44 protein-coding genes and 1 other RNA gene (1 of these 45 only partly in view) are annotated in these 57,671 nt (G+C 42.9%); 22 read left to right on the plus strand and 23 right to left on the minus strand.

Features of this window, described 5'->3' with window-relative positions; translation table 11 throughout:
• Positions 1-183: 183 nt before the first annotated feature.
• From INT03_RS05690 to ffs, 11 genes are all read right to left on the minus strand, one after another.
• Positions 184-1,488, minus strand: coding sequence for an iron-containing alcohol dehydrogenase (locus INT03_RS05690; RefSeq protein ID WP_193008052.1), 1,305 nt, complete (start codon positions 1,486-1,488; stop codon positions 184-186).
• A gap of 222 nt (positions 1,489-1,710) precedes the next feature.
• Positions 1,711-3,396, minus strand: a complete 1,686-nt coding sequence (locus tag INT03_RS05695) for an ABC transporter ATP-binding protein (protein WP_372815127.1) — start codon at positions 3,394-3,396, stop codon at positions 1,711-1,713.
• Between the two features lie 31 nt (positions 3,397-3,427).
• Positions 3,428-4,510, minus strand: a complete 1,083-nt coding sequence (locus INT03_RS05700; RefSeq protein ID WP_087814276.1) for an ABC transporter permease — start codon at positions 4,508-4,510, stop codon at positions 3,428-3,430.
• On the minus strand, positions 4,510-5,580 hold the full coding sequence (gene yejB, locus INT03_RS05705) for a microcin C ABC transporter permease YejB (RefSeq protein WP_193008053.1): 1,071 nt from the start codon (positions 5,578-5,580) through the stop codon (positions 4,510-4,512). The genes INT03_RS05700 and yejB overlap by 1 nt, the downstream gene beginning before the upstream one ends.
• 112 nt (positions 5,581-5,692) lie before the next feature.
• Positions 5,693-6,472 (minus strand): hydroxyacylglutathione hydrolase, encoded by a 780-nt coding sequence (gloB, locus tag INT03_RS05710; protein WP_193008055.1) that lies wholly within the window; start codon positions 6,470-6,472, stop codon positions 5,693-5,695.
• 104 nt (positions 6,473-6,576) lie between these two features.
• Positions 6,577-8,409, minus strand: coding sequence for an extracellular solute-binding protein (locus tag INT03_RS05715; protein ID WP_193008226.1), 1,833 nt, complete (start codon positions 8,407-8,409; stop codon positions 6,577-6,579).
• A gap of 293 nt (positions 8,410-8,702) precedes the next feature.
• Positions 8,703-9,812 (minus strand): 3-phosphoserine/phosphohydroxythreonine transaminase, encoded by a 1,110-nt coding sequence (serC, locus tag INT03_RS05720; protein WP_193008057.1) that lies wholly within the window; start codon positions 9,810-9,812, stop codon positions 8,703-8,705.
• A gap of 107 nt (positions 9,813-9,919) precedes the next feature.
• A complete protein-coding gene (locus tag INT03_RS05725; protein ID WP_193008059.1) occupies positions 9,920-10,792 on the minus strand; it encodes a hypothetical protein in 873 nt (290 codons plus the stop codon).
• 147 nt (positions 10,793-10,939) lie between these two features.
• The gene (locus tag INT03_RS05730; protein ID WP_193008066.1) at positions 10,940-14,044 is read right to left on the minus strand and encodes a M48 family metalloprotease; all 3,105 of its coding nucleotides are present in this window, start codon (positions 14,042-14,044) and stop codon (positions 10,940-10,942) included.
• A 58-nt stretch (positions 14,045-14,102) separates the two neighbouring features.
• Positions 14,103-14,699, minus strand: a complete 597-nt coding sequence (locus tag INT03_RS05735; protein WP_109589903.1) for a LemA family protein — start codon at positions 14,697-14,699, stop codon at positions 14,103-14,105.
• Positions 14,700-14,896: 197 nt separating this feature from the next.
• Positions 14,897-14,993, minus strand: an RNA gene (gene ffs, locus INT03_RS05740) — signal recognition particle sRNA small type.
• Between the two features lie 328 nt (positions 14,994-15,321).
• Between ffs and INT03_RS05745 the strand changes: the two genes are divergently transcribed.
• Complete coding sequence (locus tag INT03_RS05745) at positions 15,322-15,975, plus strand: SIMPL domain-containing protein (protein WP_406947502.1); 654 nt, start codon at positions 15,322-15,324, stop codon at positions 15,973-15,975.
• A 160-nt stretch (positions 15,976-16,135) separates the two neighbouring features.
• Here INT03_RS05745 and INT03_RS05750 read toward each other — a convergent pair whose 3' ends face one another.
• Together INT03_RS05750 and glnA are read right to left on the minus strand one after the other, a co-directional pair.
• Positions 16,136-16,933: a DUF4124 domain-containing protein gene (locus INT03_RS05750; protein ID WP_193008068.1), complete on the minus strand. Its 798-nt coding sequence runs from the start codon at positions 16,931-16,933 to the stop codon at positions 16,136-16,138.
• 193 nt (positions 16,934-17,126) lie between these two features.
• Complete coding sequence (gene glnA / locus INT03_RS05755; RefSeq protein ID WP_055124883.1) at positions 17,127-18,536, minus strand: type I glutamate--ammonia ligase; 1,410 nt, start codon at positions 18,534-18,536, stop codon at positions 17,127-17,129.
• 705 nt (positions 18,537-19,241) lie between these two features.
• Between glnA and INT03_RS05760 the strand changes: the two genes are divergently transcribed.
• The 5 genes from INT03_RS05760 to INT03_RS05780 all read left to right on the plus strand — a co-directional run bounded on the left by INT03_RS05760 (position 19,242) and on the right by INT03_RS05780 (position 23,628).
• Positions 19,242-19,865, plus strand: a complete 624-nt coding sequence (locus tag INT03_RS05760) for an anthranilate synthase component II (protein WP_193008069.1) — start codon at positions 19,242-19,244, stop codon at positions 19,863-19,865.
• A gap of 108 nt (positions 19,866-19,973) precedes the next feature.
• Entirely contained in the window at positions 19,974-21,095 is a 1,122-nt protein-coding gene (gene trpD, locus INT03_RS05765) for an anthranilate phosphoribosyltransferase (RefSeq protein ID WP_193008071.1), read from the plus strand.
• Positions 21,096-21,165: 70 nt separating this feature from the next.
• Positions 21,166-22,044: an indole-3-glycerol phosphate synthase TrpC gene (gene trpC / locus INT03_RS05770; RefSeq protein WP_193008073.1), complete on the plus strand. Its 879-nt coding sequence runs from the start codon at positions 21,166-21,168 to the stop codon at positions 22,042-22,044.
• Positions 22,045-22,112: 68 nt separating this feature from the next.
• The gene (locus INT03_RS05775; RefSeq protein ID WP_193008075.1) at positions 22,113-22,844 is read left to right on the plus strand and encodes a Smr/MutS family protein; all 732 of its coding nucleotides are present in this window, start codon (positions 22,113-22,115) and stop codon (positions 22,842-22,844) included.
• Positions 22,845-22,995: 151 nt separating this feature from the next.
• The gene (locus tag INT03_RS05780; RefSeq protein ID WP_193008077.1) at positions 22,996-23,628 is read left to right on the plus strand and encodes a DNA-3-methyladenine glycosylase family protein; all 633 of its coding nucleotides are present in this window, start codon (positions 22,996-22,998) and stop codon (positions 23,626-23,628) included.
• A 162-nt stretch (positions 23,629-23,790) separates the two neighbouring features.
• On the opposite strand, the gene INT03_RS05785 is transcribed toward INT03_RS05780, so the two are convergent.
• The gene (locus tag INT03_RS05785) at positions 23,791-25,785 is read right to left on the minus strand and encodes a mechanosensitive ion channel family protein (protein ID WP_226950168.1); all 1,995 of its coding nucleotides are present in this window, start codon (positions 25,783-25,785) and stop codon (positions 23,791-23,793) included.
• 421 nt (positions 25,786-26,206) lie between these two features.
• Here INT03_RS05785 and INT03_RS05790 point away from each other — a divergent pair, with 421 nt between their 5' ends.
• From INT03_RS05790 to INT03_RS05825, 8 genes are all read left to right on the plus strand, one after another.
• Complete coding sequence (locus INT03_RS05790; RefSeq protein ID WP_193008078.1) at positions 26,207-28,153, plus strand: TonB-dependent receptor domain-containing protein; 1,947 nt, start codon at positions 26,207-26,209, stop codon at positions 28,151-28,153.
• 351 nt (positions 28,154-28,504) lie between these two features.
• Complete coding sequence (gene ahcY / locus INT03_RS05795; protein ID WP_193008080.1) at positions 28,505-29,929, plus strand: adenosylhomocysteinase; 1,425 nt, start codon at positions 28,505-28,507, stop codon at positions 29,927-29,929.
• A 13-nt stretch (positions 29,930-29,942) separates the two neighbouring features.
• Positions 29,943-30,788, plus strand: a complete 846-nt coding sequence (locus INT03_RS05800) for a methylenetetrahydrofolate reductase (protein ID WP_193008082.1) — start codon at positions 29,943-29,945, stop codon at positions 30,786-30,788.
• A gap of 178 nt (positions 30,789-30,966) precedes the next feature.
• The gene (locus tag INT03_RS05805; protein WP_193008084.1) at positions 30,967-31,860 is read left to right on the plus strand and encodes a 16S rRNA (uracil(1498)-N(3))-methyltransferase; all 894 of its coding nucleotides are present in this window, start codon (positions 30,967-30,969) and stop codon (positions 31,858-31,860) included.
• Positions 31,861-31,914: 54 nt separating this feature from the next.
• A complete protein-coding gene (locus INT03_RS05810; protein WP_193008085.1) occupies positions 31,915-33,627 on the plus strand; it encodes a putative bifunctional diguanylate cyclase/phosphodiesterase in 1,713 nt (570 codons plus the stop codon).
• A 393-nt stretch (positions 33,628-34,020) separates the two neighbouring features.
• The gene (locus INT03_RS05815) at positions 34,021-35,814 is read left to right on the plus strand and encodes an acyl-CoA dehydrogenase C-terminal domain-containing protein (protein WP_193008087.1); all 1,794 of its coding nucleotides are present in this window, start codon (positions 34,021-34,023) and stop codon (positions 35,812-35,814) included.
• A gap of 302 nt (positions 35,815-36,116) precedes the next feature.
• Positions 36,117-37,901, plus strand: a complete 1,785-nt coding sequence (locus INT03_RS05820; RefSeq protein WP_193008089.1) for an acyl-CoA dehydrogenase C-terminal domain-containing protein — start codon at positions 36,117-36,119, stop codon at positions 37,899-37,901.
• Between the two features lie 405 nt (positions 37,902-38,306).
• Positions 38,307-40,787 carry a site-specific recombinase gene (locus tag INT03_RS05825; RefSeq protein WP_193008091.1) on the plus strand — a complete coding sequence of 827 codons (2,481 nt, stop codon included), beginning with the start codon at positions 38,307-38,309 and terminating at the stop codon, positions 40,785-40,787.
• A gap of 117 nt (positions 40,788-40,904) precedes the next feature.
• Here the strand turns inward: INT03_RS05825 and INT03_RS05830 are convergent, their stop codons facing one another.
• Positions 40,905-41,732: a symmetrical bis(5'-nucleosyl)-tetraphosphatase gene (locus INT03_RS05830; RefSeq protein WP_193008093.1), complete on the minus strand. Its 828-nt coding sequence runs from the start codon at positions 41,730-41,732 to the stop codon at positions 40,905-40,907.
• Positions 41,733-41,828: 96 nt separating this feature from the next.
• The gene (rsmA, locus tag INT03_RS05835; RefSeq protein ID WP_193008095.1) at positions 41,829-42,692 is read right to left on the minus strand and encodes a 16S rRNA (adenine(1518)-N(6)/adenine(1519)-N(6))-dimethyltransferase RsmA; all 864 of its coding nucleotides are present in this window, start codon (positions 42,690-42,692) and stop codon (positions 41,829-41,831) included.
• Positions 42,693-43,168: 476 nt separating this feature from the next.
• Here rsmA and INT03_RS05840 point away from each other — a divergent pair, with 476 nt between their 5' ends.
• Positions 43,169-44,035: a hypothetical protein gene (locus tag INT03_RS05840; protein ID WP_193008096.1), complete on the plus strand. Its 867-nt coding sequence runs from the start codon at positions 43,169-43,171 to the stop codon at positions 44,033-44,035.
• A gap of 84 nt (positions 44,036-44,119) precedes the next feature.
• Here the strand turns inward: INT03_RS05840 and ampC are convergent, their stop codons facing one another.
• Together ampC and pdxA are read right to left on the minus strand one after the other, a co-directional pair.
• Complete coding sequence (gene ampC, locus INT03_RS05845) at positions 44,120-45,295, minus strand: class C beta-lactamase (protein ID WP_193008098.1); 1,176 nt, start codon at positions 45,293-45,295, stop codon at positions 44,120-44,122.
• Between the two features lie 345 nt (positions 45,296-45,640).
• Complete coding sequence (gene pdxA / locus INT03_RS05850) at positions 45,641-46,720, minus strand: 4-hydroxythreonine-4-phosphate dehydrogenase PdxA (RefSeq protein ID WP_413469111.1); 1,080 nt, start codon at positions 46,718-46,720, stop codon at positions 45,641-45,643.
• A 347-nt stretch (positions 46,721-47,067) separates the two neighbouring features.
• Here pdxA and dnaB point away from each other — a divergent pair, with 347 nt between their 5' ends.
• The 3 genes from dnaB (at position 47,068) to argF (ending at position 50,848) form a co-directional block, all read left to right on the plus strand.
• Positions 47,068-48,471, plus strand: coding sequence for a replicative DNA helicase (dnaB, locus tag INT03_RS05855; protein ID WP_087815967.1), 1,404 nt, complete (start codon positions 47,068-47,070; stop codon positions 48,469-48,471).
• Between the two features lie 163 nt (positions 48,472-48,634).
• Positions 48,635-49,741 (plus strand): alanine racemase, encoded by a 1,107-nt coding sequence (gene alr / locus INT03_RS05860; RefSeq protein ID WP_193008102.1) that lies wholly within the window; start codon positions 48,635-48,637, stop codon positions 49,739-49,741.
• 189 nt (positions 49,742-49,930) lie between these two features.
• Positions 49,931-50,848, plus strand: a complete 918-nt coding sequence (argF, locus tag INT03_RS05865; RefSeq protein WP_055124903.1) for an ornithine carbamoyltransferase — start codon at positions 49,931-49,933, stop codon at positions 50,846-50,848.
• Positions 50,849-50,980: 132 nt separating this feature from the next.
• Here the strand turns inward: argF and rpiA are convergent, their stop codons facing one another.
• The 5 genes from rpiA to INT03_RS05890 form a co-directional block, all read right to left on the minus strand.
• Complete coding sequence (rpiA, locus tag INT03_RS05870; protein ID WP_193008103.1) at positions 50,981-51,640, minus strand: ribose-5-phosphate isomerase RpiA; 660 nt, start codon at positions 51,638-51,640, stop codon at positions 50,981-50,983.
• 139 nt (positions 51,641-51,779) lie between these two features.
• Positions 51,780-53,090 (minus strand): arsenic transporter, encoded by a 1,311-nt coding sequence (locus INT03_RS05875; protein WP_193008105.1) that lies wholly within the window; start codon positions 53,088-53,090, stop codon positions 51,780-51,782.
• A gap of 81 nt (positions 53,091-53,171) precedes the next feature.
• Positions 53,172-53,918: an arsenical resistance protein ArsH gene (arsH, locus tag INT03_RS05880; RefSeq protein WP_193008114.1), complete on the minus strand. Its 747-nt coding sequence runs from the start codon at positions 53,916-53,918 to the stop codon at positions 53,172-53,174.
• Positions 53,908-54,312 (minus strand): arsenate reductase (glutaredoxin), encoded by a 405-nt coding sequence (gene arsC, locus INT03_RS05885; RefSeq protein ID WP_193008116.1) that lies wholly within the window; start codon positions 54,310-54,312, stop codon positions 53,908-53,910. The genes arsH and arsC overlap by 11 nt, the downstream gene beginning before the upstream one ends.
• A gap of 55 nt (positions 54,313-54,367) precedes the next feature.
• Entirely contained in the window at positions 54,368-54,730 is a 363-nt protein-coding gene (locus tag INT03_RS05890; protein WP_193008118.1) for an ArsR/SmtB family transcription factor, read from the minus strand.
• A gap of 195 nt (positions 54,731-54,925) precedes the next feature.
• Here INT03_RS05890 and ilvA point away from each other — a divergent pair, with 195 nt between their 5' ends.
• From ilvA to INT03_RS15020, 4 genes are all read left to right on the plus strand, one after another.
• Complete coding sequence (gene ilvA, locus INT03_RS05895) at positions 54,926-56,479, plus strand: threonine ammonia-lyase, biosynthetic (protein WP_193008119.1); 1,554 nt, start codon at positions 54,926-54,928, stop codon at positions 56,477-56,479.
• 125 nt (positions 56,480-56,604) lie between these two features.
• Positions 56,605-56,982, plus strand: a complete 378-nt coding sequence (locus INT03_RS15120) for an excalibur calcium-binding domain-containing protein (RefSeq protein ID WP_413469107.1) — start codon at positions 56,605-56,607, stop codon at positions 56,980-56,982.
• A 29-nt stretch (positions 56,983-57,011) separates the two neighbouring features.
• The gene (locus tag INT03_RS15015) at positions 57,012-57,431 is read left to right on the plus strand and encodes an FMN-binding negative transcriptional regulator (RefSeq protein ID WP_193008121.1); all 420 of its coding nucleotides are present in this window, start codon (positions 57,012-57,014) and stop codon (positions 57,429-57,431) included.
• 25 nt (positions 57,432-57,456) lie between these two features.
• Positions 57,457-57,671, plus strand: partial view of an FMN-binding negative transcriptional regulator gene (locus INT03_RS15020; RefSeq protein ID WP_193008123.1) — the 5' portion only. It continues 37 nt past the right edge of the window; the window shows 215 of its 252 coding nt (coding positions 1-215); its start codon is at positions 57,457-57,459; its stop codon lies beyond the right edge, outside the window.

Here is a 57,671-nt window from a genome sequence, read left to right on the forward strand (position 1 = left end):
TAGTTATTAGATATTATTTAATATAATTAAACAGTAAAACTCTGAATCATACACAATTTCTTAATAAGATAAGTTTGCTACAAAGTATGATAATTAAAAAAAGAGCACATTACGGACAGCGTAGTGTGCTCTTTTATATTATATCAATATAGCTTAGGCAGCTTATGTAGCTTAGTTACTCTTTTATTTTGCAGCAGAACGCTCATCACTGGCTTGCTGAATTTTGGTTAAAATAGCCTTGATTTCAGACGCTGATAGATAAGTCGGTACAGCATAAGTATCACTGACTTCTTTTGCTGCTGCTTTAGCAATTTTACCAAAATCACTGCTTTGCATGCCTTTCACCGTTGGATCGATATTCAAGGTGGCAATCAGTTCACGTACTTGCGCGATGAGGTCGTCGGCAATCTCAGCATCACTCTTGCTAGCTTGTCCCGATTTTACCATACCTGTTTTTCTAGCCAACTCTGCCAGTCTTTTTTTACTTCCTTGACGATTGACATCAAGCACATACGGCAGCACGATGGCATTGGCACGACCGTGAGGAATACTATAATACGCGCCTAACTGGTGAGCGATAGCATGCACATAACCAAGACCCGCTTTATTAAAGGCGATACCGCCGTAATGAGCGGCAATACCCATCTCTTCTCTGGCTTTAAGATTGCCGCCGTCTTTATAAACCAGCGGTAGGTTTTGCATCACAGATTTGACCGCAGAAGCTGCATAATAATCGGTCTCGACGCTCGCATTAGCACTCATCCAAGCTTCAAGCGCATGAGTCAATACATCGATACCCGTATCCGCTGTGATATGAGCAGGCATGCCTTTCATAATAACAGGGTCAATAGCCGCTGCTAATGGCACCATTCTTGGGTCAATAGACAGCGCTTTTTGATGCGTTTTATCGTCTGATACTACTGCACCAAGGGTTGCTTCTGAACCTGTTCCAGCCGTGGTAGGAATACAATAGAGTGGTATAGAAGGCTTTCTGGCTTTAAGAATGCCGATAAGCTGTTGCGGCTTGCAGCTATTGCCTTGTGACATCGCAATCATCTTAGCCGCATCAATCACAGAGCCGCCACCGATGGCAATAATCGAGTCGCATTTAGCATCGACAGATTTGCGCAGTCCCTCTTCGACAACGTTAAAAGTAGGGTCTGGAGTAATGCCGTCATAAACGGTATAGCTGATATTTTTGCTATCTAGATAATCAGTCACTTTGGCTGGGATACCTAGCTTATTAAGCACGGCATCAGTGACGATAAATACATTGGTGCTGCCTTCGTTGATGGCCATATCACATAGCTCTTCACAAGAGCTCTCACCAACAAATAGCATTGGTCTTCTAATTGGAACAACATAAGCGAACGCTTTTAAGACTTTAGCGCGTGTTTTAGCAACGGCTAAATAACCAACATTTTGCAATCCATTGGTATTTACTAACTTGTTATTTACTAATTTAGCAATACTGTTTTGCTTTTTCATAAGTAAAAATCCTTTTTAATGAGGGTAATAATAGCGATGACAATCCTTTAAAGCAGCGATTTAAACGGCTATTTAACTAAAAATTAAACAAATTTAAGCCTCTAACTAAAGTGAACGTCTGTTTAACTTATTGTATCACTGCTATTTTTAGGATATCGCAATTAGTATGAACTGCCATGTTCTACTTATTTGACTCTATCTGCTTAACTCTTTTTGGCTAAGCTAAATCATACTCGCCTGCAGCAACTGCTGCGCATAGGGATGCTGTGGGCTATTAAAAATATCTTCAGTACGTCTGTACTCAATACATATGCCATCTTTAAGCACCATAATTTGCTGACATAAGGCGCGCACCACTTTTAAGTCATGACTAATAAACACATAGCTGATTTGCAATTTTTCCTGAATTTCACGTAGTAAATTAACGACAGTGACCTGCGTGGTACTATCAAGCGCGGACGTCGGCTCATCTAATATCAATAGACTCGGCTGCATAATAAGGGCGCGCGCAAGTGCTACCCGTTGACGCTGACCACCTGATAGCTCATGCGGATAACGATGCGCAAATTCAGCTGGCAGATGCACGGTAGTAAGGCTATCCATCACTGCTTGCTGCCGTGCTCCCTTATCAACGCCTTGTACGAGCAATCCTTCTTCAATGATTTGCATCACCGTCATACGTGGATTGATACTGGCAAAGGGGTCTTGAAATACCATTTGAATTTGCGAGCGAAACTGACGTAGCTCACCCTTGGACAATACTGAAATATCTTGCCCATTGACCATTATTTCGCCACCCACACGCGCTTGATTGCTCAGTAATTGACTGAGTGCGAGTGCGATGGTGGTTTTTCCAGAGCCTGACTCACCTACAATGCCTAACGCCCACCCTTTCTGTAGCGTCATATCAACATTTTTTACCGCATCAAACCAGCGCTTAGTACCACCAAACAGACTTTTTTCAATGGGAAACTGTACTTGTAAATTGCTGACTTGCAATATGCTTGATTGCTGAATTTTATCATCATTAGAGAAGTTCAGTGCTTGGCCAAAGTCTTGTTTGATTAGCGAGCGGGTATATTCGGCTTTAGGCTGATTGAACACACTTATGGTTTGCCCTTGCTCAATCGTTTGGCCTTGGCGCATCACGATGACATCATCACTGTAGCGCCTGACCAGATTGAGGTCATGGCTAATAAGAACCATCGCCATATTATGCTGACGCTTAAGATCATCTAATAGAGCGAGAATCTCATGTTGGAGAGTCACATCAAGCGCGGTGGTCGGCTCATCAGCGATTAAAATATCAGGCTGCTGTGCCAATGCCATGGCAATCATCACTCGCTGACGTTGACCACCTGATAGCTCATGCGGATAGCGGTTCAGCTTATCAATCGGATTGGTAATATTGACATCATTTAGTAAATCGATTGTTTGACTTTGCCAGTGTTTCTTGGGCACACCAACTAGACGTAGTGATTCAGCAATTTGTTTGCCGACCGTATATAGTGGATTGAGCGCTGTCATTGGTTCTTGAAACACCATGCCGATGCGCTGTCCGCGAATAGAGCGCAGCGCAGCGTTACGTGCCTTAGCACTAACATTAACATTGGTATTGGCTATCGGTAACACAGTCAACCCTGCTGACCCTGCTAGCTTCACCTCACCGCTAACGGTCAAACTGTCTGGCAATAAGCCTAATAGCGCGAGACTTGCAATGGATTTGCCAGAGCCTGATTCACCTACGATAGCAAGGGTTTGTCCTTGCCGCAGCTCATAAGAGAGTTTATCGACCAAAACGCTGCCTGCGTCCGTGACGATGCTAAGTTTATCGACGCTCAGCATAAGCTTATTTTGGCTATTGCTATGATTGTTATTTGAATGGGCATTGTGCTCAGTAGTCGTCATATTAGTCGTTATCACATCATCAGTTGTCATATCAGGAGCGCCTCGGATCAAACGCATCACGTAGCGCTTCGCCAACGAATATTAGCAGTGATAAAATAAAGGTTAAACTAAAGAACCCTGATAGCGCGAGCCAAGGGGCATCTAGGTTATTTTTCCCTTGTACCATCAGTTCGCCGAGAGACGGTGACCCAGGCGGCAAGCCATAACCTAAAAAGTCTAGTGCGGTTAAAGCGATAATATTAGCTGTCAATATAAATGGCAGCTGTGACAAGCTTGACGCTAGGGCATTGGGCAAGATATGCCTTAGCATGATTTGACTGTCCGAAACGCCAAGATTACGCGCCGCACGCACATAGTCAAAGTTACGCGCGCGCAAAAACTCTGCCCGTACCAAACCAACCAGTCCCATCCAACCAAATAATAACATCATAGCAAATAGCATGAAGATACTAGGGCTGAATAAGCTGACCAAAATAATAATCATAAACAGCTGCGGCATACCGCCCCATACTTCCATGAAGCGCTGTCCTGCTAAATCTACCCAACCACCGTAATAGCCTTGTATCGCACCGACGATGATGCCAATCACTGCCCCAGCAAGTGTTAATGCTAAACCAAACAATAATGACACGCGCATGCCATAAAGTATCCGTGCCAACACATCACGGCCTAAGTCATCAGTACCAAGCCAATTCTGGCTATTGGGCGCTGCTGGATATGGAATACCCAGCTCAACGTTTGGTGTCTGATCGGCAAATGGAATCGGCGGCATAATGTAAAAACCCTGCTCATTAATCAGCGTTTGCACCGCAGGGTCTTTATAATTGGCTTCAGTCTCAAACACCCCACCAAAAGCCGTTTCAGGATAGGCTTTTAGGACAGGAAAGTAATAATCGCCTTGATACTTCACCAGTAGCGGCTTGTCATTGGCAATCACATTGGCTGCCATACAAATGACGAATATCAGCGTAAATATAAATAGCGATATGATACCAAGGCGATTATGACGAAAACGGTTTAGACGCGCCTGCCAGATAGGATTTAGGCTGCGTTTTTTTTCTAGGGCAATAGAAGATGTGCTTGAGGGCACTGAAGATAATGGATGACTTGACATTAGCGCCCCTCAAAATCAATACGGGGATCAATTAAGTGATAACTTAAATCACTGATTAACTGTAATAATAGCCCGACCAAGGTAAAAATAAACAATGTACCAAATATCACCGGATAATCGCGCTGCTGAATGGCTTCAAAACCTAACAACCCCAAACCATCAAGCTTAAAAATAATCTCGATTAAGAAGTTTCCGGCAAAGAAAATGCCAACGATAGCCGCTGGAATACCTGCAATAATAATCAGCATGGCATTACGAAACACATGTTCGTATAGCACTTGACGCTCAGCCAAACCTTTAGCACGAGCAGTAAGCACATATTGCTTGCCGAGCTCTTCCAAAAAGCTAAACTTGGTCAAATAAGTCAAGCCAGCGAAACCACCAACCGTACTTGCTAGCAGTGGTAGCGCCAAATGCCAAAAGTAATCTTTGATTTTGCCCAGCGTGCTTAATTGATCGAAGTTCTCAGAGGTCAAGCCTTGCAGTGGAAAGATATTCCAGTAGCTACCACCTGCAAAAAACACCAGTAATATAACGGCAAATACGAAAACAGGTATTGCATGCCCGATAGCAAGCAGCATTGCAGTAACTTTATCAATCCCCGAGCCATGATGCATGGCTTTATAGATACCTAATGGGATCGCTATCATATAAATCAGTAGCGTGCTCCAGAGCCCAAGCGAGATAGAAACGGGTAATTTCTCGATAATCAAATCCGTTACCGACTGTCCTTTAAAAAAAGACTCACCGAAATCTAGCTGAGCGTAATTCTTTAACATTAGCCAAAAGCGCTCAGGTGCCGATTTATCAAAGCCGTATTGGGCGTTAATGGCAGCGACCATCTCCTCCGATAAGCCCCGCGTCCCTTGATAGGTACTATTGTTACCGCCTGCACTGCCCGCGCCAATACTAGCGCCGAGCGCATTGTCTTTTGCGCTTTGCTCAATAAGGGCGAGCTGCTGCTCAACAGGGCCGCCGGGCGCTGCTTGTATAATGACGAAATTCGCCAGCAATATCAAAAAAAGCGTCGGTAATATCAGCAGTAACCTTTTTAAGATATAACGACCCATAACGACGACTTCCTAAGATAAAATATAACAACAAAGAAAATGAGCAGCTACTACTTGCCGATACATAAGTTACCAAAGAATCGGTTAGAACTTAGGGCATGAAAATTAGAAGCTAAAAATTATTTTTAAGTTCACGTAAGGCGGCAAAAACGGTCAAAGACTTATCATCATCGATATTCATTTTAGATTTAACCCCTGCTATCACAGTCGGCTCTTGCGTGCGTAAAAACACATTTATCGCGCGCTCATGCTCTAAGGTAACGGGTAATGTCGCCATGCCTTGTGCCGTTATCTTTTCTGCCTGCGCTAATGCTTGCTGCATTGCTTCATTAGTAGGTTCAATAGATAGTCCAAAGCGCAGATTACTGGCGGTATATTCATGCGCAGGATATAGCAGCGTCTCAGCTGGCAAACCATTTAAACGCTTAAAGCTGTTGTGTAATTGCTCAATCGTCCCCGTAAATACCCGTCCGCATCCAGCACTAAATAAAGTATCGCCACAAAAGCAATGTTTAAGCCCGTCAATATCTAATATATAAGCCACGTGGCTAGCAGTATGACCGGACACATCCCATACTTGTGCTGCACAGCCCCACGCACTGACGGTACTACCATCTTTGATGGTTTGATCTTCATCGACATTATGCTCAGTATGCGCAACCAGATGCGTCATCGGATAAGACTCTTGCAGTTCTGCGACACCGCCGATATGGTCATGATGATGATGAGTCGTCCAGATAGACGTTAGCTCCAATTTATTTTCTTCCAAATAACTCATGACAGGCTCAGCTTGACCAGGATCAATAACGATCGCCTGTTTATTATTTTCATTAATCAATGTCCAAATATAATTATCATTGAACGCTTTGATTGGGTGAATGCGGATAGTCATATTAAATCCTTACCAGTAGTTATCTTTATTGCTGATGTCTTTTATTGATTTTTTAAACGAAATAAAATTTTAAGATGCAGCGTTATTTCATTCATTGTTCTAAATCATTGCTTCAAGTATTGGTTAACACGTGCTTCTGCTTCTTTGTCCGTCCACCAGTAGTCAATACCGATGGCATTAGAGGGCAGTTTTTCAGTATGACGATATTGATCCCAATAGGCGACATTGGTCGCTGATTTGCCGTATAAAGGCACTAAATAATGACCAGCACGTAGTAGGCGATCGAGCACCTGAGTATATAATATAGTATCGTCGCGAGTTTTAGCATTACCAAGCTGCTCTATCACCGCGTCAATCTCTGGGTTTTTGATGCCGATAGTATTTCTATTACCCGCTTGGTCAGCCGCTGAGCTACCCCAAAAGCCAACTTGTTCTGCACCAGGGGATAAACTCTGAGCAAATTTATCAACTATCATGTCGTAGTCAAAACGGCGTACCCGCTCATAATATTGTGGTCCGTCGACTTGACGTAACGTGGCATCAAATCCCAAGCGCTTTAGATTTCGAATATATGGCAGCAGCACCCGACCCATAGTATCGCCCATCATTAAAACCTCAATCTGAGCAAGTTGTCCATTGGGCTGATATAGCTTCATATCGTTATAATAAAATCCAGCATCTAGCAACAGCTGCCGTGCTTCTAGTAACTCTTTACGGTTAAAGCCACTACCATCACTGGTTGGCAATTGCCACTCCGTTAATACGGCTTGACGTTGCAGCGGTTCAAGCTTAGGTAATAAAGGCGTAAGCACCTGCATCTCTTCAGCAGACGGCATCCCTGTTGCAGCAAGCTCGGAGCCATGAAAGAAACTTTGCAAACGTTCATACTGCCCATGAAACAAGGTCTTATTCATCCACTCAAAGTCATAAGCCTTGCTCAGTGCTTGGCGAACGCGAATATCTTGAAAGATGGGACGTCGCATATTCATGACCAGACCTTGCATTGGTACTGGGTTTTCGCTGCTTATGGTTTCTTTATTGATAAGACCTGCCTTGACTGCAGGGAAGTTATAACCCGTTGCCCAGTTCGACGCTTTATTCTCCGGACGAAAACGATATTGACCAGACTTAAAACCTTCAAAGGCAATCTCATCGCTTTGATAATAAACAAACTTAATCATATCGAAGTTATAACGACCGCGATTGACCATCAAATCACGACCCCAATAATTGGGATCACGTACATAGCTGACCGAGCGCCCTGCATCGACACGTCCTAACTTATAAGGTCCACTGCCCATGAGCGGTGTCAAGGTTATTTTCTCAAAGTACGTATCGATAGAGGACTTAGCAAAAATAGGAAACTGTCCGACAGTTAGCAAGATTTCTTTATTATCATCAGAGGCAAAGATAAACTTCACTTGCTGCTTATTAATAATTTGAATGTCTTTAATATCACCCAAATAGCTGCGAATATACATTGACCCTTTATTTAACAGCGCATCATAAGTCGCTTTGACATCACTGCTGGTGACCGGCGTTCCATCCCAAAAGCGCGCAGCAGGATTAATATGATAGATAATCCAACTGGTATCATTAGGATCATAAGTGACATTGCTCGCCAGCTGCGGATACATGGTAAAGGCTTCATTTAATGAGCCAGTCATCAAGGTATCATATAGATAATCGGTGCCAACCATCGCCACACCTGTGGTCATCCATTTATTGGCCGCATTAAAGGTGCCGCGTGCATCCAGTGAAAGCGTACCACCTTTGGGCGCCTTTGGGTTGGCATAAGGCATAAAGGGCACATCGATATACTCAGTGGTACTATTATGACCAAGCGCAGTAGTGGTGATTGGCACCGCAATACTGGCTGGTATCCAGCTAATAGTAATGGCAAGCAAGACGGCCTTTAGCATGGTATTTTTTAGCATCATAAAGTTATAACAAACCCCTTTGCCAGACCGAATGAATATATTGAGCATTTAACCAGTGACTAAAGGCTAATGACCGCTTATGAAATAAAATCTAAAAAAAATATGTCGTATCTGACGTATCGTAAGTGCCGCAGAATTTTATCATAACAAACTTAGGTTTTTTAACCTAATGGTTTGCAGCGTTAGAGTTGCTACATGATGCATCATTTATCTTAAAAGAATACTAACGCGTATAAAAAAAGACGCAGCTTATAAAAGTTGCGTCTTTTATTTTAAAGTCTATACATAATTTATGCGTGTTTTTTTTCAAACGCAATCATAAAGTCAACCAACTGCTGCACCCAATCTAATGACACTGCATTGTAAATGCTGGCACGCATACCGCCTACATCGCGGTGACCTTTTAGATTCATGAGGCCTGCCGCTTCCGACTCTTCTAAGAATACTTTATCAAGGCAGCTGTCGGCTAAGGTAAACGGCACGTTCATGATAGAGCGATATTTGGGGTCAACTGGATTGCTATAAAAACTGCTATCATCGATTGTTTTATACAGCAAATCGGCTTTTTGTTGGTTGATTTTGCCGATAGCAGCGACGCCGCCCTGCTCTTCTAACCAATCAAATACCAACCCTGCTAAATACCAAGAATACGTCGCTGGTGTGTTTGACATGGATTCTTTTTCAGCTTGGTGCTCATAGTTCATCAGCAGTGGGCACCATTCACTCGCTTGACCTAATAAGTCTTCACGGATAATCACGATAATCAGACCTGCTGGCCCGATGTTTTTTTGCGCGCCCGCGTAAATCATGCCAAATTTAGAGACGTCAATTGGCTGTGACAAAATGCAAGAAGACATATCGACGACAATCGGCGCATCGACTTGTGGCGGCTCAAATATTTGCAAACCATGAATGGTTTCGTTGGCACAGTAATGGAAATAGGCGGCATCTTTGCTAATAGTCCACTCGCTCTCGGCTGGTACATCAGTAAAGCTGCTACCTTTGCCTGTTGCAACTTCGTTAACTTCACCAAGACCTAGTTTGGCATAGCGCTGGGCTTCTTTGACCGCTTTACCAGACCATGCACCCGTCGTTAGATAGTCTGCGCGCCCATCATTTAACAGGTTTAATGGAATCGCTGAAAACTGTAAGCTGGCACCGCCTTGTAAAAACAGCACTTTATAGTTATCTGGAATGTCCATGAGCGAGCGCAATTTGGCTTCAGCTTTTTCGGTAATGGCGATGTATTCTTTACTACGGTGACTCACTTCCATGACCGACATGCCGCGTCCCTGCCAATCAAGCAACTCTTCTTGAGCGCGTGATAATACGGCCGTTGGTATAGTAGCAGGTCCCGCTGAAAAGTTGGGTACACGGTTAGGAGCGGCTTTAGTGGTCATAATTATTATCCTAAATATGATGAAATCATCGTGGTTATTAAAGGTTGAATGTTGAATGTGAATTTTATCGTTATTTTTTAATCTCTATCATAGTAAGTGGTAAACCTTTAACTCTGACTCGATAACTGCTCCCAAAGCTGACGTTTGAGATTACTATCAGTAAGCATTTCATCCAACGTGGGTGCAGTCGTCAGGTTAGGATGTTCCAAACCTTCAGGAAGTGCGGTCAATGTCACTACCTGTATCTCTTCGCTACGGCCAATTTTAAAGACGTATCCAGCAAGACTGGCATTGGCAAGCTCAGCCGTATCCATACCTTCACAGATAGGGAACGATGTCGTCTCACAACTGATGGATAACGCTTGGGTGATATTTTGCCACAGTTTTTGGCTGTCATGATTAAGTGCTTGGATATCCACCAAAATCACCCAATCACCATAACGACCACCTTGTAAATCAAAGGGTGCTACCTTTTTAAAGCTTTCCTCTTGAAAGCCCTCTGCTTTAAAACTGCCATTTTCAAAGCTCGAAGCTTTATTTATATCAGTAATAGAAGCTTGCTGTACAACAGTATCTACAAAGGAGGTAACGGCTGGCTTAGAGATATTAAGGGCATTAGGAGTAGTCGAGTCAAAACTATAAGTAACAGGGCTTTGCTGGTCAGAATAGCTTAAATCTGTATCATTAGCGTCATTATAATAATGGTTGATAGACTCATCATCTACCATATCTGATATGGCATTAATATTTGGGGATTCAATATTAGAAGATTCAATACTTGGCTGTTCAGTGGTAATCGCAGAAGAAATACTAGGATTAGCTAAAATTGGATTAGCTGTAGTCTGCTCGAGCAGAGCAGGCGCAGAAATACCTGCGATACTCAATGTCTTAGAGCTCGGCTGCACCCACTGATTGATACCCATCATCGCTAAAATCTGGCGCTGCTGCAATACAATTAGCGGGTCTTGGATATCACTCATGCTTATTTACTATCCTACTTATCTAAAATGGATTTACTGACTTTTAATGGCAAGGAACAATATTAGAGAACGATGTTAAAAAAAAGGATTAAAAATATAGTCCATTCAATTTAAAAAAGAATACTTAAATGCCGTCAATGATATTGTTCAAAAAAGCTGCCGAACGCCTAACCAATGATTGGCTAACATGGACAAGCAATCATATTCATCTTGACTGACTATCGTATCGTGTAACATCACCGTATGCAATGTGCTCAGCCATTGCTGGTAAGTATGATAAGCATAAGAATGGCGCAGACTATCATTGCCCGCCTTATCTACACTATCTGCATTGCCGTCTTGTCTATGAGCATTATAATCTATTTGATCGCTGCCCTGTTGCCTCTGTCGATAATTATCATTACGTTTGGCTTCTGATGCAGACGACTGACTGGCAGGCGCTATAAAAATAGGCACCGCTTCTATCACTGCCAATAACTGGATACTATTTATATTTTGCGCAGTCAATAGTAGCCATTGCAAATTTGCGTCACTAACAGCGGCTAAGTCAATATCAATCAAACGTGCATGACGCCGCAAATCCACAAGATAGTGAGCAACACTGTCATTATTATAGCCGAGTACTGAAGTAGGTGCTGAAATGTGTACTGAGCTATCTAGTGCTGATACGACCTGACCCTTGACATCTTTTGATAGGCGATAAGCCAATAAAATAAGCATTGCTTTCGCGGCAACATCGAGACCATCAAATACCTGTCCTGAAGGGTCAAGCTGGTCATAAATATCATCTCTACCCGCTTGCAATGTTTGCTGCCATAACCATAATAGCTGAGGCTGAGCATGCACGTGTTCCTCGTTCAATACAGTAGACAATATAGGTAATAATTGCTGCAACTGTAGCGCTTGCCATAATGATAAAATCGGTGGCAACCGAGAGTCGATTTTTCCTGAGTGCGTTGATACTGGCTTAATTTTATCCATAGCACCATCTTCACTGGCTATGTTATCAGCGAAATGTTGACTTAAATCCGCCGTTAGGTAGTGTTCAAATAGCTCAATGATACCCTGTTGATAGCGCATCAGCATTGTACGACACTTTTTTTGCTGCACATAATGTTGATGATCTTGATTGCTATGACTCGCTTCATATCTTAAGCGTGATTCATTGATAGCAGTTTCTGACAGGTTATGTTGACTCAATTGCTTTATTGCCAATGCAATCAATGCGTTGTCTAAACGCCTATCAAGATGTGCCACTGCTGCTAATAATCTATGATCTATCGTATGCGCTAAAAATTGGGGGTGGCTGCTAATATTAGCGCTAGCGTTATTATTGATTTCAGCAGCAGACGCTTTATCGTTAGCAATTCCAAGCCAGATATCAGTCAAGTCATAACTCTCAGTCGTTGCTAATATACGACCTTGATGGCATAACATAACTGCTTCAATCAAAGCTTGCGCCCCGAGCGGGTGATAACTGTGATTGAGTATATACTGCGGCAGTGAAACTTTTTGTCTATCGTCGATACCAATCAATGTATCCGATGGCAAATCGCTATCAGGTTTTGCTTGCCATGGCTTGAGCAACTGATGAATACCGGTATTTTGCGCTTGAACCTGTAAACGTCCTGCAACAACGACATCTTTCTCGATAACAAACTCTAGCCCCTTATCTTCGTCCAACTCATTCTTTATTTCATTTGCAGGAAAAGCAGTAGTTTCTTTGTCTATAACATCATTGCTGTTATTAGTAAGGCTTTTATCGTTATTGCTTTTATTGTTATCTAATCCTGATTGAGTTTCAAATATTGATGATTGGCTATTTTTTTCTTGTTTATTTTTACTTAGGCTATTTGCTACTATGACACCCCAATCACCCAAGCGGCGCTGCTCATAAATTTCTTTTATCTTTTGCTGATTGAGACGTTTTTCTTTAGCCACTTGCACGGCGAAATCATGATAAGCGTTAGCATTGATGGCACTCATGCGCTCAGCCAAACTTGGATGCGTGGCAAACCAAGAGACATCACCCAAATCAGCACCACTACTGGCAAAAAAGAAATGACTTAACCCATTGATATCGGCGATACCGGTTAAGCGCGAACCCAGCGTATCTTGATGAATGGCTTTTAAGGTTTCCATAATAGCCGGCGAACGTGTGAGCTGTACGCTGGTTGCATCGGCAAGCAACTCACGCTCACGGTTAAAGCTGTGTTTGATGAGCTGAGCACTGGCCATGCTAGAAAAGCTCAAACCATGGATTAATAATGTCCAGAGATTACGCGGTGCTTGGCTATCGAATTTATTATTATGTTGTAGCCATCTTGATTGGTTCTTAGCTGATGATTGCTGGTTTTGAGATTGACTTTGTGACTGGCTTTGCCAATAGCTTACCCATTCACTATGGGTGGTAAAGCTTGCTGTTTGAGATTCAGTGCTACGCGCATGGCTATCGACGGCTCTTTGTGACAAGAGATTGCGTCGATTGACCGCATCATCAAAATAATTGTGATGGCTATTCTGATGATTGCATTGATTACCAGCGCCAAAATTATTAATAGAATCACTCCAGTCATAGAGTAATTGCAAACCTGCCAGCACCACCATCAGTTGCAAATTAAACGTCGCATCACCATGCAAGATATGACCATATTCATGCCCTATCAGCCCATACAGCCCCTCATCGGACAGCTTATCAAGCGCGCCTTGAGTGACGACCAATACCATATCTTGACTATGACGACCCGCAACGAAGCCATTAATACCTTGCTCATCAGGCAGTACATAGAGAATCGGCATACGTACACCAGAAGCAATGGCTAGCTGCTGGGCAATCTCGTAGTAACGACGGTAGACAGGCGGGAAATCTCGCTCATCACGCACGGCGATATGCTGGGCGCTGAAACGAACCTTTGGTATAGGCTCATGCTGATGGGCAACCCCTTGACTATGCTCCCACGCATCTTGGCTGTGGTCGATAAACAGCCGAACCCCGCCCACACGCTGAGCAATAGCGCGACCACCCGCTTCTAAACGTCTGTACTCTAAAAAACTACCGATCACAAAGCTACCGATTGTCCAGATAGCAACCAGTATCAACACCCAATGATAAATGCCACCAGTAAATATCGTTAGCAGCAGCGCCATGATACCCAGCGCTACTGCCAGATGGGCAAAGACAATGAGAAAAAATAGCCCATAGAGCAACAGACTTCGCTGGGTACGGGTGCGTTGTTCACCAAAAAAATCCATCTATATGCCTGACTTAAAAATAGCTAAACGCATCTGAACATATGAATATAATTCAATATCAGCCCATATTGACGACAGGTGCTTGAGCGATCACCTTTCTTTCTTCAAAAACTAGCGGGCTTAACGGGCGAAAGCCAAAAGTCGTACTAATAAGATTGTTGGGAAATACCTCGCGGTCATTGTTGTAGAACATCACGCTGTCATTATAGTGCTGACGGGCGAAGCCAATGCGGTTCTCAGTATTGGTCAGCTCATCCATCAACTCTTTAATCATGCTGTCCGCCTTTAGCTCAGGGTAAGCTTCTACAACCGCTGAAAACTGCCCTAACGCTTTAGACAGCATACTCTCAGCTTTGGCAAATAGCGCCATATGCTCAAGCGAGTCTGGCTGATGTGTATTGGAGTCTTGCAAGCTCTGGGCATGATTACGTGCACTAATCACACGGGTCAGCGTCTCTTCTTCATGCGTTAGATAGCGTTTAGCAGTTTCAACCAAATTTGGAATCAAATCATGACGGCGCTTCAGTTGTACATCTATTTGGGCAAAACCATTTTTCGCTTGGTTGCGAGCGCGTACCAACTTATTAAATATAGATACGCCAAACACAATCACTAGTAGCACGAAGGCAATGAACAACCAAACAAACATCTTCATAAGAAAACCCTAAAGTGTCCAGAATGTTAATAAAAGTTAATACATTGTATTTTAACCCATCTTAATCAATCAAAGGTCAAAATCGGACAAAAAAAGGTCGAAAAAAAAGCCCTTTACAATGAAGGGCTTAATAGATCAAACGAGCATTTCTGATTAAATATCAAAACAGGTATCAAATTTTAGGCAAAAAAAAGCGACTCCAAAAGCAAATCCTCGGCACACACTGTGACTATTACCGTTGCTACCTTCCGGTCCTGGCGGGGTTCATAGAACAATGTTGCGAGGCTACCAATGGAGCCACCAGTTGCAAATTATACAAGAATTTTTAAATATTACAACCCCTATCGTAAAAATCTTTCTATTACCTCCAAACGCCCTGTAACTTAGGTGACAAAATTCTCACAGCAAGCCTGTTAAATTTTGCTATTTTAGTTGAGGAAGCTGAGCATACTCGGTATCAACTAATAACTAAAATGGACAGCTTCTCATATCAAGGCGAGTCTTACCTATTGTATGGCTCACCTAGATACTATTGATATAACTCACTCAGGAGATCATTGTGAAAACCACTTTACTTAATAAAGCCGCTCTAACGACTGGTACTGCATTTCTACTCACAGCCATGATGGGTAGCGCACATGCAGAACCAACAGGCTACGATCAGCTTACTTTTCAGACAGAAGTAAAAGAAGAAATCCAGAATGATGAAGTACGAGCCAGCTTATATAAAAAAGCGCAGGCAACGGATTCTAAAACTCTAGCGACAACGCTCAACACCTCAATTAATAATGCCATGAAAATTGCTAAGCGCTATCCAACGGTCACCGTGAGCACCGGACAACAGCGCACCTACCCTCGCTATGATAAAAATGACAAAATCATTGGCTGGACAGGACAAGCAAACATCGATTTAAAAAGTACCGACTTTGCAGCCACCAGCCAACTCATCGCTGACCTACAAGAAACGTTGGTGATGGACAATCTGAACTTTGGTGTCTCAGATACCAAAAAGGATGCGCTTGAGCAAAAGCTGATGACCAATGCGTCTCGTGCTTTTCAGCAACAAGCTAAAAACCTAACACGCGCTTGGGATGCTCGTGGCTATCGTGTCGTCAATGTGAATCTAAATACAGGTAGCAACTACCCACGTCCGATGTATAGTGCTATGAGTATGAAAGCAGGCGCAGCAGACGAATCAGTACCTAGCCAAAATTTTGAATCTGGCAATAGCACTATCTCAGTGACTGCTAATGGTACGATTGAATTGACTAAATAAGCTGTAAATACATAGAATTAATAAATATCCTTATAAACATAAAGGCAAGCGCTGCAATCAGCGCTTGCCTTTATGTTTATACAGAAGAAATTAACTTATAAAGTTACTCTACTTTGTATGGGTTCTTATACTTATCCATGATTGACACATTAACTACAAGTCAATTTGTTACTGGTTGCTCAAGCGTCATAGGTTTATCCACTATAGGCTTAGTAAATGATTGCATATTCGGTTGTTTGCCCTCTTGACGCATTTTTAACAGTACTTTTTGATACCAAGGTAGATTTTGATAAGCTAAAAGCTGTTGCGCGATTTTCTTATTATTTTGCAATGTTGTATTGTTTTGAATCACATACACCGTACGCTCTACTTGTTTGAGTGTTTGACCTTTCTCATTTTTTAACACGGCTTTTATCTTATGCGATCCTGGTAAAACATTTACCGTTGCAATCGAGGCGCTAAGACCTTGCGCGACTTCATTGCCATCCAAATAGATACTAACACTATCACCTGCTTGTAACTCCGGCTTCACTTGCACATTGACATCAATGCTTTGGGCTGGGCGACGATATGCACGTTCTGCGCTTGGTTCAGTAATATTAAGCTGATAATTGACGACTGGTTTGGCGTCAGGGCTATTTTTAGCAGCCGTATTTTGCGTAGTCGTATTAACATTACTAGAAGGAGGTGGACTACTCATGTTATCACTGTTACTTGAGCTGATGCGACTTTCTTTCGTCGTGACACCCGTTTGGCTGATTTTTTTACCCGCCTGCTGCTCATAATTTTGCGGGCGATCAGTAAAGGTGACTTGACCTGTTTTTTCGTCAATAACTTTATAAATAGGCGCAGCATTTGCCAAAGGGGCATAGAGAGTTGCCATACTAATCATCGTAGCAGCAATCAGTACCAACCCTAACTTACTGTTTGAAAAAACCGGTTTTGATAATGAAGTCATAGTCAGTCAACCTAATGAGTACCTAATATTATGAATATCTATTATGCGATACTTTGGGTGTTAAATCAGTAATAATTTCAAAGAGGACAGATCCGTTGATTTAGCAAATTATTATTGAGACGTAAAAAAAACCAGCTAAGAATAACTTAGCTGGTTTTTATCACTCAAAATAACTGAGTGTTTTAGCTATAAATTAGCAGCTGTAGTATAAGTCAAACTCAACTGGATGCACGGTTACATTGACACGTTGCACTTCTTCTTCTTTCAAAGCGATGAACGCCTCTAGCATGTCTTCAGTGAATACATCACCTTTTAATAAGAACTCATGATCATCACGCAAGGCTTGTAATGCAACTTCTAAGCTCTCCGCAACGGTTGGGATGAGTGCTTCTTCTTCTGGTGGTAAGTCATACAAGTTTTTGTCAGCAGCTTCACCCGGATGTATTTTATTTTGAATACCATCAAGACCTGCCATTAGTAACGCTGCAAACGTTAAATATGGGTTGGCCGCTGGATCAGGGAAACGTGCTTCAACACGTACCGCTTTTGGGCTGCTAACATGTGGAATACGGATAGATGCTGAGCGGTTAGATGCTGAGTACGCAAGTTTGATAGGCGCTTCATAATGCGGTACTAGGCGCTTATAGCTATTAGTCGATGGGTTGGTAATCGCATTCAACGCACGCGCATGCTTGATAATACCACCGATGAAATACAGTGCAGATTCAGAAAGACCCGCATATTCATCACCTGAGAAAGTATTGACACCATCTTTGGAGATTGACATATGCACGTGCATGCCTGAACCATTGTCACCAACGATTGGTTTTGGCATAAAGGTAGCCGTTTTACCAAACTGATGCGCAACATTATGCACAACATACTTTAGCTGCTGTACTTCATCAGCTTTTTTGACTAACGTATTGAAAGCGACACCAATTTCTGACTGGCAAGGCGCAACTTCATGGTGATGAACTTCGACACAGCCTTCACCGATGATTTCTTCTAAACGCTCACACATAACAGAGCGCATGTCTTGCGAGCTATCGATTGGTGGTACTGGGAAGTAAGCGCCTTTAACACGTGGACGATGTCCCATGTTGCCCCACTCATAGTCATTGTTAGTCGACCATGCCGCTTCTTCGGCTGTGATCTTGTGGCTAACGCCAGACATATCAATTGACCATTTCACATCATCAAATATAAAGAACTCAGGCTCAGGACCAAAATAAGCAGTATCACCAATGCCCGTTGACTTTAAGTACTCTTCGGCGCGGCGCGCAATAGAACGTGGGTCACGATCATAACCTTGTAGCGTTGATGGCTCGATAATATCGCAAGTAACAACTACGGTAAGTGAATCAAAGAACGGGTCAAGAAAAGCCGTCTCTGGATCAGGACGCAAGATCATATCTGACGCTTCGATACCTTTCCAACCAGCAATAGATGAGCCATCAAACATCTTGCCATCTTCCATCACTTCTTCGTCAACGCTATGCGCTGGAAAGCTGATATGTTGCTCTTTACCACGTGTATCAGTGAAGCGAAAATCAACCCATTTAGCATTAGAGGATTGGATAAGATCTAGTAGTTTGTTCGACATAAATAGTCTCCGTTGTGTTGATTAGATTATTGCGATTTAAAATTATAGGTACAATCTGTTGGTTAAAAATCTCTGGTTTAATAACAGTCAGTGCTGCGTTTAGCGCTAAATATCCTGTTTAATATTATGCTTATTCTCAGCACTGTCAATATTATTAATCAAGATAGTCATCTGAGTTATGCGCTTAATAAGACCCGCCAGTGTTTTGGTTCGATATTATTCTAACAACATATCACTCATTATGCTGAACTCTTCAGGCACTTGCTGATAATAAGTATTGAACCACTTTATCACCAAAGATAATCATAACAGTAATAATGCAAAGGCTATGCCAGTTTTTTATAATGCTGAAAATATAGATGATAAAAGGACAGCTATTAACAATAATTACAGCAACTTATAATACCTTTGACAATATTACAGCCGTATATTTATCATCAGAGGTGTCATGCAAATTATTTACCCAGAGGCATTACTAACGCATGACTGCACTAAATTAGTGCATATTTAGTGCATAAATAAAAATTATGTACTTTTTTAGTGCGTTTGAGATGTTAACGAATGTCATCTAACAAGCAAAATTTATTGTTATTCACCGCTTATTTGGGTCGCCTGCACCCTACATTTGATAGTCTACAAAATAGTGGTAAGATAACGGCGTTATATAACCATCTCCATAAGTAGAACCCAATAAGTAGAACGCTAATGATTCTAATGATCGATAATTACGACAGCTTTACATACAATATTGTACAGTACTTCGGTGAATTACAGCAGGACATCACCGTCTGGCGTAACGATCAAACCACTATTGAAAATATTAGAACCCTTGCGCCAGATGCGATCGTCATTGGTCCCGGTCCCTGCGATCCTGATCAGGCTGGTATCTCTCTAGAAGCTATCAAGACTTTTCAGGGCGTGATACCGATACTAGGTATTTGCCTAGGACATCAGGCAATTGGACAAGCATTTGGTGGACAAGTGGTCAAGGCTGGCGAAGTAATGCACGGCCGCTTATCCGCTGTCTATCATATTGACCAAGGTGTCTTTGTAGGCTTGCCTAATCCCGTACAAGTCACCCGATATCATTCGCTTGTCATTGATAAAACCAGCCTGCCCGATTGTCTTGAGCTGACCGCATGGACACAAAACAGTGATGGCAGTATTGAAGAAATCATGGGTATCCGTCATAAAACGTTTGCGATAGAAGGGGTACAATTCCATCCTGAGTCTATCTTAAGCGAAGCAGGTTATCAGCTGCTCAACAATTTTTTGCAAACGCATCATTTGTCAGTCCTAACCTCACATGAACTACCACAAGTCGGCTAACAGTTTATTAAAGCATGTTCTAAAAAAGGCGTTAATAACAAAATCAAAATAAAACCTATTCTATTGATAATTTAAAATTAACGTATAAAAATATTAAGAGAGATCATAATGAGTACGACAAAAACAAATAAAAACCCTACCCCAACTAACATTGCTCAACTGTCTGATGAAGAGACACATACGCTACTGACGACGGCTTTGGGGCGAATTTTTCAGCACATTGATTTAACCTTTGATGAGATGTATCAGGTGATGCTGATTATCATGCAAGGCAGATGTAGCGACGCCATGATGGGTGCTATTTTGACTGGTCTGCGTATGAAAGGTGAGTCCATCGATGAGATTACTGCCTCTGCCAGTGCAATGCGTGCGTTAGCAGCCAATATCGAACCACGGGACTGTGATTACTTAGTCGATATCGTCGGAACTGGCGGTGATGGTGCCAATTTATTCAACGTTTCTACTGCGTCAGCATTGGTTGCTGCCGCTGCTGGTGCGCAAGTGGCCAAACATGGTAACCGCGGCGTCTCTACCAACTCTGGTAGCTCAGATTTGCTTGAGCAAGCAGGTATCAGTCTGGCACTTACCCCTGAGCAATCTAAAGAATGTATCGAAAACCAAGGTATCGGCTTTTTGTTTGCGCCCAATCATCACAGTGCGATGCGTTATGCCAATCCAGTACGCCGCGAGCTCAAAGCGCGTACCATCTTTAATATTTTAGGACCATTAACCAACCCTGCTGGCACACCCAATCTGGTAATCGGTGTCTTTACCGCTCAGCTGTGCGAGCCTATCGCTAAAGTCATGAAAAACTTAGGCGCACGTCATGTCATGGTTGTGGGCGCAAAAGACGGTTTGGATGAAATCAGTCTCGCTACCTCAACCACTGTCGCTGAATTAAAAGACGGTGAGATATCTGTTTATGAGATGATGCCAGAAGATGCAGGTATTGAGTCACAAACCCTTATCGGTCTCGATGTAGATTCTCCAGCGCAAAGTCTTGAGCTGATTCGCGCGGCTCTATCAGGAGAAAACTCTCAAGATCGTGCTGTACTTAAAGCACGTGATATGATTGCACTAAATGCAGGCGCGGCCATATATACCGCAGGACTTGCCAGCAACTATGCTAATGGTGTGAGCCGGGCACAAAAAGTCATTCAGAATGGTGATGCTCTACTCAAGCTTGAGTCTCTCGCCACATACACGCAGCAACTGGCGACGCAAGCTTAACGGCTAAGCACTATTACTGTGCACTCTAGCTATTTTAGCTATTTACATTCAACGATATTCGGATACCAGCATGACTCATACAGAAACCAAGACAGATATTCCTTCCGTATTGCAACGCATTGTCGCCACTAAAGTGGAAGAAGTAAATGCCGCACACGAGGTATTATCTCTTGAAGATTTACAAGCGCAAGTCGCCGCGGATAACAAACCACGTCGTGGCTTCGCGGCGGCGCTGCGAGCGGCTAGCACTAAAGAGCATGGTATTGGTATCATCGCTGAGATTAAAAAAGCATCTCCTTCTAAAGGCGTTATCAATCACAACTTCGCGCCTGCCCTATTTGCCAAGCAATACGAGCAAGCAGGTGCCAGCTGTCTGTCTGTATTGACTGATCGCGATTATTTCCAAGGTGATGATAGCTATCTTATTCAAGCAGCTAATGCGGTAAGCCTACCGATACTGCGTAAAGATTTTATGATAGATGTGTACCAGATCTATCAATCTTGTCTGATGGGCGCTGACTGTATTTTACTCATCATGGCCTGCCTTGACGACATCCAAGTACAAGAGCTGCATGCGCTAAGTATCGAATTGGGTATGGATGTATTGATAGAAGTTCATACTAAAGCCGAACTTGAACGTGCGCTACAGCTACCGCGCTCAGCGCATAATATTTACGGCATTAATAATCGTGATTTGAATACTTTCGATGTCGACTTGCAAACCACGCTTGATCTAAAAAATATTTTAATCGACGCACTGGCGGCTGATGTGGATAGCACGCTTAAACCGCTTATCGTCACCGAAAGTGGCATTCATAATAGCGCTGATATTCGTTTGATGTTAGATAATGACATTCAGCACTTTTTAATCGGTGAACAGTTCATGAAGACTGACCATCCTGGACAAGCGTTACAATCCTTACTTGCGGGCGTCGCAGCAGACGGGTAAAGTGGCTTAAGTCTACTGAACAGTTTAAATAAATCCATCATTCATCAACCAACGATACGTTAACTTCTATGTCAAACTCTCTATTTTCAAAAGAAATGCAAGACCAGCTCAAAGAGCTAAAAGGCGAACTTAGCAAAGGTCGCGATACCAATTCGCCTGAAGATGAAAACCAAAAGCCTACTGAGCCTGTATCATTGCCCACGCAAAAGCAAGTAAACAAGACTGTCAAGCAAATGGCTAGCGAGCATATTGACGATGACAAAGTGCTGTTTATGCAAGCAATGCATGGCGTCAATCAGCTTGAAGACAAAAACGTACGCTCACCTGCCAATGCTAGCAAAGCGGGCAAACCTGATGCGACCACCTTGTCTAAACGTGCTGCTGCGCAAGGTAGTGAAGCGAGTGATTTGGGAGCTGGCTTGTCAGATATGCAAGCACTACTCAACCCTGTCGCTGCTGAAGCCTATTTATCTTACAAACAGCCGACTTTGCAGAATAAAACCTTTGATCAGCTTAAAAAAGGCAAGCTACGTTGGTATGACGCCGTAGATATTCATGGTTGTACCATCGAAGAGTCCCGCGTGGCAATGACTCAACTCCTAAGCCAAGCAAAACAGAAAAACGAGACCATGGTAAAAATCGTCCATGGTAAAGGCAGTGAAGCCATTTTAAAAACCTGCGTCAATGGTTGGCTCCGTCAACTACCAGAAGTATTGGCATTTTGCTCTGCACCGCCAAAAGATGGTGGTAACGGTGCAGTATTGGTACTGCTCAAAAAATCTAAAGCTGATGGTGAATAATTTTTAGTGTTAGTATGAAAAATCAAAAGGACTGCTTATTGGCAGTCCTTTTTGTTATGCTCATAAAATCATTATTTAATCTTTATCTACTACAGACACTATATTTAACATCTAGCGATAGCGGTATTTACATAAATCAGGATAAGCATTTATGAACATACAGACCATTGAGAACACACAACAGCTACATGAACATATCATGGCTTTGATTGTTATCGAGCCAAGATTTTTGTCTATCTATGAACAAGTTGGCATGCCCAGTCTACGGCATAATATCGGTGGGTTTGAGCAGTTAATGCGAGCAATGGTTGGTCAACAGCTGTCTGTGGCAGCAGCAGCCAGTATTTGGCAACGCTTACTTGATGCCGCCTTAACGAATCCACAGGCGATTATCAAAGCAACAGATGAGGACTTAAGAGCACAAGGGTTATCTAAACAAAAAACCCGTTATATTCGCTCATTAGTCGATCATGATATAGACTTTGCTGCGTTAGAAATTATGCTTGATGAAGAAGCAATAGAAGTGCTGACAGCCGTTACTGGTATTGGTCGCTGGACGGCTGAGATGTATTTATTATTCTCTCTGAAACGTGCAGACGTACTTGCAGTCGATGATCTAGCAATTAAAGTAGCGGCGATGGCGTTATTAGACTTAACAGAACGCCCAACGCCGAAACAGTTAAAGAATCTAACTCAAGATTGGTCACCACATCGCAGCGCCGCCAGTCTGTTGCTATGGTCATACTACGGCTTATTACATAACCAAACCGCTGTCCCTTTATAAGGCCAAACACCAAAGTACGATTCATTATGTCAAACTCGCTTATCTTAAGCTTAGTCTAGCACTCGTTTTCTTTGCTGCTCTAATTTTTGTGGATGGTATAAGATAAACGCTTGATACTTATTACCTCAATTGCTGATCTTATACCGTTTTTAATCCATAATTTTATGGCTGATTCCATATAGAAAAGCCAGATTTTCTTTTTGCGTACTTGAACTTGATTTTCTTTATCATACGGCTTTTATTTCTCAATGCCTTTAACGCATTGTCTTTTTTGCTCTCTACGGATTTAGTCGTTTGCTGGCTGCCTTTTTCATCTGTCTTGACGTTATCTTTACTCAAGTCCACGGCATGCTTATCATCGTTGCTGTTATCCTTATTGTCGCTAGCATCGTCATCAGTATGGTCATCATTTGACATGTCTTTTGTCGTTTCAGCGACGTTACCTTCCTTATTCTTATCTTCAATTTCGTTTTCTATGTGATGCTCAAGCTCAGTTTGATTGACAATAAGCTGCTGCGTTGGCAAAGCATGCTCGACATCATATTTCGCCACTTGGTTCAATAAATCAACAAATAAAACGTTCTGTTTGTCATAGAACTCAGTCACGCCATTAGCATTAACATACGCCTGTAATTGAATGATATAGCAGTCTTGACGTAGCTCTAAAATATTGACCTGATTCCATTCTTGGTTGGTCAAATAATGCTCATCTATAAACTCATCCAAGTCCTTGACCATCTTAAAGACCACATCAATATCAGCAGTGCGCTTAATATATAACTGATGGAAGAAGCGAAACATATCGCGGGACGTAAAGTTTTCAATCTGCATGGATGAGAAATCACCGTTTGGTACAGTCACAACAGTGCGTGTCAAGGTGCGCACACGTGATGAGCGAATACCAATATCAATGACTGTGCCTTCATAAGTGCCAAACTTACAATAATCACCAATACGTACGGGCGAATCCGCCACGACCACGACACTACCAACAAGGTTTTCGATGGTTTTTTGCGCACCCAGTGCTAATGCCAAACCACCCACACCCAAGGCGGCAATACCCGTGGTCAAATCAAAACCCAAATTACCGAAGATAACAATCACGGCAAAGATCAGCAGCAACGCTTTGACCACTTTGCGTAGCAGCCCCAAGATAGAGACACGTTCAGTATAATTTTTCTTATAACTTAAATTTACCGCACGAGTGAATATGGCATCGATGACTCGTAACAGCAACCAAGTCAATGCAAGCCAAGATGCAATCTCAGTAAAACGATTGATCGGTTCACGTAGCGTCACCGACACGCCTGCATACACCATCACTTCTGACAATATCAGCGCCATGATGACCACTGCCAGAGGCAATACGACCTTATCAGGTAATGGCAATGGTACGCCGCGCACACGAGGATAGACGATTCGTAATAGATGGTACAGCAGCCATACCATGATATAAGTAAACACAAAGCTGCCGACAGTCATCATTAACGCTGCGGCTAAATCCGCCACTTGATAACCAAACAGCTTTTTGCCTTCTAATGAATCAAAAGTATAGCGAGACACTAACGTCGGTTCGGTATTTTCTATGACTTCTGGTACTGAGCTAAGCGTATCCGTAGAAAACTGCCAGTACTGCTCTCCTTGCTTAGACACCACTCTTTCAAGTATCAGTGGCACGCTTTTTTCGCCCACATTAATCGCACCGACGTTTTCTTGGCTTGGCGGTAGCTGATCAGTTAGGTTACCTTCAGGCGTATTATTAATCTGCAAATCAGGCTGGAAACGCCCACCTGCATCCAGCGCTTGCTTAAATTGACGAACGATTGTGGTTGGATTGTCAGACTTTGATAAGTTTAAATAATTACTCGCCAGCAGATAGTCATTTTCACCTAACGCACTGATGAAGCCCTGTACGGTATGGCGCGGTGTATCGCGTCCGAATGAATCTGGTATCGGCGTACTCGCCGACTCCTCACTGGTACTGCCACCCATCCCCAATGCGCTAGCTTCAGCAGCAAATGCATTATTGGGTAACAATGCACTCAACAGCATAACAAGCAAAAACAAAATTGCCATTAGTGGCATTTTGATGATTGAGTATGGTGAAGACAACTCGGGACTGGGAATTATAGGAATCAGGCGATACTTAATAGACAAAACAAACCTCTTAGCATTATGAATGGTACAACGAAGAACAAATGAGCGCTTCCCTATAATAGCAATTATTTATAACAGCAGTGCTTTTGATTACACGTTTTTATGGTCATCTATGTGAATTATCTACTCTCACCTTTGCTTATGGCTTCTGATTTTTTATTACTTTTAGCGACACTCCTTCTCAATGTCTACTATGAATAAGAGTGATAATCATTAAATGAATAAACCGCAATCTATCATGAAAACTACTCAGCTTACCGTGAATAAACATTAGGTTAAAGTGGTTTATAAAGCGGTCTGTTTTGTAGATAATGAACGCAGTTTTACTTGTCCACTGTTTTTTGTAATTTTTAGCCATATTAACGTCAGTATGGTTACTTTTTTCCCTGCATTTTTTAATATGATTATTTTGGAATTGACTATGTCTTTATCACGTTCATCTTCACGTACCTACCTTCGTTTGAGTATCTTAAGCGCACTAGGTTTACTTGCGGTTAACACAGCAATGGCAGTGACACCTGACGTTGCTACTATTAACGATAGCGAGCTACCACAAGTTGAGCTTGATGAAATCATTGTAACAGCAACCCGTACCCCCACTAAAACCAGCAATGTTATTGCACAAACTCGGGTTGTAGATAAAGAAGATTTAAAACGCTTTCAAGGTCAGACGGTTCTAGAAGTACTTAGACGGCAGCCAGGATTTAGCATTAAACAAGATGGTGGTATGGGTCAAAGCAGTAATTTCTATCTTCGCGGCTATGATAGTAAGCGTGTATTAGTGCTAATAGATGGTGTTCGTTATGGCTCAATGTCAACAGGTCAGCCCGCTTTAGCCTTATTACCGACCGATCAAATTGATCGTATTGAAATTTTATACGGTGCTTCAGGCTCTAGCATTTATGGTTCAGATGCTATGGGCGGCGTCATTCAAATATTTACTAAAGGCAGTGACGTCGATCAAACTAATTTTTCTGTGACCGCAGGTGTTGGCTCACATAACCACTATATTTATGGTGCAACAGCGCAGTTTGCAAATGCTCAAGGCGCAAAACTGAGTCTTTCCGCTAGTCGGAATCAAACCAAAGGTATCAGCGCGCTTGACAACCGAACAGGCAATGATAAAGATGACGATGGCTTTGAGAGCAATAACTTTGCCTTAAATGCTAGTATGCCTATTACTCAAAATATAAGCATTGGCGCAACTGGACTTTTCTCTAAGTCAACGACAGAGTTTGATAACTTTAGTTTTGGACCAGGTCCCAATGCAGAGATTGATCAAGAGAATGGTGCCGTATCAGCATTTTCACAATACGAAAACGATAAGCTGACAGTACGACTATCAGCGGGTCAGAGTTTGGATAAGATTGATAACAAAGTGGGCGATGCCTTTGAAACTAAGCAGAAACAGGCGAACTTGATAAGCAGTTATGAATTACCTGTAGGACAATTTCAAGCAGGTGCCGAATGGTTGCAGCAGGAAGTAGACCTTACAGATAACACTCCTAGTGCCGGCGGTAAAGACAGCTATAAAATAAATGACCGTGATATTAAGAGTGGCTTTGCTGGTTATCAAGTAAATGAGGATGCTTACGATTTTCAAGCCAATGTTCGTTTCGACGATAACTCACAATTTGGTCACGAAACTACATTTGGTCTTGGTTATGCTGTAAAGCTAGCGCCTAGCCTACGCCTAGGTACTAGCTTCGCTACTGGTTATAGAGCGCCTACTCTCAATGACTTATACATTGAGAGTGCTTACTATGTTCCAAATGAAGATTTAAAAGTCGAAAAGAGTAAAAATGTAGAAGTGTTTATTGAGTCTAATACCACCGTGCAAAATACACGTCTGACTGCCTTTAATAGTAATGTCGACAATCTTATTGATAACAGATACGATGGTAGTATTGATAAATATCAAGCACTGAACATTGATGAAGCAAGCTTGTCAGGTTATAGCTTTACCTCAGACTGGCAGCTCAGTAATATTTTATTTGGTGGTCAATACACTCGCACCAATGCTGAAGAGGACTCCGGAGCTAACAAAGGCAAACAATTAGTGTATCGCCCTGAAAATACTGGCCTGGTATATATAGGTTACCAAGCTGCAGAGTTCGATATTCGTACTGAAGCAGAATATGTGGGTAAAACCTATAATGTTGCAGATAATAGCACTTTTATAGAGGACTATACGTTATTCAATATCAGTGGTAATTATTACTTGAGTCCAAATCTGACATGGACAAGTCGTATTAACAATTTGACTAACGTAGATTACTCAACCAATGAGAGTTTTGGTCAATATGCTTCGCGTTACAATCAAGACGGCACCAACTTCTTCACATCTTTAACCTATAACTGGCTCTAATTTCTCTTAGTACTATTTGGACTGTCTGAACTGAGAATAAAAAAGGTCATCCATCGATGGCCTTTTTTATTGCTACATATTACCGCTCGCCTTCTTGGTGCCTATACCGTCAGCTATTTATGTTATCCAACAGGTGACAATTCATGACTCATCAATTACAATAACGACCTCCGAGAGGTGTTGCGCCATAATATCTGATAGTGCATTTAGGCTTTAAAGCCCTGCTAATCAGTCATCATGTTAGGCTCGGTAACTGTTAAACAATCATCTCATTGATTGTTGACAGCGCAAATAACGACACCTGCGTTTTTATTCTTTTTATCATACCTTAACCACTGATAGGAGCATATTATGGACGCAGTGTCTAACACCCCATCTGCCCATACGATCGACCCCTCTTTCACTGACTATAAAGTCGCCGACATCAGCCTTGCTGACTACGGTCGCCGTGAAATCACCCTTGCCGAAGCTGAAATGCCTGCCCTTATGGGTTTGCGTCGTCGCTACGAAGCCGATCAGCCACTTAAAGGCGCGAAAATCGCTGGTTGTATCCACATGACCATCCAGACTGCCGTACTTATCGAGACACTAGTCGCGCTAGGTGCTGAAGTACGTTGGACCTCATGTAACATCTTCTCAACCCAAGACCATGCTGCTGCGGCTATTGCTGCTGCTGGCATCTCTGTTTATGCTTGGAAAGGCGAAACTGAAGAAGAGTACGAATGGTGCTTACGTCAGCAAATCCACGTTGGCGGCGAAGAGTCAGGTCAGCTTTGGGATGCCAACTTAATCTTAGATGATGGTGGTGATTTAACTGCATTGATTCATAATGATTATGCCGAGCTTCTTGACAGCATCCATGGTATCTCAGAAGAGACGACTACAGGCGTCCATCGTTTAGTTGAGATGCTCAATAAAGGCACACTTAAAGTTCCCGCTATCAACGTTAACGATGCGGTTACTAAGTCTAAAAACGACAATAAATACGGCTGCCGTCATAGCTTAAATGACGCTATCAAACGTGCTACCGATATGTTCCTTGCTGGTCGCCGCGCTTTGGTCATCGGTTATGGCGATGTGGGTAAAGGCTCTACGCAAAGCTTACGTCAAGAAGGCATGATTGTCCGTGTCTCAGAAGTTGATCCTATCTGTGCCATGCAGGCATGTATGGACGGCTTTGAAGTATTATCACCGTATATCAATGGTGATAACACTGGTGGCGCAGAAAACATCAACACCCGTCTGCTTGAAGACACTGACATGATCGTTACTACTACTGGTAACTACCATGTTTGTGATCGTCATATGCTAGCAGCCCTTAAGCCTGGTGCGGTTGTTTGTAACATCGGTCACTTTGATACTGAAATCGACACCCAATTCATGCGTGATAACTGGCGCTGGGTTGAGATTAAGCCACAAGTACATCAAATATTCCGCTCGGACGACGAAAATGATTATTTGATTTTGCTTGCTGAAGGTCGTTTGGTAAACTTGGGTAATGCGACTGGTCACCCATCACGCGTAATGGACGGCTCATTTGCTAACCAAGTATTGGCACAAATGTATCTGTTCGAAGAAAAGTTTGCTGACTTGCCAGCTGATAAACGTACTGACAACCTATACGTCAAAGTACTGCCTAAGAAGCTCGATGAAGAAGTCGCTGCGGCGATGGTTGCTGGTTTTAACGGTACTCTAACGAAGCTAACTGAAAAACAAGCAGAGTATTTGGGTGTGCCTGTCGAAGGTCCATTTAAGCCTGACGCTTACAAATACTAAAAGGAGCCAGACTGTGACTAAGCCTGCTTTCTCCTTTGAGTTTTTCCCTGCCAAAACCGAGCTAGGTCATGAAAAACTACTCAGTACTTATGATGAGTTGAATAAGCTATCACCTGCGTATTTTTCGGTGACTTACGGTGCTGGGGGTTCAACCCGAAATCGCACTTTAGATATCGTCCAAGCACTATGCGCACGCGGTGATACTGACATTGCGCCGCATATATCTTGTATCGGTGATGATAAGGCGGAAATCGCTGAATTGCTCGATCTGTATAAAGGTTTGGGCATCAAGCGCTTAGTCGCCCTGCGTGGTGATTTACCGTCAGGTCAAGTCGGTATGGGCGAGCTGCCGTTTGCGTTAGACTTGGTTAAGTTTATCCGTGAACATTCAGGCGATCATTTCCATATCGAGGTCGCAGCGTATCCTGAAATGCATCCACAAGCGCGTAGCTTTGCATTTGATGTTGACAACTTGGTCAATAAATACCAAGCGGGTGCTAATGCATCGATTACTCAGTTTTTCTATAACGCTGATAGTTACTTATATTTGCGTGATACCTTAGAGAAGCGTGGTATCGATACGGTTGCTCAGCCTTTAATCGCTGGTATCATGCCAATTACTAACTCAAGTAATTTGGTACGCTTTGCCGATAGCTGTGGCGCTGATATTCCGCGTTATGTACGTAAGCAGTTGTCTGACTTTGGCGATGACCGCAAAGCCATTCGTGAATTTGGTTTTGATGTCGTCTATCGTTTATGCGAGCGCTTAATTGCTGAGGGTGTACCTGCCATGCATTTTTATAGCATGAATAAGGTTGAGCCAAACAAGCGCTTGGTTGAAGCACTCGGCTTAGCTTAATTGCTCATCGTATTTATCGAATGTATTTTTTAAAGACTGGCGTTCCTAGGAGCGCCAGTCTTTTTGGTATAAGAATTGCACTAATGCAAATTCTACTAAAGATAATCCCTTTACCCTCTCAAACGATATTCTGCTAAGATATTTGAAAATATTATTCAAACAATAGGACTAAGCAACTGTGCGACGTTTTTTTTATGACACCAGCAATGACATCAGTGATGAAAGAGGCTCACTCCATCCTCAACTTAGCACCTTGGCTATTGGAGATAGTGCCGAATTAACAGAGAGTATCGTCCATCATTGGTGCCGTGTATTGCGTGCCAATATTGGCGATCAAGGCATATTATTCGATGGCTTTGGCGGCGAGTATCAGGTGCAGCTACAAGCCATCAGTAAAAAACACGCCACTGTGACATTATTAGCACATGTAGATACTGACCGAAGTGCCGCTGTCTTCACTAAGATCGGTCTAGTGATGAGCCGCGGTGAACGCATGGACTATGCGATTCAAAAATCCACCGAGCTTGGTGTCACTGCTATTCAATTGCTAAGTAGCCATCATGGCGAGGTCAATCTAAAGCCTGCCCAAGTAGAAAAAAAACTGGCACATTGGCAGCAAGTTGCCATTGCCGCGTGTGAACAATGCGGTCTTAACCGTCCACCGCTTATTATTGCGCCTGTGTCCATAAATGACTGGTTACAAAAGTCAGTGACTCACTCTTCCGATGCGCAAATGGACGTGCGCCCTCCTACTACCAGTACTATTGTCACAACCCTTAGCCAAGACCCTTATTATCAAATATTACAACAACCAGCAGATTTGCGTCTGCAACTGAGCGTACCAGCTGCAGGACAACCAGCAATGCCTAAGTCGCTACCAACAGTCTTAACGCAACAATCTCCTTATATTGAGCTGCTAATAGGCCCTGAAGGTGGTCTGAGTGTTGATGAATGCCAGCAAGCAGCGAAGGCTGGTTTTGAACCTTGGCAAATTGGCTCAAGAATCTTACGCACCGAGACCGCACCCGTGGTGGCGTTGGCGACTCTGCATGCTTTGAGCTATTATGGGTAAATACCCTATGCGTAATCCTAACTGCTGCTCTATTTCGATATGATGAGTCCAACTATGACTGCTTTCGCCCCTATTTCCATCGCAGACAAGCAGCAACTGCTGGCCGAGTTATGTGAGCAGCTTGATGATGCCATATTCATCTTGGATGCCCATTTACGCTATCTATCGGTCAATGCCAGTTATGAGATTATCATTGGCTACAGTGAGTCATTTTTGCTTGGCAGACCACTTGGTGTTTATGCAGCAGAATTTTTATCAGATGAAGAAAGGGCCGTTTTAGCAGATATCACTGACCATCTAGACTGCAATGGTTTTTATGAAAACGACTTTTCGATGCTGAACCGTTATGGACAAATACTTGACTGTCACATGACTTATCGCAAAATCTGTGTCAATCATAGAACTTACTATATCGGTATGGTGCGTGATATGTCCGCGGTCGTCAAAGATCAAAAGCAAGTGGCTCATTTGCTCAATTATGATCAATTGACTGGATTACCAAACCGTAAGGTTTTCTTGAGTCAGACCAGCGACCTATTGTTGGACAGCTATCAGGAAGTCGTGATTGTGCGCTTTAATATTGACCGTTATCGCAATCTAGCAAGCTTGCTTGGCCCTGACGGCATCAACACTTTGGTAAAAAACTTTGTCACACGCCTGAAGAACCTTAAGCTCGATAATTTACAGTGTTTTTCCCATTTTGGCGGCGATGATTTTGCGTTATTATTCGAATTTAATGACGCTAATATGGTACGTCATCAGCTAGACAGCTTAATGCAAATGTGTGAACGCCCCTTCTCTTTAGATGAAAACACTGCGACAGACGCTAAGATTTATTGTCATATTTCCGTCGGGGTCAGTTACTTTCCCACTAACGACGATGAAGTGACAGGATTATTGACCAAGGCTGAAAAAGCGCTGCATTATGTCAAGCAGCAAGGCGGTGATGACATTTGCTGGTATGATGCGGCCATTGACGAAGCCACTGCGGGTAGCTTGCAGTTGGAGGCGGAACTTAGAGCCGCTACCACTGAAAATCAGTTTGTTCCTTATTATCAACCAAAGTTTGAGCTGGCTACGGGCATCATTATTGGTTTTGAAGCGCTGGTACGTTGGCAACACCCGACTCGCGGACTGCTAAAGCCGATACATTTTATCAATGCCATTATCACTCATAAACTGTCGTTTGAGCTGTTCTCGCACATGGCGGTTCAAATTGCTAAGCAGTTATCGACTTGGCAACAGCAAGGGTTTTGTCAACATATCTGTATCAATGCAGATGCCGCCGAATTTAGCCACCCTGAGTTTTCTGAGATGGTGAGCGGTTTACTGGTGCAACACCGTATTTCTGCCCATCAGCTACATATTGAAGTCACCGAGTCATCCTTAATTCAGCGTCATGCAAATGTCAAAAAACAGCTTAATTTGCTCAAGAAACTGGGAATTTGTCTGGCGTTGGATGACTTTGGCACCGGTTATGCCTCTTTGAGTTACTTACAAGAATATCCATTTGATTTTATTAAAATTGACAAAAGTTTTATATCCAACATCGACACCGATCGTACCCAACATGCCATTGTAAAAGCTATTTTAGACTTGGCAATGGCACTTGATATGCAGGTAGTCGCCGAAGGTATCGAAACTCAACAACAGCGAGATGTGTTGCTAAAAATGGGCTGTCAACAGGGTCAAGGCTATTGGTTTGGCAAACCAGTGCCAGCAGAGGCTGCGACTGAGATGTTGATTCAGCAGTACGCCGCCAAATAAACCCCATTTAACGGATGTTTATTTATCCAGTATCATTAGTATTTTCATATGGTTATTCGCGTTTCCTCTTAACGCCTAACGTCGATTGTATAACCGATGCAAGATAGGTTCATGACTTATCAGTGCTGTCACCAAACTTGTATAATCCCCTCTGAAAGCCTATCTTTTATAGTGAATTTGTTAGAGCTTATTAAGTTTCAAGCTTACTCTGACCATCGCCATTCTTTTCAATACTATTTTATATAGCCGACAACATCGTCAATCTGCATTATTGCCTAGCATTTATTTGGGCTCGTTAGATTAATATGGGCTGGACTTGTGCACTAAGTAACAGTGCAGTCATGTGCCTACCCTTGATGATGATTGGTTATATTCTCAAAAGGACAGGAAGTTATGCAATACAAAGCGCCCTTACGTGACATTCAATTCGTGATGCATGAGTTACTCGACAGCGAAAGCCATTATAAAACCCTGCCAGCATTCCAAGAAGCGGATCGCGAGCTAATGGACAGCCTGTTTGAGATGGCGGCAAGCTTTGCTGAAAATGAGCTATCACCATTGAATCAAAGTGGTGACGCTGAAGGCTGCCAGTTTAACAATAGTCAAGTCACCACGCCAAAAGGCTTTAAAGAAGCATACAAAGCGTATTGTGAGCTTGGCTTCCCAGCGTTGTCTGCTGAAGAAGACTTCGGTGGTCAAAACATGCCGTTTTCATTATCGACCGTCATTAATGAAATGGTTGGTACGGCTAACTGGTCATTCTCTATGTACCCTGGTTTATCGCATGGTGCCATTCAAACCATCGAGCATCACGGTACGGACGAGCAAAAACAAACCTACTTAGAAAAAATGGTCAGCGGCGAATGGTCAGGCACCATGTGCTTGACTGAAGCACATGCGGGTTCTGATTTGGGTATTATTCGCACCAAAGCCGAGCCTAAAGAAGACGGCAGCTATAGCATCACTGGTCAAAAAATCTTCATTTCAGCGGGTGAGCATGACTTAACGGACAATATCATTCACATTGTATTGGCTCGTCTACCAGGCGCGCCTGCTGGCACAAAAGGCATCTCACTGTTTATCGTTCCTAAGGTAACGGTCAACGAAGATGGTAGCCTAGGTGAAAACAACAACGTCGTTTGTGGCTCTATCGAGCACAAAATGGGTATCAAAGCCTCAGCCACTTGCGTGATGAACTTTGATGGCGCAACGGGTTATCTGATTGGTCCAGAAAACCGTGGTCTACAGTGCATGTTTACCTTTATGAACGTGGCGCGTATTGGTACCGCAGTTCAAGGTTTAACAGCAGCAGAATATGCGTTCCAAGGCTCATTGACTTATGCCAAAGATCGTCTAGCGATGCGTTCATTATCTGGTGTTAAAGCCCCTGAAAAAGCAGCTGACCCTATCATCGTTCATCCAGCGGTTCGTAACATGCTGTTGACTGAAAAAGCCTTTGCTGAAGGTGGTCGTGCTTTGGTTTATTACCTCTCACATTTTGCCGATACAGTCGCAAAAGGCGAAGGCGATGCGCTTAAATTTGCTGATCAAATGTTGTCACTATTGACACCGATCGCTAAAGCGTTCTTGACTGAAACTGGTCTAGAAGCGGCTAACCATGGCGTACAGGTTTATGGTGGTCATGGCTTTATCAGCGAATGGGGCATGGAGCAAAACGTGCGTGATACGCGCATTGCTTGCTTATACGAAGGTACCACTGAAATCCAAGCACTCGATCTACTAGGTCGTAAAGTATTGGGCTCACAAGGCAAACTGCTTGCAAACTTTGTAAAAATCATCCAGACATTCTGTGAAGAAAACAAAGAAAATGACGAGATGGGTCAATTTATTCGCCCACTTGCCAAACATCTAAAAGAATGGGGTGATTTGACTGCACGCATCGGCATGCAAGCCACTGAAAACCCAGATGCGGTTGGCGGCGCTGCGGTTGATTACATGTATTTCAGCGGTTATGTAACACTAGCCTACTTATGGGCACGCATGGCATTAGTAGCACAAACTGAACTTGCTAACGGTACTAGCGAACAAGCCTTCTACGACGCGAAAGTAAAAACCGCGCAGTTCTACTTTGCTAAGCTATTGCCACGTACCACCACTCACGTACAGCGTATCAGCACTGGTGTTGAACCATACATGAGCATGGACGTTGATCAGTTCGCTTTTTAATTAGACGTTAAATACTGCTAATACTGTATTTTTATCGGCAACATACTCAGGTGTGTTGCCGATTTTCTTAGCGCTATTAAAATTAATAACGAGTAGAGTCAACACTTTCAAGAAATCTATTCTTATTTTTATAAAGGCTATCTTTTATCAATACTTTTGGTGTACGCACAATTCACGAAGAAATACACCCGTGCGCAAGCTTATTTGCTAAACTTTGATTATTAACCGCTAAGGTTAGACCAAAAGAACAATTGATATCTTTAACAACTTTACTTTTATTTATTTGAACCAAAGGAATGTTTATGGCTGTTTATAATGCCCCTCTGAATGACATGCGCTTTATCTTAAATGATGTATTTAACGCGCCTAAATTTTGGCAAAACAACGAAAACTTAGCTCATGTCGATATGGAAACGGTCGATATGATTTTGGAAGAAATGGCAAAACTGACAAAAAACGTTTTGTTACCTATCAACCGTAGCGGTGATGAAGAAGGCGCAACCTTCCAAGGTGATGGCGTCGTTACGACTCCAACTGGCTTTAAAGAAGCTTATAAGCAGTATGCTGAATCTGGCTGGGTCGGCTTAAGTGGTAATTCTGAATACGGTGGTCAAGGTTTCCCAAAAATGGTGACTATGCTGACTGAAGAGATGGTATTCACTGCCAACCAATCATTTGCGCTATATCCAAACCTAACCGTTGGTGCAACGCTTTGCCTAAACGCAGCGGCGTCTGAAGAACAAAAGCAAACTTACCTAGAAAAAATGTACAACGGCGAGTGGGCGGGCACCATGTGCTTGACAGAGCCACATGCTGGTACTGACTTAGGTATCATCAAAACAAAAGCTATCCCTAATGATGACGGTAGCTATGATATCTCTGGTACCAAAATCTTTATCACTGGCGGCGAGCATGACTTAACCGAAAACATCATTCATTTGGTATTGGCAAAAACCCCTAACGCGCCAGAAGGCTCAAAAGGGATTTCACTATTTGTCGTACCAAAATTTTTGGTCAATGCAGATGGCAGCTTAGGCGAGCGTAACACCCTAGCAGTCGGCTCTATCGAGCACAAAATGGGCATCAAAGCCTCAGCCACTTGTGTCATGAACTTTGACAGCGCTAAAGGCTGGATGGTTGGTGCCGAAAACACGGGTCTGTCATCAATGTTCATCATGATGAACTACGAGCGTGTCACCATGGGTCTACAAGGCCTTGGTGGTTCTGAGCTTGCTTATCAAAATGCGGCGCTATACGCCAATGATCGTGGTCAAGGTCGTAGCGATACCCAACTGCAAAGTCCAGAAAAACCAGCGGATGCTATCATTCATCATGCCGATGTACGCCGTATGCTATTAAATGCCAAAGCCAATACCGAAGCCTCACGTTGCTTTGCGATGTACGTGGCTAAAAATCTTGATGAAGAGAAATTTAGTACTGATCCAGAGGCTGCGCAAGCTGCTGCCGCACGTGTTGCTCTATTGACGCCAGTGGCTAAAGCGTTCTTGACTGATAAAGCATTAGAAGCCACCATTGATTGCCAGCAAGTATTCGGTGGTCACGGCTATATCCGCGAATGGGGTATGGAGCAAATCGTTCGTGATACCCGTATTGCGCAGATTTATGAAGGCACCAACGGTATTCAAGCACTTGACTTACTGGGTCGTAAAGTGGCGAAAAATAACGGCAAATACGTCACTCATTTCTTAGGTGAAATTCGTGATTTTGTCAATAACATGCAAGCGGATCATGGTATCAAGCAAGCAACGCTAGATGCTGCTGACACGATTGAAGCATTGACCAACACTGTGCTTAGCAACATTGGCGAGCGTAAAAACGAAGTCAATGGCTGTGCCGTTGACTACATGCATGCCTTTGGTTACCTCGGTTATTCGTACATGTTTGCGTTGATGGTAGAAGCAGCTAACGGTAAAGAAGGTGAGTTCTATACCAATAAAGCCAAGCTCGCCGATTATTTCGTCGGTCGTATCTTGCCACGTATCGATGCACATGCTCAAATGGTTCAAGCTGGTAGTGATCCAATGATGAACTTTGATCTTAGCTACTTTGATGTACCTGCTAGCTAATTGTTTGCTTTTGTAATAAAGTAAGCCATACCGCACTACGATAAGGGGACAGTCACGCTACTGTCCCTTTTTTTGCCAAAAATATCATCACAGCGATGGTTTCCACAATCGATATAATGAGCGCCACAAAATAACTGCTAACAAAATAATTAACCGCTCAGGCATTGTTACGATTAAAATAACGCAAAGTCACAACATTAAGATTGGTACAAATATCTTTAACGCCGAAACCAATAAGCTCTGAACCAATAACTTCCAAATTAGTGAGCTGCAAATTAGAAACCTAACCATCAATAGTGGTAGATATCGCGACATTGATAACCAATATAGCCATTCAAAGCACTTATATCTTTGCTCATACTAAATAATAACAATGATTGAAATAACCACCACAAGGGATGCAATGTGTCAGAAATAAAACACATTTTACAACAGATTACAGCCTTAAGTGATGTGCCAGATCCTGCGGTACTCAAGCGCTTAATCGATGAGCTACGAGTGAGTGATAAAGAGCCCACGTTAGCCAATCAAAACATTCAAGAGCTGATTGATATTTTACGTCAACATCCAGAATATGCAGATGGACTGTCAAGTTTCGTCTTAAAACTGATTATTGAATATCGCCAAATTGCTTTATATACCGATACCGGCATCATGTCGGATCAGGGCTTTTTTAATAGTCTACGTCGCCTTATCGGACACCGTTTTTTACCGCTACTGCCACAAGAAGATTCTGTCTTAGAATTGGTCGGTTATTTATTTGATAAACGCTCTGATGAGCGCTGGCTTGCCAATATTAAAAAAGACAAATGGGATGAACTGGTTGAGCTACTCAAAGTTGATGAGCAGCATTTAAACTTAGTTGCGACAGCAAAAAACAGTATTTTGAACGCGATTATCATTTTGTCATACCGTATCAGCGGCATTGGCTTACATCCAGATTTGATGGAATTTTATCCGCAAATGCTGAATTATTCAGCGTCATTTGTGGCACAAAATCAAGAGGCGGTCTTATACGTCAATCAGTACCGAGAAGCGCATGAGCTTGATACTTTAACGGATATTACGCCCGAAAAAGCGGTAGATCCTGCGCCGTTACTGGTCATGATTGAACAATGCGAAGATATCGTTGCCACCATACGCAAGCGCATTTATAAAACGGGGATCTCTATTCGCCTGACCAATATGATGCTGCGTTTAGACCAAAGCTTGCAGCGTATGCGCATCCTAACTGAACTGGTAGCAGATAATTATGATAAGCGCGATCAGGCGCTCATTGAGTTGATTCAAGCGCTGATTACCACTGCGAGCCGCCGTTATAGTATTGGATACTTAATTGATAATAATACCAAGCTGCTGTCACGCAAAGTCACTGAAAATGCCAGCCGCGTGGGTGAACATTATATTAGTACCGATAAATCGGGCTATCAAAAAATGTTCAAGAAAGCCTCTATCGGTGGTTTTATTATTGCTTTTATGGCAACGCTTAAGATATTAGCCTATAACCTAGCCCTTGCACCGATGGGACGCGCCTTTGTAAATAGTATGATTTATGGATTGGGTTTTGTTTTTATCCATATCGTTCATGGTACGGTTGCTACCAAACAGCCTGCTATGACGGCGGCGGCAATTGCCTCTACTATATCGGACGGTTCTGGCAAAAAGTCACATCAGTTAAATAAACTATCAGAATTGGTGGTCGATATTTTACGTACCCAGTTTGTGGCGATTATGGGTAATATTATGCTAGCGATACCAGTCGCTTTGATTATCTCTTTTGCATGGCTACAATATACTGGTGCGCCGATGATCAATACCGACAAGGCTGCACACTTACTGCATGATCTTGACCCCTTTCACTCACTGGCATTGCCCCACGCGGCCATTGCTGGCGTCTATTTATTTTTATCTGGTCTTATTGCTGGTTACTACGATAACTTGGCAGTCTATAACCAAATCGGTGCCCGTATTCAGCGCCACAAACTACTTCAATACCTACTACCAAAAAGTTGGTTACAGCGTTTAGGCGGTTTTATAGAAGCCAACCTTGGCGCCATTATGGGCAATTTCTTGTTCGGGGTGTTCTTAGGTAGTACTGCAACAATTGGCTATTTATTTGGCTTACCGATTGATATTCGCCACATTGCGTTTGCCTCGGCGAATTTGGCGCATGGACTATTTAATATATCTGCCAACCAGTGGGATTGGCAGATTGTGTTTATTTCTATTTTAGGCGTTGCCCTTATCGGCATGGTGAACCTCATGGTCAGCTTTTCGCTCGCCTTATTTGTGGCACTACGCTCTAAAGAAGTCAAATTCATGGAATGGAGTCGTTTAACCAAGCAGCTTTTCAGCCATATGCTTACCCATCCTTCAGACTTTTTCTGGCCACGAGATAAGCCAATGAAGTATGCTCGTATCGACAGCCAAGGACATATGATTTTTGACGATACCAGCGCTCATAAAGGAGGACAAACTATTCCCAATAATTATGTCGTGCGCCGTTTGTCTGATGTAAAAATTCTACCTAAATCCAAGCAAAAAAGCATGCAAAATGAACAGGCTATCACAGATATAGATTACGATAATAACATCTCAAATGCTGACACTGACGCTGCGCTAAAAAGTCGGGAAACACACAGTACCACCAATCATATCAGTACCAAAAAAACCATTGAACTCGATGATGGGCTGATAGATGAGGAGCTCAATAGCGTCCCTTATAGTAGTGATATTCAATATGATAAAGCGCATAACGCCTTTACTGAGGGTAATGAGACGACTGCCCATCCTGAAAGCGATAACAGCAACCCTGAAAACAAGGCCGCTGGCGATGCTAAAACCTCACTACCTAAACCCAAAAAACCACCAAACCTACCCAGCTAATGGGAAGGTTTTGGTGGTTTAATAAATCGTTTAGATAAGTAAAATAGTTGGGGCGTGACCTCATTTTAAAAACGGAGATAGAAATGAGTCCATACCCTAATATTATGTTCCTGGCTGTCAGCAGTGGGCACTTGACCTGATGATTTTTTCATCACTCAAGCGATAAGCCAATAGATCATTACCCCAAACGCAGCCGCCGTCAAGTGCACGCGCATACGGTAAGTCTACCTCACCTTTCAGCGCTGCCCAATGACCAAATAATACCTTGCGAGTCCGCGGCACTTGCCATTCAAACCAAGGCAAAAACCCCTCTGGCATAGATGCTTCTAACCCTGCTGCAAAGCTAAATTCTAACGTGCCGTCTTGTTTGCACAGCCGCATACGAGTGAAATAATTGGCAATTGCGCGCATTTTGGTAAAGCCGCTAATATCTGGATGCCAGTCATCAGCAGTCTTACTATATAAATTCGGCAATAAACGATCCAGCTGTTTTAAACTACTTTGCAATTGTGACTCTAACTGCTGCGCGTAATTTGCGGCCGCCTCAACCGTCCAATGCGGTGGAATGCCAGCATGAACCAAGACCGTCTGCTCATCAGGAAAAGCCAATACTGGCTGATGACGTAACCATTCAAGCAGTTCATCACAATCATCGGCAGCAAAAATGGGCGCTGTATGATCCTTTTTTTTAATCTTTGCCGCACCGCGCCAGACTGCGATCAAATTGATATCATGATTGCCGAGTACTGTCGCGGCTGCCCCTTGCTCGCAAAGTGCTTTGACATGACGCAAGGTACTTAACGAATCTTCACCACGTGCCACCAAGTCCCCTGCAAACCATAGCTTGTCTTGTGCAGGATCAAAATCCAATATTTCAAGTAAATGAAGGTACGCCGCATAGCAACCTTGCAGGTCACCGATGACATACTGATGGCGAAAGCTCATAAATCCTCAGTGTTTTTACGTGATATTTTTATGTGAAAGTTTTATGTCGTCATTTCCATATAAATGTCTTTGACGACCAGTCAGCAGTAACTCGATTTAAACCTCTACTTTACGCGCTTGATTACTCAAATTCACAAAATCCTTCACACTTAAGACTTCAGGACGTGCTTGTGGGTCGATGCTACACGCTGCAAAATCTTCTTCGCTCAATGTCGGTAGCAACGTTGATTTTTTAAAGATGGCACGTAGCGTCTTACGACGATGGTTAAAGGTTTCACGTACCACAAGCGCGAAACATTCTTCGTCCTCTGCGACGACTGGCTTAATGATATGCGGCGTCAATCGAAAAACCGCACTGGTTACTTTTGGTGGCGGATTAAAAGCACCACGTGGTACGGTCAGTAGATAATCGGTATGGCAATGATACTGCATAATAACAGATAGACGACCATAAGTTTTGCTACCGACATCCGCCGTAATACGCTCGACCACTTCTTTTTGCAGCATAAAGTGCATGTCTTGAATCACATCGGCATAACTGAGCAAATGAAATAAGATAGGCGTAGAAATATTATACGGCAGATTACCAACCACACGGAGCTTGCCACGCTCATCGCTATACAGCTCGCGATAGTCGACATGCATGGCATTGTCTTTGATGATCGTAAAGTTTGGATGGCTGTTGGCACCGATACGAATACGCAGGCTATCTGCCAAATCACGATCCAACTCGACCACAGTCATCGCATCTACTTCTGCCAATAATGGCTCAGTCAATGCGCCCATCCCTGGCCCAATCTCAATCAAATTGTCATCGCGCTCTAAGCGAATGCTCTCAACAATCTCACGGATGACACTGCGATCATGTAAGAAGTTTTGACCAAAGCGCTTACGCGGTTGGTGTTTGGCAGCGCGTAGGCTGTTGGTAATAGACTGAGCATCAAACGAAATTTTGGACATAAAAAAGTCTTAATGGGTAAAAGATAAATGGGCTATAGCGCTATGGCAGCAATGTGCTGGTTTTATATGCGCTTTTATTGGCTCGTTTTGTAATACGAATTATACCACAGCTCGTAAATTTGCTGTATTTTTGAGACATTTTATTGATAAACCGCTCATACCTTAGCGCAATCGACACAGTGCCTTATTTTGTTCTAAAATCGTTTATTATAAGACTATTATGAGAGTAAGCATGGTTCCCTAGTGAGGGCTTGAAGCTTTTGCTGTAGGCTAGTGATATCAATGTTTTAACTCACTGAAATACTCACGGTGTACTTTATGGTGTGCTTACCATACATATTCTATTCGTCTTTAGTGCGCTATAGACGCACCGATTAGACGTTATCTTAAATGAAATTGAGCATAAGAAAAACAGTTTATACAAGATTCATTGAGGTATACATTAATATCAATGATCTGAATTCAGGAATTGAGCCATGTTAACTTTTCATTCAAAATCATCATTGCCGATAATTAGAACGGCAATGGCTTCTACTTTATTAATCGCTGCTGTACAACTGATGACAGGCTGTGACTTACAGCCCTCATCTACAAATAACGATGACACTACACAAACGAATAATATAGACAAAGACATGACCGAGAATGATGAGATGCCTGTCAATCCAGCACCTACAGATACAAGTGCTATAGATGAAGCCCAAACTAACAAAGCGACAGATATAGCTGATGAACAAATCGTCAGCCCGTCAGGGTATCAGAAACTAAGCTTTGGTCAGGTTATTACTCCTGAACTACTAAGCAGCCTAGGAATGACCAAAGCCAAGAGCGATAACGAAAAATGCTATTACGTCAGTAATCCAGAGCTGAGCTATATCGATAAAAAGTACGGTAAACGTGCTTCTGTGCTGTATCAAATCATAGACAACAAGGTTGCCCTGATTAATATTCAGGATCCAAGTATACCGTTTTATAAAGACATCAACGTTGGCAATTCCGCTACAGACGTTATGAAAGCACATAATGACGAGCTTAGCTACGAGATCGATAAATATGCGGTTGATGGTGACTACTATAACCTGATTGCTAATGTCAATTTCAAGGTAATAAAAGAAAGCCCACTTAGAGAATTCTTAAAAGATGACAATATTGAGCTTAATAATAAACAGGATAAGTTACCCCTACAAATTGAATATCATGTCAAGGGTGGTCAAAAGCTGAGTGATTCTATGATTAAGGCGACTGAGTGGACAGCAGAGCATAAAAACCTATTAAAAGGTGAGGTAGAAAGCATAGATATTGGTATACCAGAAGCGATTTATTTGGTGGAAGGTTGCTCTTAAAAGTTGAACGTAAAAAACCCAGCATCTAGCTGGGTTATTAGTGGAAGGTCGTTTTTATAAGGTTGCTTTGTGACTCATGCTTAATCAATGAGTTATCACACTCTCTAAAATCGTATACGCTGCTTTGACCCTATCTGCATTGGGATAGTTTTTATTTGCCAGAATGACAATGCCTGATTTTTCGGCAGGAATATAAGCGATATAGCCACCAAACCCATTAGTAGCGCCTGTTTTATTGACCCAGACGTTGTTTAAAATAGACGTTGGATGATTGTCTATTTTAATGGCTTGAGGCTTTAGCACCACATCCATTGAGTTACCTTCGAGTAAGGTATTTAGCTGAGTAGGATAAGAGTACATCTCCCATCCTAACCCTTGGGTAAAAGTACTCGCCTGATAGTAACCCTTTCTATTATTGTCTAACGCTTGCTGAATATCTTTATCCAGCGGCACCAGCCCCATATTCGCCGCCATAAACTGCGTCATATCTTTAATGGTGGATTTAATGCCATAGGCTTCAGCGTCTAACATGCCAGGATTGACTCGGATAGCATCGCCAACAGCATTATAACCAAACGCATAATCCGCCATTTTGTCATTAGGCACATTGATAAAGGTGTTGGGCATATTGAGTGACGGCAGTATTTTTTCTTCCATCAATTGTGTGTAATCAGCATCCATGCTCAATGCCGATATATAACCAAACAATCCTATGCTGGCATTGGAATATAAACGCTTTGAGTTGACAGAAAAGACTGGCTGCCAAGATTTATAATAACTAAGCAACTCTTTATTGTTTTTGACTTCATCAGGTACTTGTAACGGCAGACCGCCAGCTGAATAGGTAACTAAGTTTATAAGCTTGGTGTTGCCAATGGTGCTGTTTTTTAGGTAGGGAATATATTTATCAGCAGTATCTTCTAATGTAAGTGTGCCATTTAATTCTGAATAACTGGCTAAGGTAGCAGCAAACGTCTTACTGATTGAGCCTAGCTCAAAAATAGTGTTTTCTGAGACAGGTATTTTGGCTTTCTTATCAGCCAAACCATAATGATAAAAATGTGATTTGCCATCGATGATGACGCCAAAAGACATCCCTGAAATATCATGCTCATTCATTAGTAATTTGGCTTGTTGATCAACGGTGCTCTTTAGATGGTCATTGTTATCTGCTGCTTGTACTGTTCCAGATAGTAATGATGCTGTCACTAAAGCGGTAAGTCCCACTTGATTTAACAGGGTCTGAAAAGATTGTTTCATTCTAGGGCTTCTCATTTATTCTGATAGATGTACTGATAATTTAGTGAGCATGCAAATAGCGCTTTGCTTTCAGTTCAAATATACCATCTTACATTATCTCAGAATGCTGAATCCCCGACAATCTTAGCAATTTAGTATCATAGAATGGATCTTTTAGGATATACCCTAGCAGAACCAGCTATTTCAGCCCTCTAAACCTATTAATAGACCACTTATAACAGACTGCTATGGTGGAACCAATTATATTAAACCCTGTTTGATAATTCATAAATAGCCATTACTCACACTAAAGTTACCCAATACTGCGTGATAAATGTCGCTAAGGTGCCGGCTTATGCAAGAGGTCTATTTAATAAGCGGTTTATCTGCCATCTCGTTTGCCATTTTTAATGCTTGATACAAGCTAGTGGCACTAGCATTGCCGCGCCCCGCTAAATCAAGCGCAGTCCCATGATCAACCGAGGTACGGATATACGGCAGTCCTAAGGTAAGATTGACCGTATCACCAAAACCATGTGATTTCAGCACCGGCAACCCTTGGTCATGATACATCGCAATCACCGCATCACAGTTGGCTAGATGTCTGGGTGTAAATAAGGTATCCGCTGGCATCGCCTCTGATATGTCTACGCCTGCTTTGATAAATTCTTGCAAGACTGGATTGATAATTTCAATCTCTTCTATACCTAAATACCCACCCTCGCCTGCATGTGGATTGAGACCACAGACTAAAATACGTGGTTGCGTTAAGCCAAATTTTGCTTTCATCTCATCGACGACAATTTGTACGGTTTGGCGTACATTGTCAGACGTGATTGCAGCAGGGATATCTTTTAGCGGTAAATGAGTGGTGACAAGCGCGACTTTCATGGCTTGGTTGGCGAGCATCATAACCACTTTATCACAACCACTTTGCTGCATAAAAAACTCTGTATGACCGCTAAACATCGTGCCATCTAATAGCTTAATATCAGCTTCTATCAGTGCGGACTTTTGCAATGGTCCAGTGACGATAGCGGCCACTGTTTTATTGGTTGCCAACTGATGGGCAATGTCTAACTGCTTAACGACCATTACCGAATTGCGCGTGTTAATTTTCCCGCAGACAACTGGCTCAGCACAAGATATATTAAGCAGAATAAAAGAACTATCTACGTCAGTATCTGGCTGCGACATCTGCTCTACAACGTTAAAACTAAAGTCATCGGCATCGATATCAATAGTTTGCCAGATGGGAAGGTTTTTCAATACATCAGCTGCAACTAACTCATCTGCGCGCTTTGTCATAGCAGTGCTATCGGCAGTGACCCAAATTGGGCGTTCAAAATCTTGCAATTTACCCTCAGCCGCTAATAGCAGCACGATATCCATTCCAATACCAGCAGGCTCACCAGTTGTGATTAATAATGGCAATTTTTTTTGTATATCTTGCATCGTAACTACGCCTTTATATTTATATTGAGTCGTGAATTTTATTGTATTTTTTATGGGAAAAATAAGCACTGACACTTATATTGTATAGATGATTTTTTACTTATTACAACCGTCATCTAGAATAGATAGTTGTCTATCGGTGCCGAAAAAAGCCTATTATGTGTTAAACTTTCGCTTTTGATTATAGCATTTACCAGTCAACACCGAGATCAGGTTTTGGTACTTCAATTATAGTAGCACGTGGCGTTTTATTTGCTGTATCAGCACCCAATAAAACCCTGATGTCACATACCCATTTATACCCTCTTTTATATCGACTTTTGACACATTAGGCAATCATGGCAGACAACGAAAAAACCGACGACTTACTCAATCAGACACCGCCGCACAATATCGATATTGAAAAGGCATTGCTCGCGTCCTTAATGAGTATCGAAGAGGCGTACGACAAGATTGCTGATATCGTTACCAAAGATGATTTTTATGCAGGGCGACATCAGTATATTTTTGATGCTATTGCTCATTTAGCGGCAGTCAACGAACCCTATGATACGGTCATGGTACACGACTGGCTAGAAGCACAAAAACTCCTTAAAAGTGCAGGCGGCGATAGCTACTTGGCAGATATTTTGAGCCAAAGCCCTGCGACCTTGTTTAACCTGACCGCCTATGCTCAGCGCGTCCGTGAACTATCTACTCTACGCCAACTGATTACGACTGGCAATGAGATGCTCACGCTCGCCTATAATCCTAAAGACCAGAGCGTCAGTGATATTTTAGACAGTGTTGAGGGTAAGATATTTAGCATCAATGAGCAGCATAATAAACGCGCTGAACAGCGTGGACCTGTGGGCATTACGGCTGTTTTGACCAACGTTATTGATAAGATTCAAGAGCTAAAATCCAATCCCGATGGCATGATTGGTTTGCAGACGCCGTTTGCTGAGTTGAATAATAAAACCCAAGGCTTGCAGGCAGGTGACTTAATCATCGTGGCTGCGCGCCCTTCTATGGGTAAAACCACCTTTGCAATGAACTTGGCAGAAGGGATTTTATTTAACGAAGATCTGCCTGTTGTGGTGTTTTCGATGGAGATGCCTGCTGAGTCTATCGTCATGCGTTTGCTGTCCTCATGGGGCGCGATTAATCAGACGCATCTGCGTTCTGGGCAAATGAATGAAGATGAATGGGCAAAAATGATGAACGCCATTCAGCACTTGCAATCTAAACATCTCTATATTGATGATAGTACTGCTTTGCCACCCTCTGAGATGCGTTCACGCTGCCGCCGTATCGCCAAAAACCATGACGGCAAGCTTGGCGCCATCGTCGTCGATTATCTCCAGTTGATGAAAGTGCCAAACCTAGATGGCAACCGTGTTGGGGAAATCTCTGAGATTTCACGGAGTCTTAAAGCGCTAGCACGTGAGCTTGAATGCCCTGTTATCGCTTTGTCGCAGCTTAACCGTAGTCTAGAAAACCGCCCTAACAAGCGTCCTATCATGTCGGATTTGCGTGAATCGGGTGCGATTGAGCAGGATGCGGATTTGATTATGTTCATCTATCGTGATGAGGTTTATAATGAGAATACAGACCACAAAGGCGTGGCTGAAATCATTATTGGTAAGCAGCGTAACGGCCCTATCGGTACCATACGTTTGGGCTTTGAAGGGCAATTTACCCGCTTTATTAACCTAACGCCAGAATACTATCAAAATGTCAGTTTCGAGAATGACGAGTAATCAATCTTATAAAACTTAAGCCTAATAAAAATCAGCCTGATAAAGACTGAAGCTTAACCATAAGCGAACAAATAGTTTTAATAAAATAGCCAGTGCTGCATTAGCCTAATTGATGCAGTACTGGCTTTATAACTTCATAATTCTACTTATAAAGAAGCCAATTATGCGTACTATCACAATCAAACCACAAGCCATTACTCACAACTTAAACCAAGTTAAGAAAATGGCACCAAACTCTAAAGTCCTGGCCATGGTCAAGTCCAATGCTTACGGACATGGTGTGGCAGCGGTATTGCCTGCATTGCACCAAGCAGACGGTATTGGTGTTGCAACCTTGACTGAGGCGCTAGAAGCTCGGCAGTTAGGCTGGGACAAAACCATTGGTTTGATTGAAGGGGCATTTACCACTGATGAGTGGCAGCAAGCCATTGAGCATGATATTAGCTGCGTGATTCACCATGCGCCGCAATTGCAGTGGGCACTCGACAATATCCCACCAGCCAATAGTGCGACCAGAGTGGTTTGGCTTAAATATAATACTGGTATGAACCGTCTAGGCTTCAACGCTGAAGGTATTATGACAGCGGCTAAGCGCCTGCATGAAGCGGGATATCGGCTGATACTAGCCACGCATTTTGCTAATGCCGATGACAGCACTCATCCATTAAATTCAATGCAAATTCAGCGTTTTTCAGATGTATTAAGCACTTTGCAAGAGACTATTAGCAACGATATCAAAGGCTCATTATGCAATTCAGCCGGTATCGTTAATTTTCCAGAGCATCATTATGACTGGGTACGTCCCGGCATTATTTTATATGGTAGCGCCCCTGTCATTGATAAAAGCGCGCATGAATTAGACTTACAGCCAGCGATGGATTTTAGCGCGCAAATTATCGCCCTGCAAACAGTCCATGCAGACAATGCTATTGGCTATGGCAGTCGCTGGACAGCGCAGAAAGACGCTAGAACGGCTCTGGTGAGCATTGGATACGGTGATGGTTACCCTCGTGTCATCAGCGATGAAGCCTATGTCACTGTTATAGATACTACCAACGATCAAAGCTACCGATGTGCAGTCATTGGACGCGTGGCAATGGATATGATTGTCATTGATGTCAGTACCGCACCAGAAGACATTGCGTTAGACAGCAAAGTAATACTGTGGGGCGATGCACCGCACGTCGATGAAGTCGCCGCACATGCAGGTACGATTAGCTACGAGCTACTCTGCCGCCTAAGCAATCGCCCAAATCGTATACAAGTATAATTATGCTGACCTAATCGCTATCCATTTAATAACTGTTTGCCAGACTGATAAATCACGGCAAATTGGACATTTACATTAAGCCTAATTGCGCTATACTAAAAGTTTGTTGTCACCCCAGTATACGCACTGACGCGATACTATTAAAGACTGATGACGTTTCACTGACTGCGATCGACTGCTAGGATTACTATGAGTTTGCGCCATTTTTTGACCTTATCTGATTTAACCAAACAAGAATTAGAAAACCTTATAAAACGCGCCAGCGAATTACGTAAGATGCAACATGCTGGCGAGATATATCAGCCTTTTGTTGGTCGTACGCTAGGTATGATTTTTGAAAAATCCTCAACCCGCACGCGTATTTCTTTTGAAACAGGTATGGGTCAGTTTGGTGGTAGTGCTATCTTTTTGTCGCCAAATGATACCCAGCTTGGGCGTGGTGAGCCGCTAGAAGACTCTGCCCGTGTGATCTCTAGCATGGTCGATATCATCATGATTCGTACCTTTGGTCACGAAAAAGTTGAGACCTTTGCTGAATACTCAAGCGTGCCTATTATCAATGCTTTAACTGACGAATTTCATCCTTGCCAGCTACTGGCAGACATGCAAACCTATTATGAGCATCGCGGTAGTATCGAAAATAAAATCGTCACGTGGGTCGGTGATGGCAATAATATGTGCGCATCGTATATGCAAGCGGCTCATCAATTTGGTTTTGAGCTACGCGTCGCTGCGCCTTATGGGTTTGAGCCTGACCCTGAGCTGATGAAACGCTTCTCGCATTGCGTCAGTATTGTCGAAAACGTACAAGAAGCCGCGAAAGATTCAAATTTAATTGTCACCGATGTATGGGCAAGCATGGGACAAGAGTCTGAACAAAACACTCGTGCGCGCCGTTTTGCCGCTTATCAAGTAACGCCATCGCTATTGGACAAAGCCGATCCTGAAGTGGTATTTATGCATTGTCTACCCGCGCATCGTGGTGAGGAGATCTCTCATGATATGCTTGACGATCCACGCTCAGTGGTATGGGATGAAGCAGAGAACCGCTTACATGCGCAAAAAGCCTTGATGGAATTTTTGCTAAAAGATAAAATTAAACTTTAAACAATGTAGCCATAATCTATTTATGGAAGAGTAAGTACGAAAAAGGCAGACCACATTTAGTGTGATCTGCCTTTTTATTTTCTGATGAACGATAAGCCACTGCTTAACCGGTTTTTAACGAGTAAGCATTTTTTAACGAATAAGTGTCGTCACACCATTACTACCTGCTTTCAGCAATACATCAGCTTGATTAGCTGCAAATATACCATTACACACGACACCCACAATATTATTCAGCTCTTTTTCAAGCTCTATTGGATTACTCACATCCAAATCATAAGTATCTAAGATAACATTACCATAATCAGTCACAAAATCTTCGCGGTAAACTGGCTCACCGCCCATACGGGCTAATTGCCGTGCGACATAAGAACGTGCTTGCGGCAGTACCTCAATAGGAACAGGAAACTCGCGACCTAGCACCTCAACGCTTTTGCTCTCATCAACCATACATATAAACTTGTTAGAAGCCGCTGCCACGATTTTCTCACGAGTGAGCGCGCCGCCGCCGCCTTTTATCAATTGCAAATGCTCATTGACCTCATCTGCCCCATCGATATAAATATCAAGCGTACCAGCAAAGTTCAAATCCACTATTTCAATACCAAGGGCACGAAGTTTGTCTTCAGTGACCTGTGAGCTAGCCACCGCGCCAGCAAGCTTTACAGTTGGCAATAATTCAATCAAACAGTTGACCGTACTGCCTGTGCCTACTCCAAGTATCATGCCATCTTCGACATAGTTTAGAGCCGCTTTGGCTGCGGCTTGCTTTTGTGCTTGCTGATCACTCATCATAAGTCCTTGGCAAAATAAACGTATCGCTTTAAAAAAAGTAAAGGGTAAAAAGGTAAAATGCGCCGCCATTATACCCGATGAGCTTAATGAATGTCAGCGTAATAGCCACGCTAATCGCAAGACATTCATTCAGATTTTAAAATGTAGATAGATAGGGCAACCAAACAACCAAAGCCAGTAGCGTGACCAATAGTACGGGCGGGGTAATAAGCAGTCCAATTTTCATATACTGCCCCCAACTGATTTTATAGTCTTTTTCTGCCAATACATGGAGCCACAATAAAGTCGCAAGGCTACCTATAGGTGTGAATTTCGGCCCCAAGTCATTACCAATCACGTTGGCATAAATCATGAGCTCTCGAGTGGCAGCGGATACTTGCGCGCTATCAATCGCCAATGCACCTACTAAAGTAGACGGCATATTATTCATGACAGAGGCTACAATAGCAGAGAGGAATCCAGTTCCTACTGTTGCGATGACCGTACCCTGCTGCCCCAACCAATTCAAAACTTGAGCACCATAGGCAGTCAATCCTGCATTGCCCAAGCCATAAACAACCAAGTACATACCGATTGAAAATAATACGATTTGCCAAGGCGCTTGACGCAGGATATCAGATACAGAAACAATAGCATCACGCCCTCCTTGCCACCAGCGACCTGCAATTGCCATTAATATTAACGCCGCCACTCCTGTCACCAAGGAGATAGCAATGCCCAATGACTCAGTCGTAAAGTAGGCAATAAGTAGCAACGCGAGCAGTGGAAAGGCCGCTTTAAAGACCAACGGATCTTCAATCGCAGACTCGGGCGCACTCAAATCAGCAAGTGAGTAGTGTTTTGGAATGTGCCGCGCATAGACCACCCATAATACGGCGAGCGTCGCCAATACAGAGACAATATTGACCGGTATCATCACTGCTGCATAACGACCAAACCCAATGTCAAAATAATTAGCACTAACGATATTGACCAGATTAGAAGTGACTAACGGCAGACTTGCGGTATCAGCAATGAAACCTGTTGCGATAATGAAAGCCAAAGCAGATGGTGGTGAGAATTTGAGACGCAGTAAGATAGCGATGACAATCGGTGTCAGTAGCAATGCTGCCCCATCATTGGCAAAAAACGCCGAGATAAACGCACCTAAAATCACAATCATAGGAAACAGCAAACGTCCTTGCCCATTGCCTAGCCTAGCCACATGCAGCGCTGCCCAGCCAAAAAATCCTGCTTTATCTAAGATAAGCGAGATGATGATAAGCGCCACAAAGGTAAAAGTCGCATCCCAAACGATGTCCCACACAATGCCAATATCGGAGAGCTTTACCACGCCAAAAGCCAAGGCTATCAACGCACCACCCATTGCACTCCAGCCAATACCCAGTCCTTTGGGCTGCCATATCACTAAAACCAAAGTCACGATAAATATAATCAATGCGATCATTGAGTAACCTTTTTAGGCTTAATTATTATAAGAACAATTATGTAAGAGCAATTATTAGAAAATGAATGATCAGAGGATACATTAGAGTGATTTTTGATTGACGCGCTGCGACAGCTCCTCTGCGCTTTCTACTCGTTCAGAGTAGCGGTCAGTCAGATAGGCTGAGCGTCCACGAGTCAACCAAGTGAATTTCACCAACTCCTCACAAACATCCACGAGACGCAAATATAAAGGAGACTTATCCATACGATCATCGTCGTTAAATTCCAAAAAAGCTTTAGGAATAGAGGACTGATTGGGTATGGTAATCATCCGCATCCAACGCCCAAGAATGCGCAATTGGTTGACCGTATTGAAGCTTTGGCTGCCACCGCTGACTTGCATCACTGCCAAAGTTTTGCCTTGAGTTGGACGTACACCACCTAATGACAATGGAATCCAGTCAATTTGTGCTTTCATAATACTGGTCATACTGCCATGACGCTCTGGGCTCACCCACAGCATACCTTCTGACCACTGCGCCAACTCTCGCAGCTCTTGTACTTTTGGATGATCGGCATCAGCAGCATCAGGCAATGGTAAACCCGTCGGATCAAAGGTTCGAACCTCACAACCATACCAACGCAACAGACGGCTCGCTTCTTCACTGGCCAGTTTAGAGAATGAGCGCTGGCGTAGAGAGCCGTATAGCACCAATATTTTAGGCGCATGGCGCGGGTCATTTGCACCAATTAAAGACTCAATATCGATAGGCTGTATACTGTCTGCATCAATGTTGGGCAAATCACCCAAATCGATCACATCTAAATCTGCTGTTTTATTTGCCATGATAAATCACTTCCCCATCTTCTTTAGTGAAGCTGCTCACGGGATTCTCTAACAACTCAAATACACGCTCTGAGGGGCGGCATAATGCCGCGCCTTTATTGGTGACCACGATAGGACGATTGATTAAAATAGGATGGGCAATCATCGCATCAATGATTTGATCGTCAGACAGTTCAAGATTGTCTAATCCTAGCTCATCATTGACAGGCTCTTTGCTTCGTAACAGCTCTCTTGGTGAAAGGTTTATCTTTGCCAATAGCTCAACTAAATAATCACGGCTTGGTGGGGTTTTAAGATATTCAATCACTTCTGGATTTTCGCCTGATGCTTTCATGATGGCCAATGTATTGCGAGACGTACCGCATTTTGGATTGTGAAAGATTAATGATTTCATAGCAATCTCACTTATTGTCTGAATATGTTGTTTGAGTTCTGAATATATAGCTATATTACTCACTGTTTACGTCATTAGTATTAACGACCCCACATCCGCTCAGACTATCCATAAGAGACGCACACAATTCTGGATGTCCCGCACAACAATCTTGCAGTAAAAACTGAATAACCTCCTCCATATGTGACAGTGAGGCGCGATAAATTATCTGCCGGCTTTGACGTTGAGACACCACCCACCCTGCTCGTGCCAGCACTGATAAATGCGCTGACATTGTGTTATGAGGCACAGACAGTTTGCGAGCTATTTCACCTGCTGGCAGACCAACGGGCTCTTGGCTGACAAGCAACCTAAAAGCTTTTAGACGAGTATCTTGAGAGAGCGCAGCAAAGCTTGCGATAGCATTAGTTATTTCCATATGTCCAATAATACAGACATATGAAAATAATTCAATATTTTATTTAAAATAACATTGAGATAAAACCACCCTATCTTTCATCAAAACTTAAAATCGCTGCAAAAACTGCAATAGGGTCTTGCAAGACCGTTAAAATCAGCATAGGCTAATCTATTTAATTTTTCTATTCATCCATACTTTTTATTAGGGAACATTATGCTGTCACATTGGGTACGAGCCATCTTGCAAGCCACCGTCTATGACGTGGCAATTCAAACACCACTTGAAGCGGCACCCAAGCTGACCCAACGTTTTGCTAATGACATTCGTTTTAAACGCGAAGACTTGCAACCGGTCAAATCCTTTAAATTGCGTGGTGCCTATAATCGAATTAGTCAGTTAAGTGATGAGCAAAAAGTACGCGGCGTCATTTGCGCCTCAGCAGGTAATCATGCCCAAGGGGTTGCTTATTCTGCCCGTAAGCTTGCCCTAAACAATATCATTGTGATGCCGACCACCACCCCTGACATTAAAGTCGATGCCGTTAAAGCACTGGGCGGTAATGTCGATTTATATGGTGATAGCTTCGATGAAGCCAACCGTTATGCAATCAATCGCGCTGAAACAGAAGGTCTGACCTTTATCCCACCTTACGATGATGAATTGGTCATTGCCGGACAAGGCACCATTGGTCTTGAGCTAACCCAGCAATGGCGCAACATGGATTATGTGTTTGTTGCGGTTGGTGGTGGTGGTCTCATCTCAGGTGTCGCGGCATTCTTAGGTGAAGTTGCGCCGCATGTCAAAGTGATTGCGGTGGAAGCAGAGCAGTCCGCTTCTCTTAAAGCGGCGCTTGAAGCCAATGAGCGCGTTAAGCTTGAGCAAGTTGGACTGTTCGTCGACGGCGTGGCAGTTGCTCAAATCGGTGAATTACCATTTGAAATTGTTCGTATGCAAAAGAGTGATAAGTCAGGTCCTTTAGTCGAGCCTGAAGTCGTGACTTGTACCAATGACGAAGTATGTGCGGCGGTTAAAGACATCTTTGAAGAAAATCGCAGTATCGTTGAGCCTGCGGGCGCGTTACCCGTTGCTGGCATGAAAAAATATATCGAAGCCCATAATCTGCAAGGTAAAAACTGCGTTGGTATTATTTGCGGTGCCAATATGAATTTTGACCGCCTACGTTATATCGCTGAGCGTACTGAGATTGGTGAGAAAAAAGAAGCCATCTTTGGTGTGACAATTCCTGAGCAGACAGGCGCTTTCTTAAATTTCTGCCGTAGCTTACATGGACGCAATATCACTGAGTTTAATTATCGCGCCGATAGCAAAAAATCACCTGACTCTATGGAACCTGCAGCAATATTTGTCGGTATCGCACTAAAAGAAGGCGACAAAGAGCGTAAAACCATTCGCACCCAATTGGCAGCTGATGGCTACACGGCTCATGATCTGACCGATGATGATATTGCCAAATCGCATATCCGCCATTTGATTGGTGGTCATGCACATGTTGCAAACGAGCAATTATTAAGTGTGGTTTTCCCTGAACGTCCAGGGGCATTGCTGAAGTTTTTAGAAAAACTGGGTGATGACTTTAATATCACTTTGTTTCATTATCGCAATCATGGTGCCGCCGAAGGTCGCGTATTGGTCGGTTTGCAAGCGTCTGAAGGTAACTCTCGCCAATTACAAGACGCGTTACTCGATATCGGCTATGACTGCACCATGCTCAATGACAATATTGGTTATCAATTATTTTTGAAATAAAAATAGACTATCAATCCATCAATGGCTGTTTGTTAATCACCAAAAAGCCGCCATTGATGAATGAATAGTGATTATGTATTGGTAGCTTTCATTAATTCATAGCGACCATGACTAGGTAATAAACCGTGACTCAAAAGATATTGATCTTTGTATTATTACTGGTTTTAGCACTTTTGGGTTATAAGATGCTGCAACCTGACAACACGAACAGTAACCCTATCGCTGACGTTACGACTGATACTCCAGTTGACGCTGCTTTTACCTCAACTGATCTGGATGACATACCGCCAACGTACGTCGATTCAGATGCAACGTCAACATCAGTCTCGGCAGTAAAACCAGTACTCACGTCATCAGCATCAAGCTTTACCTGTGATGGCAGGAAGCATTGCTCTCAGATGACGTCATGCGCAGAAGCTACTTACTTTATACAACACTGCCCGAATACCAAAATGGATGGTAACAATGATGGTATTCCATGTGAGCAGCAGTGGTGTCACTGATTTCATGTCAAATATAAACTGAGAACAGCATGCATACTCCTGCTATTTTTGCCGAAGAAAACCTAGAAAATATCATTGGATTTATCGCAGCCAATCCCTTAGCAACCTTGGTTGCTCAAACCAAAGATGGCATCGAAGCCTGCCATATACCACTCTTCTGGCATAACGATAACTTTATGCCTGATGCTAGTGTTGATTCTGATATTAACTCTAATGCTCAGCACGGCTATCTTTACGGTCATTTCTCTCGTAAAAACCCTATTTATCAGAACACCTTACCAGATACTGCGTGGTTAATTATTTTTCAAGATTCTGGACATTATATCAGCCCCAACTGGTATCCTAGCAAAGCGAAAACCCATAAAGAAGTGCCCACTTGGAACTATCAAAGCGTCCATATTCAATCCAAAATTGAACTGCTTGAAGACGCCGATACACTGAGACGCTGAGACGCTGAAAGGGATATTAGCAACCATGACTGCGCAGCAAGAGGTGATATCCGACCATCCTTGGTCATTAGATGAGGCACCTGCTACTTATATCGATGCTATGTGCCGAGGGATTATTGGCTTTAAGCTGCCCATCGATTCTATACAAGCCCAATTTAAATTAAGCCAAAATAAAACCGTAGAAAATATCACAGGTGTGATTAATGGTTTAGCGCAGTTAAAGACAAATGATGCGGCAGA

The organism is Psychrobacter sp. PG1 (genome assembly GCF_014897815.1).
Classification (GTDB): Bacteria; Pseudomonadota; Gammaproteobacteria; order Pseudomonadales; family Moraxellaceae; genus Psychrobacter.

Coding starts and splice junctions, on each gene's coding strand:
- ahcY (WP_193008080.1), top strand. CDS start 28,505: ATGGACGCAGTGTCTAACACCCCATCTGCCCATACGATCGACCCCTCT.
- argF (WP_055124903.1), top strand. CDS start 49,931: ATGAGTTTGCGCCATTTTTTGACCTTATCTGATTTAACCAAACAAGAA.
- yejB (WP_193008053.1), bottom strand. CDS start 5,580: ATGGGTCGTTATATCTTAAAAAGGTTACTGCTGATATTACCGACGCTT.
- rsmA (WP_193008095.1), bottom strand. CDS start 42,692: ATGTCCAAAATTTCGTTTGATGCTCAGTCTATTACCAACAGCCTACGC.
- trpD (WP_193008071.1), top strand. CDS start 19,974: ATGAGTACGACAAAAACAAATAAAAACCCTACCCCAACTAACATTGCT.
- INT03_RS05780 (WP_193008077.1), top strand. CDS start 22,996: ATGAACATACAGACCATTGAGAACACACAACAGCTACATGAACATATC.
- rpiA (WP_193008103.1), bottom strand. CDS start 51,640: ATGAGTGATCAGCAAGCACAAAAGCAAGCCGCAGCCAAAGCGGCTCTA.
- INT03_RS05695 (WP_372815127.1), bottom strand. CDS start 3,396: ATGACGACTACTGAGCACAATGCCCATTCAAATAACAATCATAGCAAT.
- trpC (WP_193008073.1), top strand. CDS start 21,166: ATGACTCATACAGAAACCAAGACAGATATTCCTTCCGTATTGCAACGC.
- glnA (WP_055124883.1), bottom strand. CDS start 18,536: ATGTCGAACAAACTACTAGATCTTATCCAATCCTCTAATGCTAAATGG.
- INT03_RS05775 (WP_193008075.1), top strand. CDS start 22,113: ATGTCAAACTCTCTATTTTCAAAAGAAATGCAAGACCAGCTCAAAGAG.
- INT03_RS05890 (WP_193008118.1), bottom strand. CDS start 54,730: ATGGAAATAACTAATGCTATCGCAAGCTTTGCTGCGCTCTCTCAAGAT.
- INT03_RS05815 (WP_193008087.1), top strand. CDS start 34,021: ATGCAATACAAAGCGCCCTTACGTGACATTCAATTCGTGATGCATGAG.
- INT03_RS05715 (WP_193008226.1), bottom strand. CDS start 8,409: ATGCTAAAAAATACCATGCTAAAGGCCGTCTTGCTTGCCATTACTATT.
- INT03_RS05735 (WP_109589903.1), bottom strand. CDS start 14,699: ATGAAGATGTTTGTTTGGTTGTTCATTGCCTTCGTGCTACTAGTGATT.
- INT03_RS05760 (WP_193008069.1), top strand. CDS start 19,242: ATGATTCTAATGATCGATAATTACGACAGCTTTACATACAATATTGTA.
- INT03_RS05750 (WP_193008068.1), bottom strand. CDS start 16,933: ATGACTTCATTATCAAAACCGGTTTTTTCAAACAGTAAGTTAGGGTTG.
- ampC (WP_193008098.1), bottom strand. CDS start 45,295: ATGAAACAATCTTTTCAGACCCTGTTAAATCAAGTGGGACTTACCGCT.
- INT03_RS05875 (WP_193008105.1), bottom strand. CDS start 53,090: ATGATCGCATTGATTATATTTATCGTGACTTTGGTTTTAGTGATATGG.
- INT03_RS05830 (WP_193008093.1), bottom strand. CDS start 41,732: ATGAGCTTTCGCCATCAGTATGTCATCGGTGACCTGCAAGGTTGCTAT.
- INT03_RS05730 (WP_193008066.1), bottom strand. CDS start 14,044: ATGGATTTTTTTGGTGAACAACGCACCCGTACCCAGCGAAGTCTGTTG.
- INT03_RS05700 (WP_087814276.1), bottom strand. CDS start 4,510: ATGTCAAGTCATCCATTATCTTCAGTGCCCTCAAGCACATCTTCTATT.
- INT03_RS05745 (WP_406947502.1), top strand. CDS start 15,322: ATGATGGGTAGCGCACATGCAGAACCAACAGGCTACGATCAGCTTACT.
- INT03_RS05690 (WP_193008052.1), bottom strand. CDS start 1,488: ATGAAAAAGCAAAACAGTATTGCTAAATTAGTAAATAACAAGTTAGTA.
- INT03_RS05810 (WP_193008085.1), top strand. CDS start 31,915: ATGACTGCTTTCGCCCCTATTTCCATCGCAGACAAGCAGCAACTGCTG.
- INT03_RS05725 (WP_193008059.1), bottom strand. CDS start 10,792: ATGAGTGATATCCAAGACCCGCTAATTGTATTGCAGCAGCGCCAGATT.
- alr (WP_193008102.1), top strand. CDS start 48,635: ATGCGTACTATCACAATCAAACCACAAGCCATTACTCACAACTTAAAC.
- serC (WP_193008057.1), bottom strand. CDS start 9,812: ATGACCACTAAAGCCGCTCCTAACCGTGTACCCAACTTTTCAGCGGGA.
- INT03_RS05820 (WP_193008089.1), top strand. CDS start 36,117: ATGGCTGTTTATAATGCCCCTCTGAATGACATGCGCTTTATCTTAAAT.
- arsH (WP_193008114.1), bottom strand. CDS start 53,918: ATGGCAAATAAAACAGCAGATTTAGATGTGATCGATTTGGGTGATTTG.
- INT03_RS15015 (WP_193008121.1), top strand. CDS start 57,012: ATGCATACTCCTGCTATTTTTGCCGAAGAAAACCTAGAAAATATCATT.
- arsC (WP_193008116.1), bottom strand. CDS start 54,312: ATGAAATCATTAATCTTTCACAATCCAAAATGCGGTACGTCTCGCAAT.
- gloB (WP_193008055.1), bottom strand. CDS start 6,472: ATGACTATCCGCATTCACCCAATCAAAGCGTTCAATGATAATTATATT.
- INT03_RS05790 (WP_193008078.1), top strand. CDS start 26,207: ATGTCTTTATCACGTTCATCTTCACGTACCTACCTTCGTTTGAGTATC.
- dnaB (WP_087815967.1), top strand. CDS start 47,068: ATGGCAGACAACGAAAAAACCGACGACTTACTCAATCAGACACCGCCG.
- INT03_RS05840 (WP_193008096.1), top strand. CDS start 43,169: ATGTTAACTTTTCATTCAAAATCATCATTGCCGATAATTAGAACGGCA.
- ilvA (WP_193008119.1), top strand. CDS start 54,926: ATGCTGTCACATTGGGTACGAGCCATCTTGCAAGCCACCGTCTATGAC.